We start from the raw sequence: 57671 nt of genomic DNA on the forward strand, positions 1-57671 counted from the left end.
CCGCTTGGTCGAGCGCGCCCAGCGCATCCGCATCGGCAACCCCCAGGACGACAGCAGCGAAATGGGCCCGATGGCCACCGCCCAGCAACTGGCCGTGGTCGAAGGCCTGGTGGCCGACGCCCTCGCCGAAGGGGCGCGCCTGCGCATCGGCGGCAAGCGTCCGGCGGGCGTGGGCGACGGCTGGTTCTATGAACCGACGCTGTTCGAGTGCGACCGCAACTCGATGAAGATCATGCAGGAAGAAGTGTTCGGACCGGTGGCCTCGGTGATCCGCTTCAAGGACGAGGCCGAAGCGCTGGCGATCGCCAACGACTCGCAGTTCGGCCTCGCCGCCGGCATCTGGACCCGCGACCTGGGCCGCGCCCATCGCCTGGCCCGTGACGTGCGCTCGGGGATCATCTGGGTCAACACCTACCGCGCGGTGTCGGCGATGGCGCCCATCGGCGGCTTCAAGAACAGTGGCTACGGACGCGAAAGCGGCATCGATTCGGTGCTGGCCTACACCGAACTGAAAACGGTGTGGATCAACCTTTCCCAGGCCCCGATGCCTGATCCCTTCGTGATGCGCTAGGAGTCCTGCGACATGATCGAACCCGGCATTTACAAAGACGTGATGGGCTCCTTCCCGTCCGGAGTCACGGTGGTCACCACCCTCGACGCGGACGGGGGCATCGTCGGCATCACCGCCAGCGCCTTCAGCGCGCTGTCGATCGACCCGGCGCTGGTGCTGTTCTGCCCCAACTACGCCTCCGACACCTACCCGGTGCTGCGTGACAGCCAGCGCTTCGCGATCCACTTGCTGTCCGCCGACCAGACCGCCGAAGCCTATGCCTTCGCCGGCAAGGGCAAGGACAAGGCCAAAGGCATCGCCTGGCACCTGAGCGAACTGGGCAACCCGATCCTGGACAAGGCCACGGCGATCATCGAGTGCGAGCTGTGGCGCGAATACGACGGCGGCGACCACGCGATCATCGTCGGCGCGGTGAAGAACCTGATCCTGCCGGCGCAGCCGGTGACGCCGATGATTTATCACAAGGGCAAGCTCGGCGCGTTGCCGAGCCTGACTTGAGAAAACAATGCAAAACACTGTGGGAGCTGGCTTGCCAGCGATGGCGGTGGGTCAGCCAGCATAGATGTCGATGTGATGCCGTCATCGCTGGCAAGCCAGCTCCCACAGGGCCTGAGGTGAGGTTGAGAATATGAATAACGAAAAATACGAAAAGGGCCTGAAGATTCGCACCCAAGTGCTGGGCGAGGCTTACGTCAACCGTTCGATCCAGAACGCCGACGACTTCACCCGCCCGCTGCAGGAAATGGTCACCGAATATTGCTGGGGCCATGTCTGGGGCCGCGACGGCCTGTCGCTCAAGGAGCGCAGCATGATCAACCTGGCGATGATCTCGGCGCTCAACCGCCCGCACGAACTCAAGCTGCATGTGCGCGGCGCCTTGCGTAACGGCTTGAGTCGTGAGCAAATACGCGAAATTCTGCTTCAGGTCGGCATCTACTGCGGTGTTCCCGCTGCCGTAGACAGTTTCCGGCTCGCCCGTGAAGCCTTCGCCGACGCCGACGCCGAGGCCTCCAGTCAACACTCGGCTGTCTGACCGCCCCGCAAGGACAGCCACATTTAGAGCGGACTCCATGAAACGCCTGCCACTCGACGACAGCTTCAAGGTCAATCGCAACCCCGTCACCCTGCGCGAGATCGTGCTGGACAAGCTGCGAAGCGCCATCATGAACTTCCAGCTCCTGCCAGGCGACCGCCTGGTCGAACGCGACCTGTGCGACCGTCTGGGCGTGAGCCGCACGTCGGTGCGTGAGGCCCTGCGTCACCTTGAATCCGAAGGCCTGGTGGAATTCGCCGACGCCAAGGGCCCGCGCGTGGCGATCATCACGCTGGCCGACGCGGTCGACATCTATGAGCTGCGGTGCGTGCTCGAAGGCCTGATCGTCCAGCTGTTCACCCTGCGCGCCAAGGCCAAGGACATCAAGGCCCTGGAGAAAGCGCTGGAGGAGAACCGCAAGGCCCTCAAGGACGGCGAGCTGCAGCAGGTGATCGACTCGGTGCAGGGTTTCTACGACGTGCTGCTGGAAGGCTCCGGCAACCATATCGCCGCCACTCAGCTGCGCCAGTTGCAGGCGCGCATCAGCTACCTGCGGGCGACGTCGGTGTCCCAGGAGAACCGCCGCGGCGCCAGCAACCAGGAAATGGAAAAGATCGTCGAGGCGATCAAGAGCGGCGATCCGCTGGCCGCCCACCAGGCGTCGGTCGACCACGTGCGCGCCGCGGCGGCCGTCGCCCTCGACTACCTCAAGCGCAAGCAGGAAGAGACCGGCGCCACCCCGGCGATCACCCTGCCCATCGCGCTGAAAGAACCGCGCATAGGCCGCTGACATGTTCAGCCCGAGCTTTTGCCCGAAATGCGGCGGCGCCGACCTCGGTCAGCAGGTGCCGCCGGGCGATACGCACGAGCGCCTGATGTGCCGCGGCTGCGGCTACATCCACTATGTGAACCCGAAGATCATCGCCGGCTGCATCATCGAGCAGGACGGCAAATACCTTTTGTGCCAGCGGGCGATCCCGCCGCGTCCGGGCACCTGGACGCTGCCGGCAGGTTTCATGGAAAGCGGCGAGACCACCGAGCAGGCGGCGGTGCGCGAAGTCTGGGAAGAAAGCGGCGTGCGCGCCGAGATCGTCTCGCCCTACTCGATCTTCAGCGTGCCGAAGATCAGCGAGGTGTACATCATCTTCCGCGCCATCGCCCTGGAGATCACCGGCCAATACGGCCCGGAAACCCTCGACTGCCAATTCTTCGCCCCCGAAGACATCCCCTGGGACAAGATCTACTACCCGGCGATCCGCCAGATCCTCGAACGCTACATCGAAGAACGCCAGGCCGGCGTCTACGGCATCTACGTGGGCAACGACGACAGCGGCAAGATTCATTTCATCCGCTGATCGCGTCTCTCTGTAGGAGCGAGCCTGCTTGCGATGAGGCCGTCAGCCACACCATCCTCGGTGCCGGAAACACTGCCATCGCCAGCAGGCTGGCTGCCACCAGGTCAGAGTGGTGCCACGCCTTCGACGATGATGACTTCCGCCCTCGCCCATTCCTCCCGGTAGCTTTTCGCTTCCTGATACGCCGCCGAGCGATAGCACGCCACCGCCTGTTCGTAGCTGTCGAACTCAATCACCACGCTGCGCTGCGGCGTCGCCCTGCCCTCCATCGCTTCGCTGCGCCCGCCCCGGGCCAGGAAACGTCCGCCGTACTCGGCGAACGCCTTCGGCGCGCGTTGGGTGTATTGGCTGTAGCGGTCCGGGTCGGTGACATCCACATGAGCAATCCAGTAAGCCTTCATAGTGACCTCTCGGTTGAATTTGTATTATGGTATACCACAAATTTCCAACAGACACCGGGAGTCCAGCATGCCCTTCAACACTATCGAAGAAATCCTCGAAGATTACCGCCTCGGCAAAATGGTGCTGCTGGTCGATGACGAGGACCGGGAGAACGAAGGCGACCTGCTGCTGGCCGCCGACCGCTGCACGCCCGAAGCGATCAGCTTCATGGCCCGGGAGGCTCGCGGGCTGATCTGCCTGACCTTGACCGACGAACATTGCCAGCGGCTGGGCCTGGAGCAAATGGTGCCGAGCAACGGCAGCGTGTTCAGCACCGCGTTCACCGTCTCCATCGAAGCGGCGGTGGGCGTCACCACCGGGATCTCCGCCGCCGACCGCGCCCGCACCGTGGCCGCCGCGGTGGCGCCCGATGCCTGCGCCGAGGATCTGGTGCAGCCCGGCCACATCTTCCCCCTGCGCGCCCGCGAAGGCGGCGTGCTGACCCGTGCCGGGCACACCGAGGCCGGTTGCGACCTGGCACGCCTGGCCGGCTTCACGCCCGCCTCGGTGATCGTCGAGGTGATGAACGACGACGGCACCATGGCCCGCCGACCGGACCTTGAAGCCTTCGCACGAAAGCACGGGATCAAGATCGGCACCATCGCCGACCTGATCCACTACCGCCTGAGCACCGAGCACACCATCGAGCGCATCGGCGAACGCGAGCTGCCGACGGTGCACGGCACCTTCCGCCTGATCACCTTCGAGGACCGCATCGAGGGCGGCGTGCACATGGCCATGGTGATGGGCGAACTGCGCCGCGAGCAGCCGACGCTGGTGCGCGTGCATGTGATCGACCCGCTGCGCGACCTGGTCGGCGCCGAGTACAACGGGCCGCGCAACTGGACGCTGTGGGCGGCGCTGCAACGGGTCGCGGCCGAGGGCCATGGCGTGGTCGTGGTGCTGGCCAACCATGAGTCCTCCCAGGCGCTGCTGGAGCGGGTGCCGCAACTGACCCAGCCACCGCGCCAGTTCAGCCGTTCGCAGTCGCGGATCTATTCTGAAGTGGGCACCGGGGCGCAGATTCTGCAGAACCTGGGCGTCGGCAAACTGCGCCACCTCGGGCCGCCGCTGAAATATGCCGGTTTGACCGGCTACGACCTGGAAGTGGTCGAGAGCATTCCTTTCACCGAGTGACGCCGTTTGCCGGATAACCGGTACGGCAAAATGCTTGCACAAAGTTTGGAATACCATAATATGATATTCCATAGACCGGACGAGCTGACGAAGCCGTCCCTCTACTGCTCCCGACAGGCGGGCAACAACGCAAGCCCGCTGAAAAACACAACAATGAGGGCGTGAAAATGGTGTTGAACAAAGCTGCAACCGCAATCCTTCTTGCGGGACTGCTGAGCGTGACCGGCCCCGCTGCAATGGCCGCCGAAAGCGTGAACTTCGTCAGCTGGGGCGGCAGCACCCAGGATGCGCAGAAGCAGGCCTGGGCCGACCCGTTCAGCAAGGCCAGCGGCATCACCGTCGTGCAGGACGGCCCCACCGACTACGGCAAGCTCAAGGCCATGGTCGAAAGCGGCAACGTGCAGTGGGACGTGGTCGATGTCGAAGCCGACTTCGCCCTGCGCGCCGCCGCCGAAGGCCTGCTCGAACCCCTCGACTTCAAGCAGATCCAGCGCGACAAGATCGACCCGCGCTTCGTCAGCGACCACGGCGTCGGCTCGTTCTTCTTCTCCTTCGTGCTCGGCTACAACGAAGGCAAGGTCGGCGCCAACAAGCCCCAGGACTGGAGCGCCCTGTTCGACACCAAGACCTACCCCGGCAAGCGCGCCCTGTACAAATGGCCGAGCCCCGGCGTGCTGGAGCTGGCCCTGCTGGCCGACGGCGTGCCGGCGGACAAGCTCTACCCGCTGGATCTGGACCGCGCCTTCAAGAAACTCGACACCATCAAGAAAGACATCGTCTGGTGGGGAGGCGGCGCCCAGTCGCAGCAATTGCTCGCGTCCGGCGAGGCTAGCCTCGGCCAGTTCTGGAACGGCCGCACCTACGCCCTGCAGCAGGACGGCGCGCCGGTGGGCGTGAGCTGGAAGCAGAACCTGGTGATGGCCGACATCCTGGTCGTGCCGAAGGGCTCTAAGAACAAGGACGCGGCGATGAAGTTCCTGGCCAGCGCCAGCAGCGCCAAAGGCCAGGCCGACTTCTCCAACCTGACCGCCTACGCCCCGGTCAACGTCGACAGCGTGGCGCGTCTGGACTCGACGCTGGCCCCCAACCTGCCGACTGCCTACGCTAAGGATCAGATCACCCTTGATTTCGCGTACTGGGCCAAGAACGGTCCGGCCATCGCGACACGGTGGAACGAATGGCTGGTCAAATGAAAATGGCGGCCACCGCGTCCCGTCCCTCCACTGCCGCCGGGAGCGCTGCCAGCGCTGCCGGCCCGGCCCCGGTCAAGGCGAGTGCCATGGCGCAAGCCCCGTCCCTCAAACAACGCTGGCGCGGCGCCGGCAACCTGGCCCCGGCGCTGCTGTTCCTCGGCCTGTTCTTTCTCGCGCCGCTGATCGGCCTGCTGCTGCGCGGCGTGCTGGAGCCTGAGCCGGGCCTGGGCAACTACCAGCAGCTGTTCGCCAACTCGGCCTACGCGCGGGTGCTGCTCAACACCTTTTCGGTGGCCGGGCTGGTGACCCTGTTCAGCCTGCTGCTGGGCTTCCCGCTGGCCTGGGCGATCACCTTGGTGCCGCGCGGCTGGGGCCGCTGGATGCTCAACATCGTGCTGCTGTCGATGTGGACCAGCCTGCTGGCGCGCACCTACTCCTGGCTGGTGCTGCTGCAGGCCTCGGGCGTGATCAACAAGGCCCTGATGGCGATGGGCATCATCGACCAGCCGCTGGAGATGGTGCACAACCTCACCGGCGTGGTGATCGGCATGAGCTACATCATGATCCCGTTCATCGTGCTGCCGCTGCAGGCGACCATGCAGGCCATCGACCCGATGATCCTGCAGGCCGGCTCGATCTGCGGCGCCAGCCCCTGGACCAACTTCTTCCGGGTGTTCCTGCCGCTGTGCCGGCCGGGGCTGGCGTCCGGCGGGCTGATGGTGTTCGTGATGTCGCTCGGTTACTACGTCACCCCGGCGTTGCTGGGCGGGGCGCAGAACATGATGCTGCCGGAGTTCATCATTCAGCAGGTGCAGTCGTTCCTCAACTGGGGCCTGGCCAGCGCCGGCGCCGCGTTGCTGATCGTCATCACCCTGGTGCTGTTCTACTTCTACCTGAAGCTTCAGCCGGAATCCCCGGTTGGCGCCAGCAACGCGAGGTAAGCCGACATGCTCCTGACACCCAATGCCATGAGCCGCCGGATGCGCCTGGGCCTGTACGCGACGACCGGGCTGATCGGCCTGTTCCTGCTGCTGCCCATCGTGTTCATCGTGCTGCTGTCGTTCGGCTCGTCCCAGTGGCTGGTGTTCCCGCCGCCGGGCTGGACACTGAAGTGGTACGTGCAGTTCTTCTCCAATGCCGACTGGATGAGCGCGGCCATGGCCAGCCTCAAGGTCGCGGTGCTGACCACCGTCTGCGCCGTGGCCCTGGGCCTGCCGACCGCCTTCGCCCTGGTGCGCGGGCGCTTTCCCGGCCGGGAAATGCTCTACGGCCTGTTCACCCTGCCGATGATCGTGCCGCTGGTGATCATCGCCGTGGCGGTGTACGCGCTGTTCCTCAAGCTCGGCTACACCGGGACGATGTTCGCCTTCGTCGTCAGCCACGTGATCGTCGCCCTGCCGTTCACCATCATCTCGATCATCAACTCGCTGAAGCTGTTCGACCAGTCGATCGAAGACGCGGCGGTGATCTGCGGCGCCTCACGCCTGCAGGCGGTGTTCAAGGTGACGTTCCCGGCGATCCGTCCGGGCATGGTCGCCGGCGCCCTCTTCGCCTTCCTCGTCTCGTGGGACGAAGTGGTGCTGAGCGTGATGATGGCCAGCCCGACCCTGCAGACCCTTCCCGTGAAAATGTGGACCACCCTGCGTCAGGACCTGACACCCGTGATCGCCGTCGCCTCGACGCTGCTGATCGGCCTGTCGGTGCTGGTCATGGTGATCGCCGCCGCCCTGCGCCGGCGCAACGAAATCCGCGCCTGAGCGCCCAGGAGTACGACATGAGTGCCGTGATCAAAGACGCATCCCAGCAGAGCGACAAACCCCTGGTCAGCCTGCGCCACCTGAACAAGCACTACGGCGATTTCGCCGCCGTGGACAACATCTCGCTGGACATCAAGGACGGCGAATTCCTCACCTTCCTGGGCTCCAGCGGCTCGGGCAAGAGCACCACGCTGTCGATGCTCGCCGGCTTCGAGACGCCGAGCAGCGGCGAGATCCTGGTCAACGGCCAGTCGCTGGTGAACGTGCCGCCGCACAAGCGCGACATCGGCATGGTGTTCCAGCGCTACTCGCTGTTCCCGCACCTTTCGGTGCGCGACAACATCGCCTTCCCCCTGGCGATCCGCAAGCTCGCCGCCGCCGAGCGGGACAAGCGCGTCGATGCGATGCTCAAGCTGGTGCAGCTGGAGCAGTTCGCCCACCGTCGCCCTTCGCAGTTGTCCGGCGGCCAGCAGCAACGGGTCGCCATCGCCCGGGCGCTGGTCTACGAGCCGCGCATCCTGCTGATGGACGAGCCTCTCGGCGCGTTGGACAAGAAGCTGCGTGAAGACCTGCAAGACGAACTGCGCCAGCTGCACCGGCGCCTGGGCATCACCATCGTCTACGTGACCCACGACCAGGAAGAAGCCATGCGCCTGTCCCAGCGCATCGCGATCTTCAGCCACGGCAAGATCGTCGGCCTGGGCAGCGGCTACGACCTGTACCAGAACCCGCCGAACGCCTTCGTGGCGTCGTTCCTCGGCAACTCGAACTTCTTGCGGCTCAAGGCCCAGGGCAACGGGGCGGCGGATTTCGAAGGGCAAGCGCTGTCGATCCGCCTCACCGCCGGCCTGCACAGCGGGCAGGACGTGCTGCTGATGGTGCGCCCGGAAAAGGCCCTGGCATTGAGCGTGCAGCAAGCGGTCAACGAACCGCTGGCCGCCGGCTGGAACGAGGTGTCGGCCAAGGTGGTGGAGGTGCTGTTCCTCGGCGAAAGCCAGACGTGCAGCGTGGTCACACCGGGCGGCACCGCAATGACGGTCAAGGCCCTGTCCGCTGCCGGCATGCCGCTCAAGGCCGGCGATCCGGTGCAGGTGCGCTGGGCCACGGCGGACGCCTGCGTGTACACCGAATGGGCGGAAAGCGACTTGAACAAGGCGGCCGGCGCTCACTGAGCCCGGCATCGCCACAAGAGATCCCTGCACACCACAGAACCTGTGGGAGCTGCGGTGCGACGACTCGACTTGCCAGCGATGAGGCCGGCACTGCCGACATCCATGTTGCCTGGCCCACCGCCATCGCGGGCAAGCCCGCTCCCACAGGGATCGCGGCGTCTAGGAAATGTCACCTTCGGGCCGGCATCGCGTCGGGCGGTGCCGGCCCTTTTTTACGACCGAAGGATCGGCGAAAACCCTGCGATCTCGTCCGGCCACGCCGTCAGCACTTCGAAGCCGTCCTCGGTCACCGCCACCATGTGCTCCCACTGCGCCGAGAGCGACTGGTCCTTGGTCACCACGGTCCAGCCGTCGGCCAGGCTTTTCACATGGCGCTTACCGGCGTTGAGCATCGGTTCGACGGTGAAGATCATCCCCGCCTTCAGCTTCAGGCCCTGGTTCGGATGCCCGTAGTGCAGCACCTGCGGCTCATCGTGATAGACCTTGCCGATGCCGTGCCCGCAGTACTCGCGCACTACGCTGAAGCCTTCCCGCTCCGCCAGGCTCTGGATCGCGAAGCCAATGTCGCCCAGGGTCGCGCCCGGGCGCACGGCGCGGATGCCGGCGCACATGGCGTCGTAGGTGGTCTTGATCAGATGCCGGGCCTCGGGCGTCGGCTCGCCGACCACGTACATGCGGCTGGTGTCGCCGAACCAGCCGTCCTTGATCACCGCGATGTCGAGGTTGACGATGTCGCCGTCCTTCAGCTTGCGGCCCGACGGAATGCCGTGACACACGACCTCGTTGACCGACGCGCACACCGTCTTCGGGAAACCGTGATAACCGACGTTGGCGGGAATCGCCTTCTGCACGTTGACGATATAGTCGTTGCACAGACGGTCGAGGTCGTCGGTGGAGACCCCGGCCTTGACGTGGGGCACCAGCATGGCCAGCACTTCGGCGGCCAAACGGCCCGCCTCCCGCGATTGGGCGATGTCGGCGGCGGTGTTGATCTTGATCGGGTTTCTCATGCTTCGGTCCTCTGCGCAGACGAGGCCGCAGACGAGGCATCCGCCAACGTGCACAGACGCTGCAGATCGAGACCGCCCGCCTGCTCGGCGCGGATCAGCAAGCGGCAGATGGCGCTGTGATCCAGGTTGGGGTGCAGCTCGGCAAGCATGCCGATGCGCATCCAGTGCTCGGCCTGTGCGTTGATCGAACGGCTGAGCGCGCTGCTGGAGATGCGCAGGTTCTCGTGCATGTCCTCGGAGATTTTTACGATGCCCACGGCAATACCTGATATGAAATGCATATGGAACGTATATTAGCGGCGTTCGAACGAAAACCGCAATCGGACCTTGCCGCACCCACGCCCCAAACCATTGGCCCAACCAGCGAAAGGTTGCGGCGCAGACCATCCGGGCCTATGTTGCATGCGAGCTTGTTCCCCGCGAATGGATCGCGATCAATCACCACAAACGAGGTGAAGAGATGTCAAAGGATTCACGCCCTGCAGTGCTTGGGCTGATAGGCAACACACCGCTGGTTCGTGTCACCCGCTTCGACACCGGGCCGTGCACGCTGTTTCTCAAACTCGAATCGCAGAACCCCGGCGGATCGATCAAGGACCGCATCGGTCTGGCCATGATCGACGCCGCCGAACGCGACGGCCGCCTCCAGCCCGGCGGCACCATCGTTGAGGCCACCGCCGGCAACACCGGCCTGGGCCTGGCCCTGGTGGGCCGCGCCAAAGGCTACCGGGTGGTGCTGGTGGTGCCGGACAAGATGTCCACCGAAAAGGTCCTGCACCTCAAGGCCATGGGCGCCGAAGTGCACATCACCCGCTCCGACGTCGGCAAGGGCCACCCCGAGTACTACCAGGACGTCGCCGCACGCCTGGCCAAGGACATTCCCGGCGCCTTCTTCGCCGACCAGTTCAACAACCCCGCCAACCCGCTGGCCCACGAATGCAGCACCGCCCCGGAAATCTGGGCGCAGACCGAACATGATCTGGACGCCATCGTCGTCGGCGTCGGCTCCGCCGGCACGCTCACCGGCCTGACCCGGTTCTTCCAGCGCGTGCAGCCGGACCTTGAAATGGTGCTGGCCGACCCGGTCGGCTCGGTGATGGCCGAATACAGCCGCAGCGGCCACCTCGGCACCGCCGGTTCCTGGGCGGTGGAAGGCATCGGCGAGGACTTCATCCCGTCGATCTCCGACCTCTCCAGCGTGCGCCACGCCTATTCCATCAGCGACGAAGAAAGCTTTGACCACGCCCGCCAACTGCTGCGGGTCGAAGGCATTCTCGGCGGTTCCTCCACCGGCACCCTGTTCGCCGCCGCGCTGCGCTACTGCCGCGAGCAGACCGAACCGAAACGGGTGGTCAGCTTCGTCTGCGACACCGGCACCCGCTACCTGTCCAAGGTCTACAACGATCAGTGGATGAACGATCAGGGCCTGCTGGCGCGCAAGCGCTACGGCGACCTGCGCGACCTGGTGGCCCGACGTTTCGAGGACGGCCGGGTGATCAGCGTCGGCCCGGAAGACACCCTGCTCACGGCCTTCCAGCGCATGCGCCTGGCCGATGTGTCGCAACTGCCCGTCCTGGTCGAAGGCCGCCAGCTGGTCGGTGTGATCGATGAATCCGACATCCTGCTCGGCGTCCATGAGGACGCTGCGCATTTTCGCAAGACCGTCGCCAGCGCGATGACCGACAAGCTGCAGACCCTGGCGCCGAACGCCGACCTGGCCGAGCTGGAGAAGGTCCTCAACCGCGGCCTGGTGGCGATCATCGCCGACGCCTCGGGCTTCCATGGCCTGATCACCCGCGTCGACATGCTCAACCAACTACGGAGATCCCTGGCATGAGCCAGCACGATGAAAACGCCCCGCCACGGGGCTTCGCCACCCGCGTGATCCACGCCGGGCAAACGCCGGACCCGACCACCGGGGCGCTGATGCCGCCGATCTACGCCAACTCCACCTACCTGCAGGACAGCCCCGGTGTGCACAAGGGCTTCGACTACGGCCGCTCGCACAATCCGACCCGGTTCGCCCTGGAGCGCTGCGTGGCGGACCTGGAGGGCGGCACCCGGGCGTTCGCCTTCGCCTCGGGCCTGGCGACCATTTCCACGGTGCTCGAACTGCTTGAGGCCGGCTCGCACGTCGTGTCGGGCAACGACCTGTACGGCGGCACGTTCCGCCTGTTCGACAAGGTGCGCCAGCACAGCGCCGGACACCGTTTCACCTATGTCGACCTGAGCGACCTGTCGGCCTTCGAAGCGTCGCTGCAGGACGACACCCGCATGGTCATCGTCGAGACCCCGACCAACCCGTTGCTGGGTCTGGTCGACCTCGCGGCCATCGCCCGCACCTGCCGGGCGCGGGGCATCCTGTGCGTGGCCGACAACACGTTCGCCAGCCCGTACATCCAGCGTCCGCTGGAGCTGGGCTTCGACATCGTGCTGCACTCGACCACCAAGTACCTCAACGGTCACTCCGACGTGATCGGCGGCATCGCCGTGGTCGGGCAGAACGCGGAACTCGCCGAGCGCCTGGGCTTCCTGCAGAACGCGGTCGGCGCGATCGCCGGGCCGTTCGACGCGTTCCTCACCCTGCGCGGCGTGAAGACCCTGGCGCTGCGCATGGAGCGCCATTGCAGCAACGCCCTGGAACTGGCGCAGTGGCTGGAGCGCCAGCCGCAGGTCAAGCGCGTCTATTACCCGGGCCTGCCGTCGCACCCGCAGCATGAACTGGCGAAACGGCAGATGCGCGGTTTCGGCGGGATGATCTCCCTGGACGTGAACAGCGACCTGGCCGGCGCCCGACGCTTCCTGGAGAACGTGAAGATCTTCGCCCTGGCCGAAAGCCTCGGCGGCGTGGAAAGCCTGATCGAGCACCCGGCGATCATGACCCACGCCACCATCCCGGCAGAGACCCGCGCGCGGCTGGGCATCGGCGACACGCTGGTGCGCCTGTCCGTGGGCGTGGAAGAGGTCGAGGACCTGCGCGCCGACCTGGCGCAGGCGTTGGCGAAGATATAGGCCCAGAAACGTCAAAGCCCGCACAAGGCGGGCTTTGGTGTTCGAGTAGGCGGCCAGTGCTGGTCTCTGGCTTACGAGGTTTATCAGGACTCCCACAGTACAGGCAATGTGCTCTGCTGCTTCACACGGCGTAAGGGCTGGATCCCAGCGCGGGGATCTTTCTAACCGTGTACCCTTCGGAACGCGCCCAACGCTTCCTCGCTATCCGCTTGCGCATCAGTCTGCGTGTTCGCCTACACCTATGAGCCTAGCAAAGGCTTTGAAATCCGAAACGCCCTTTTTAGACCGATTTCCTTCTAGCGCCCGCGCGCAAGGACGTTAACCGACTATCGCCCCGGGCCGAGCGGCCTCCGTCGCCGACGATTGGCCGACTATACTTTTCAGTTCGCTAACGAAGTTTCATGCAGTACGTCGACACCCGTGCACCTGGCGGTGCGCCCGTGCCAATCGCCAATCTGGTTAACCCCGGGCCAACGAGCCCTGCCGCCGGTGCAGCCGACGGACGCCGCTCGGACGCGTTGTGGCTGATGGGTCGTGGAGAAGATCATGAAACACAAGCTTTTGACAGGCGTCGTTCTTGCGGTGGCCGCAACGGTGGTGGTGCCGGTGGCCTGGGCGGCGCAGCCGCAGGCGTTGGCGTCCGATGGCTCGGATCATGTCGGTGCGGGTGCCGTTGCCTCTGACGGTTCTGACCATGTCGGCGCGGGCGCTGTGGCTTCCGACGGCTCCGACCATGTCGGCGCAGGCGCTGTGGCTTCCGACGGCTCCGATCATGTAGGCGCGGGCGCTGTGGCCTCCGACGGTTCCGACCACGTCGGCGCAGGCGCTGTGGCTTCCGACGGCTCCGATCATGTAGGCGCGGGCGCTGTGGCCTCCGACGGTTCCGATCATGTCGGCGCAGGCGCTGTGGCTTCCGATGGCTCTGACCACGTCGGCGCAGGCGCCGTGGCTTCCGATGGCTCTGACCACGTCGGCGCGGGCGCCGTGGCTTCCGACGGTTCCGATCATGTCGGCGCGGGCGCTGTGGCTTCCGATGGCTCTGACCACGTCGGCGCGGGCGCTGTGGCCTCCGACGGTTCCGATCATGTCGGCGCAGGCGCTGTGGCTTCCGACGGTTCCGACCATGTCGGTGCAGGCGCCCTGGCCGCCGATGGCGCGGACAAGGTCGGCGCCAACCGGCTGGCCTACTCCCGCGTCGGCGTCGGCTCCGACCGGGTCGCCTCGGCGCTCATGACCGGCAGCTATTCCGACCAGTTCAACAGCCCTCAATAACCGGCCCAGCCAGGTAAAACGGGCGGTCCCATCCGACCGCCCGTTTCGTCCCCGCTAGCACATTTGTGCTAATGACCGCTGCGTCGCCCGGCGCTATAGTCCCCGCAACCCCCGACGCTTCCCCACACGGCCCTTGCACCGTGCACGGCACCGTCGCGCCCGGAAAAAGAACAACACCAAGGAAGACACACCATGAAACTGCACTCACGCCTCTGCAAACTCGCCGTCATCGGCGCCCTGCTGGCCGGCGCCGCCGGTTGCCAGACCGCCAAACCCACCGAAGACAGCATGAAGGAACGGGCCCAGACCGTGATCGGCCAGCCCGTCACCAAGATCGCCAACGTGCGCAGCGACAGCACCCTCACCTATTACACGGCCTACACCGCCGGCGGCGAGTACAACTGCGAGCTGCCCAGCGGCGCGATCGTCGCCGTGGCCAGCATGGGGATCATGTCGCCGCCGCTGACCTGCCTGCCCAAAGGCGCCTCGCCGATCCCGTACCGGTAACCGGATCCGCCCTCACGCCAGGCTGTCGCTGCCGGCGCCCACCGGCTCGTCCCGCCGCTCGCGCAGCGCACGCAAGGTCGCGCGCAGCTCGGCCGGACGCACCGGTTTTGACAGGATGGCGATCCGACGGTCATGCAGCGCCGCCTGGATTTTCTCGATGTCATGCCCGGTGATGATCATCGCCGGCACCGCCTGACCGCGCTGCCGGCGAATGTCGTCGATGCACTCGATGCCGGTGCCGTGGGCTCCCAGGTCGTAGTCGGCGACGATGATGTCGCAGTCCGTCACCAGCCCCTGCCCCGTCGTCTCGGCCTGCACCACGCATCCCCAACGCTCCAGCAACGCCGACGTGGCCAGCAGCACGTTGCGGTCATCCTCCACCAGACACACTTTCAGCCCGGTCAGCATGCCCGCCTGACGCGCCTCATCGCGCACCGCCGGCAACGCAGGCGCCGTCGCCAACGGCAATCCGAACAGGGTCACCGCCGTGCCATGCCCGAGCCGCGAGCGCAGCGTCACCCCGACACCGATCAGTTGCCCCAACCGTTTGACGATCGACAGCCCCAGCCCCACGCCCTCCACATCCTTGTCCCGTAACTGGCGAACCCGGTAGAACTCCTCGAAGACCTTCGGCAGATGTTCCTCGGCGATGCCGTTGCCGCGGTCGTACACGACGATGGCCAGCCCGCCGGCACGCTTGCGCACGCCGATCAGCACCGGCCGGTGCGCACCGTACTTGAAGCAGTTGGACAGGACGTTCTGCACCATGGTCGCCAGCAGCGCCGGGTCGGTGCGAACCCAGTGCCGGGACGGACGCAGGCGCAGTTCCACGCCGGCCCAGCGTGCGGCTTCGGCGTTCTGGCGGATCAGGTCGGCCAGCCATTCGCCCAGTTCGAACGTCTGGAGCTTGGGCTGGATCCGCCCGTTGTCGAGGGTGTAGAGGTCGAGGATCGAACGGAACAGCTGCGAGACGTTGAGCAGCGAACGGTCGATGTTGTCCACCAGCCGGCGCTCTTCGTCACCCAGGCGGGACTCGCGCAGGCACGCGGTGAACAGGCCGATGGAGTGGATCGGCTGGCGCAGGTCGTGGCTGGCCTGGGCCAGGAACCGCGACTTCTCCAGATTGGCCGCGACCGCCTCTTCCGACGCCTTGCGCGTGCGTTCCAGCAGCAGGTGCGCATAGAACGGAATCACCGTGCTGGTGATCATCAGCATCAGCACCATGAACGGCTGCGCCTGCCACACCGGCGTCAGGCTGTACACCACGACCAGCGCCGCCAACGCCAGCGCCGTGGCGATCGCCAGGTAGCGCGAGCCGTAGCGCATGCCGTTGCCCAGGTTGACCCAGACCATTACCGCATACAGCGGCAACGCGGTGGCGCCGCCCATCACCAGCCCGAACGAGGTGCCGGTGTAGTCGTTGACCATGCCGAAGATCCGCCGCGCCGGATAATGCCCGGGCCAACGCACAATGGCCTGGCGCAGCACCGCCGAGGCCAGCAGGAACACGCTGATGTAAGCGATGATCGGCAGGTAGGTGTCCACCCGCTGCCCCGGCAGAAAGCCCAGCACGCTGATGTAGGCCAGGGCCACGCTCGCCAGAATGATGCGCAGGTTGGCCTGGTCGAGCTCGGTGTTCTTTTCGAACTTCATGGGAACGTCCTTGTGCGGCAGTCGTCAGATCCAGCACGAACCAACAGGCAACGCCTTTGCCCGGTGCTAAGGTGCAAGCCAACGGAACGCCAGACCCAGGGAGGGTGCAGCCATGGCTTGCCGAATCATCATAGCCGACGATCACCCGCTGTTTCGCGAAGCGCTGCTGCGCACCGTCCAGCGCCTGTTGCCCGAGGCCGCCGTCGACGAGGCAGGCGATTTCGAGGCCGTGCAGCGCTTGCTCCGGTCAGGCGACGAGCCGGACACACTGATCCTCGACCTGCGCTTTCCCGGCCTGACCAGCCTCGACCAATTGGCGCAACTGCGCCTGCAATGGCCGCGCACCACATTGATCGTGGTGTCGATGGTGGACGACGAAACGCTGATCGGCGAAGTGATGGCCGCCGGGATCGACGGCTTCATCGGCAAGAACATCGCCCCGGACGAGATCGGCCAGGCGATCCTGGCCATCCGCGAGGGTGAAGTGCTGGTCAGGTTTGCGCCTTCGGGCCTGTTGCCGCTGGAATCCGGCACGGCGTTGACCGCCCGTCAGCAGGAAGTGCTGCGGCTGATCGCCCAAGGCAAGACGAACAAGGAAATCGCCCGGGAACTCGATATATCTCCGTTTACCGTGCGCATTCATGTGTCTTCGTTGCTGCGCACGCTGAACGTCCCCTCCCGTGCCGCTGCGGCGGTGAAATACTCGGGGACGCTGTAGGAAAAGCGGCGAAATGAGCCGTCACGGGCGGCGCAAAAAAGATAACAGGCTGTTTTCCAAGAAAATTATTTCGTTCGGGGCTTCCCAGACGGAAAAAATGTTGTTAAATTTCGCGCACTTTCCGGGAAGCCAGACAGGCCAACCGAATACAGGGGCGTCGCCAAGCGGTAAGGCAGCAGGTTTTGATCCTGCCATGCGTTGGTTCGAATCCAGCCGCCCCTGCCATTTTCTTCCTCGTTTCACCCTCCCTTACTTAGCCAACTCCCTTATGGATCCACCTGAGCCATCAGTTCAGGAATCGACTCCGGCCGTTTGGCATATCGCTGCGCCAGCACTGCACACACCATCAACTGAATCTGATGAAACAGCATCAGCGGCAGGATCAGCACGCCGATCGTGCTGCCGGCGAACAGCACCTGGGCCATCGGCACACCGGTTGCCAGGCTCTTCTTCGAACCGCAGAACAGAATGGTGATGCGGTCTTCCTGGCTGAAGCCGAACGCCTTGCCCAGCACCGTGGACGCCAGCAGCACCAGCGCCAGCAGGATGCAGCACACCACCACCAGCCCGAACAGGTCCAGCACCGGGATCTGATGCCAGATGCCTTCGTTCACCGCCTCGCTGAAGGCGCCGTAGACCACCAGCAGGATCGAACCCTGATCGACGAACTTGAGCCAATGCTTGTTGCGCCCGACCCAGGCACCGATCCAGCGCCGGGCGATCTGTCCGGCGATGAACGGCAACAGCAGTTGCACGCTGATCTTCACGATGGCATCGAGGGTCGAACCGCCGTCACCATGGACGTTCAACAGTAGCGTCACCAAAAGCGGCGTCAGGAAGATCCCGAACAGGCTGGAGGCCGCCGCACTGCAGATCGCCGCCGGAATGTTGCCCCGGGCCAGCGAAGTGAACGCAATCGCCGATTGCACCGTGGCCGGCAGCGCGCACAGATAGAGCATGCCCATGTACAGGTTGTCGCCGATCAGCGGCGACAGCAGCGGCTTGAGCGCCAGGCCCAGCAACGGGAACAGCACGAACGTCAGGCCGAACACCAGCAAATGCAGGCGCCAGTGGCCGGCGCCGGCGATGATCGACTCCCGCGAAAGCTTGGCGCCATGCAGAAAGAACAGCAGCGCGATGGCGATGTTGGTCAGCCAGCCGAAGCCGACCGCGACCTGGCCGCTGGCGGGCAGGAAACTGGCCAGCAGCACCACGCCGATCAGGGTCAGGGTGAAGTTGTCGGGTAACAAGCGTGGGCGGGTCATAAGCGGTCTTCCGGGGGTTGCCAGTACGTGAAGGCGACTCTAACGTGATCGGCAATGACCGACTAACGCCGAAGAGCCCACAGATGCCGCCTAAAGGACACGACAAAAGCGTCAGACGCAGCATTCCCGGCCTGCCCAGCCTGCCGCGACCGCTCTACGGCCGTACCGAATCGCTGCCCAACCGCGCCCTCACCCGCCGCCACAGCCACCCGTGGGTGCAGTTGTCTTATGCGATCCAGGGCGTGCTGGAAGTGCAGACCGCCGCCGGGCGCTTCGTCGCCCCGCCGGAGCGGGCGGTGTGGATCCCGGCCGGCGTGCCGCATCGGGTGTTCAGTTCGCCGCACACGGAAATGCGCAGCCTGTACATCGATTGCAGCGTCGCAGGCCGGGCGGCGCAACGGTGTCATGTGCTGGCCGTGAACGACTTGCTGCGCGAGCTGATCCGCACCTTCAGCGGCGTGCCGGTGGAGTACGACCTGGACGGCCCCCACGGTCGGCTCGCTCAGGTGATCCTCGACCAGTTGGCCGAAGCCCCGCAAATCGACCTGATGCTGCCACTGCCCCAGGACAGCCGCTTGCAGCAGATCTATCGCAGCCTTGAGCAGCATCCCGATCAGTCGACCACGCTGCAGCACTGGAGCGACCGATTCGGCGTCACCGAAAAGACCCTCAGCCGCCTGTTCCTGCGCGACACCGGCCTGACCTTCCGGGCCTGGCGCCAGCGCCTTCGCCTGCTCGGCGCCCTGACGCCGCTGGAACGGGGCGAACGGGTCACCGATGTGGCGCTGGCCTGCGGCTATGATTCAACTTCGGCCTTCATCGCCGCGTTCCGGCAACAGTTCGGAGAGACGCCCGGTGAATTTTTTCGATGATAAATGCCGATATTTATCGAATTTGAATACCCCATCCGCATCACTTCAGGGTAGAGTCTCGCTCATCAAGGATTCTTGACACCGTGCCACGATAACCATGACGAACAACCCATCTGAGAACCTGTCGGCGGTAACAGCATGATCGAAGTCACTGAAGTTTCCATTGCCCAATTGCGCGCAGCCCTGGAATCGGGCGAGACCACCGCGGTCGAGCTGGTGCAGGCTTATCTCGCGCGGATCGACGCCTACGACGGCCCGCAGACCGCCACCGCCCTCAACGCCGTGGTGGTGCGCAACCCTGAAGCCCTGAAGGAAGCAGAGGCCTCCGACGCCCGCCGCGCCGCCGGCAAGACCCTCGGCCCGCTGGACGGCATCCCCTACACCGCCAAGGACAGCTACCTGGTCAAGGGCCTGACCGCCGCGTCCGGCAGCCCGGCCTTCGCCGACCTGGTCGCCCACCGCGATGCGTTCACCATCGAACGCCTGCGCGCCGCCGGGGCGATCTGCCTGGGCAAGACCAACATGCCGCCGATGGCCAACGGTGGGATGCAGCGCGGCGTCTACGGCCGCGCCGAAAGCCCGTACAACGCCGCTTATCTGACCGCTCCCTTCGCCTCCGGCTCGTCGAACGGCGCCGGCACTGCCACCGCCGCCAGCTACTCGGCGTTCGGCCTGGCCGAGGAAACCTGGTCGAGCGGCCGCGGCCCGGCCTCCAACAACGGCCTGTGCGCCTACACACCGTCGCGCGGGGTGATTTCGGTGCGCGGCAACTGGCCGCTGACGCCGACCATGGACGTGGTCGTGCCCTACGCCCGCACCATGGCCGACCTGCTGGAAGTGCTCGACGTGGTGGTGGCCGAAGACACCGACACCCGCGGCGACCTGTGGCGCCTGCAGCCGTGGGTGCCGATCCCGAGCGTGGCCTCGGTGCGTCCAGCCTCCTACGCGGAACTGGCCGTCGGCGCTGCGGCCCTGGCCGGCAAGCGCCTGGGCGTGCCGCGCATGTACATCAACGCCGACGCCGAGGTCGGCACCAGCGAAGCGCCCGGCATCGGTGGCCCGACCGGCCAACGCATCAACACCCGCCCTTCGGTGATCGACTTGTGGAACCAGGCGCGCAAGGCGCTGGAAGCCGCCGGCGCCGAAGTGATCGAGGTGGACTTCCCGCTGGTGTCCAATTGCGAAGGCGACCGCCCGGGCGCGCCGACCGTGTTCAACCGCGGGATCGTGTCCAAGGAGTTCATGCACGACGAGCTGTGGGATCTGTCGGCCTGGGCGTTCGATGATTTCCTGCGGGCCAACGGCGATCCGAAACTCAACCGCCTGGCGGACGTCGACGGGCCGAAGATCTTCCCCCACGATCCGGGCACCCTGCCCAACCGCGAAGGCGACCTGGCCGCCGGCATGGACGAATACGTGCGCATGGCCGAGCGCGGCATCAAGCCGTGGGACCAGATCCCGACCCTGCCCGACGGCCTGCGCGGCCTGGAGCAGACCCGCAAGCTCGACCTCGAAGACTGGATGGACCGCCTCGGCCTCGACGCCGTGCTGTTCCCGACCAACGCCGACGTCGGCCCGGCGGACGCGGACGTCAACCCGGCGTCGGCGGACATCGCCTGGAGCAACGGCATCTGGGTCGCCAACGGCAACCTCGCCATCCGTCACCTCGGCGTGCCGACCGTGACCGTGCCGATGGGTGTCATGGCGGACATCGGCATGCCGGTGGGCCTGACCTTCGCCGGCCGCGCCTACGACGACTCGACGCTGCTGCGCCTGGCCGCGGCGTTTGAGGCAACCGGCTCGAAACGTCTGGTGCCGCCGCGTACGCCAGCCCTGGCGACCGGCAAGTAAGAAAAAAGGCGGGATCATTCGATCCCGCCTTTTTTATCGCTCCGCCAACGCCTCCAGCAGATCCGCCGAAGGCACAAAGAACAGGCTGCCGGTGACCGCCGTGCTGAAGTCCAGCAACCGATCGTAGTTGCCGGGCGGCTTGCCGACGAACATGTTTTCCAGCATCAGCTCCAGCGGCTCCGGCGAACGCGCGTAGCCGATGAAGTAAGTACCGAACTCCCCCGCGCCGGGCCGACCGAACGGCATGTTGTCGCGCAGGATCTTCACCTCTTCGCCATCCTTAGTGATTGTCGTCAGCGCGCTGTGGGAATTGCTCGGCTTGACCGAATCGTCCAGCTCGATATCGGACAGTTTGGTGCGACCGATCACCCGCTCCTGGGCCTCGACCGACAACTCGTTCCACGCCTTCATGTTGTGCAGGTACTTCTGCACCAGCACATAACTGCCACCGCTGAACGCCTGATCTTCATCGCCCACGAGGGCGAAATGCTCGGCTTTGCGGCCGACCGGGTTTTCCGTGCCATCGACAAACCCGATGATGCTGCGCATATCGAAATAACGGAAACCCTGCACTTCGTCGGTCACCGTCACGGCGCCGTCCAGCGCGGACATCAACTGCGTCGCCAGCTCGAAACACAGATCCATCTGGTCGGCCCGAATGTGCAGCAGCAGGTCTCCCGGCGTGGAAACGGCACGCCGCCCTTCTACACCGAACTCACGAAAACCGTGCAAGGACGCCGGGCGCGGACCGCCGAACAGACGATCCCAGGCGTTGGAGGAAAACCCGCAGACGCAAGACAGGTTGCCCGAGGGAACGCGCTTGCCGACCGAGCGCGTCAGCCCCGCGACGTCGGCGCACCAACCGCGCACGGTCTCGGCGGCCTCAGCCCCGGCGTTGAGGGTCGCCACGATGAATATGGCGGCGCTGGTGATCGGGCTGCAGACGGCTTGAGGATCTGGCGTGTCGATGATCTTGGCTCCCGGAGTGGTGGACTGGCTCGACAGCGAGGTTAGCAAAGAAGTGTTGTATTCCGACACTTCGCTATTTACGAACAATACCCACGAAATAAACGATTTTTCTTTCTCGGAAGGCTCCTACTAGCATGGCCCCGTCCACCCCGAAAAACATAAAGACAGGGAGAACGGCATGCAACCCATCAACATCGGCGAGCCCTGGATGTGGGGCGCCTTCATTGTCTTCGTCCTCGCCATGCTGGCCCTGGACCTGTTCGTGTTCGGCGGGCGCAAGGCCCATCGGGTGTCGGTGCGCGAAGCCTCAGGCTGGGTGATCGCCTGGTGCGCACTGGCGCTGGCCTTCGCCGGACTGCTCTGGTGGTACCTGAACGGCGAGTTCGGCCCTGAAATCGCCAAGGTCAAAACCCTGGAGTTCCTCACCGGTTACCTGATCGAGCAATCGCTGTCGATCGACAACATGTTCGTGTTCGTGATGATCTTCGGCTACTTCGCCGTGCCGCCGGAGCTGCAGCGTCGGGTGCTGCTGTACGGCGTGCTCGGGGCCATCGTGATGCGCGCGGCGATGATCTTCGCCGGCGTGTGGCTGGTGTCGCAGTTCGCCTGGCTCTTGTATGTGTTCGGCGCATTCCTGATCGTCACCGGGATCAAGATGCTGATGTTCGCCGAGCACCAGCCGGATCTGGACAAGAACCCGCTGCTGCGCTGGGTGCACGGGCATCTGCGCATCACCGACGGGTTTCACGGCGAGCGCTTTTTCGTGGTGCGGAACGGCGTGCGCTGGGCCACGCCGATGTTCCTGGTGCTGGTGCTGATCGAGGCCAGCGACCTGATGTTCGCGGTCGACAGCATCCCGGCGATCTTCGCCGTCACCACCGACCCGTTCATCGTATTCACCTCGAACATCTTCGCGATCATGGGCCTGCGGGCGCTGTATTTCCTGCTGGCGGACATGGCCGACCGCTTCCATCTGCTCAAGTACGGCTTGGCGCTGGTGCTGGTGTTCATCGGCGGCAAGATGACGCTCATGCCGTGGTTCCACATGCCGGTGGAATGGTCGCTGGCGGTGGTGGGCGGGGTGATCCTGCTGTCGGTGGTCTTGAGCCTGATCGTCAGCCGGAACAAGGCTGCCGAGCCGGATGCCCGCTGATTCGCGTTGCGGTGAGGGCGTTTGCTCCCTCACCACACGCAAGCCCCGCTCTTACTTGTCGGACTTGATGCTCGTCCACACCCGCGTGCGCACCCGCTCCAGCTTCTGCGGCAGCGGCTGCACCACGTAGAGCTTCGCCAGCGCCGCCGGGGTCGGCGTCAGGTTGGGGTTTTCGGTGATGTCCTTGTTGATCAGGGCCATCGAATCCTTGTTGGCGTTCGGGTAGCCGAGGAAATCGCTGATCGGCGCGATCACCTTGGGATCGAGCAGGTTGTTCAGGAACTCATGGGCCTCGGCCACGTTCTGCGCGCTCTTCGGAATGGCGAACGTGTCGAACCAGATCGGCGCGCCCTCCTTCGGCAGGCGCCAGTCGACCACCACGCCGTTGCCCGCCTCCTTCGCCCGGTTGCCGAACTGATAGAAGCTGCCCGAGTAGCCGATGGCCACGCAGATGTCGCCGTTGGCGATGTCGGTCATGTACTTCGCCGAGTTGAAGTAGGTGACATACGGCCGAACCTTCAGCATCAGCGCCTTAGCCTTTTCGTAGTCATCCGGATTCTGGCTGTTCGGGTCCAGCCCCAAATAATGCAGGGCCAGCGGCAGGATCTCCGACGGCGAATCGAGCATCGCCACGCCGCAGGACTTGAGCTTCTCCATGTTCTCGGGCTTGAACACCAGATCCCAGCTGTCCACCGGCGCATTCTCACCCAGCGCGGCCTTGACCTTGGCCGGGTTGAAGCCAATCAGCACCGTGCCGTACATGTAGGGCACGCCGTACTGGTTGCCCGGGTCGTTGGCGTCCAGCAGCTTGAGCAGCGCCGGATCCTGGTGTTGCCAGTTCGGCAATTTGGACTTGTCGAGCTTCTGGAACACGCCGGCCTTGATCTGGGTGTCGAGGAACTGGTTCGACGGCACCACCAGGTCGTAGCCGGAGTTGCCGGTCAGCAGTTTCGCCTCCAGGGATTCGTTGGTGTCGAAGGTGTCCCAGGTCACTTTGATCCCGCTGTTGGCGGCGAAATCCTTGGGCACGGACGGCAGGATGTAGTCCGCCCAGTTGTAGACCCGCAATTCGCGCTGTTCGGCCTGGACGGCGCTGGCCAGCAGCGTCAGCCCGCACACGGTGGCGCCCAGCATGCGTTTGATCGTGACCATGGTTGTTTCCCCTGAAGCGGCGTGAGTTCGATGGTTTTGTTGTTCTGTACACGGCAGCGGCTGATCGTCAGCCAAGGGCAAGGTGCTAAGGCGTCCTGTTGTTTTTGTCGGTTGCGTCCGATTCTTGCCGACGGCGCTGGCCGGGCACAGTGGCCGGTTGGCCAAAAGGGGATCGAAACGGCCAATTTGAGTGACCGCCGCAGTGCGGAAACGACAATGCCCGGCGTAGGGCCGGGCATTGCGGGTGAGGCGCTTGCGGATCAGTCCGTGTAGCTGAACTGCGCCCGCCCGCTGCGCTGTGGCTGGCTGCGGGTCGCCAGGCAGTAGTACAGCGGGCAGGTCACGGCCAGGCCCACCAGCCACGACAGGTCCGCGCCGTCCACCAGATTGGCGTAAGGCCCGACGTACAGCGACGTGTTGGCGAACGGCAGCTGCACCAGGATGCCGATGAAGTAGGCGATGATCGCGTGCAGGTTGAAGCGCCCGTAGAGGCCGCCGTCGGCGCGGAAGATCGACGCGATGTCGTAGCGGCCGCGCTTGATCAGGTAGAAGTCGATCAGGTTGATCGACGCCCACGGCACCAGCACCAACAGCAGCGCGAGAATCAGGCCGATGAACTGGGAAATGAAGTCCGCCGACGCGCCCAGCGCCACCACACAGCAGCCCGCCAGCACCACGCTCGACAGCGCCACACGTACCTTGACACTCGGCGTCCATTGGCTGGCGAAGGTCTGGATCGAGGTGATGATCGACAGCACCGCGCCGTACAGATTCAAGGCGTTGTGGCTGATGATGTTGAGCAGGAACAGCACCATCAGGATCGGCCCCAGCCAACCGGTGGAGAGCTTGACCGCCGCCATCGCCTCGGTGCCTTCCGGCGCCGCCAGCACGGCCACCGCACCGAAGGCGAACGACAGGATCGTGCCCAGCGTCGCCCCCAGGTAGGTGGCGAAGAACGGCTTGGCGATGCCGATGTCCGCCGGCAGGTAACGCGAATAGTCGGACACGTACGGCGAGAAGCTGATCTGCCAGATGATCCCCAGCGACACCGTGGCCAGCCAGCCGGACAGGTTGAAGCTGCCGCGGGTGAAGAAGTCCGCCGGCAGGTCATGGGCGAAGATGTAGAGGAACCCGGCCAGCAGCGCGCTGCCCATCACCCACGTACCGATGCGGTTGAGGGTATGGATGAAGTTGTAGCCGATCACGCCGATGGCCGTGGCGCCGAGGGCCCCGATCAGGATGCTCAGCGGCGCCGGCACCGACGGCGCGATGCCGACGATGGACTTGCCGGCCAGCACGATGTTGGAAATGAAGAAACCGATGTAGATGACTGCCGCGAAGAACACGATCAGCAGCGCGCCATAACGGCCGAACTGGCCGCGGCTCTGCACCATCTGCGGGATGCCCATGCGCGGCCCCTGGGCCGACGCCAGGGCGATCACCAGGCCGCCGATCAGGTGCCCCAGCGCAATCGCCAGCAGCCCCCAGAACAGATCCAAGTGAAACACCTGAACCACCATGGCGCCGGTGACGATGGGCAGCGGCGCGATGTTGGTGCTGAACCACAGGGTGAACAGGTCGCGGGCCTTCCCGTGGCGTTCCGCGAGTGGGACGTAGTCGACCGTGTGATTCTCGATCAACGGATCTTGCCGGGACATCTGGGACATATGCATGAACTCGAGCTTGTCTGTTTTTATCTTTGTATGAAGCCAAACCAGGAGGGATTCGCCGCCCATCCTGAGCGAACACCATATTATGGTATTCCAACATTTACACAAGACTGATCCGCTGTTCGGCGCGTCATCTGATCCGCCATCCTCCCTGATCCCAAACCCCTGCGGCTACGGAAAAGCCCCGTAAACCCTGAGTTTCCGACGAAAGCGCCGCGTTTATCGTTTCATCAAAAAAGCGCTTGCAAACGATGTATTACGGTATACCATCAGACCCACAAACACATAAAAACCGCGTCACCCCATCCGAGGATCGTCCAATGATCGATGCCGCCCTCTACAAACAAGTCATGGGTTCGTTTCCGTCCGGCGTAACCGTCATCACCACCCTGGATGACGACGGCCAGATCGTCGGCCTGACCGCGAGCGCCTTCAGCTCGCTGTCGATGGATCCCGCCCTGGTGCTGTTCTGCCCCAACTACAGCTCCGACTCCTACCCTGTCCTGATCAAGAACAAACGCTTCGCCATCCACGTGCTGTCCGGCGGTCAGCAGAGCGAGGCCTACGCGTTCGCCCGCAAAGGCAAGGACAAGGCCCATGGCATCGAATGGACGCTGAGCGAGCTGGGCAACCCGATCCTGGCCAACGCCACGGCTATCATCGAATGTGAGTTGTGGCGCGAATACGAGGGCGGCGACCACGCCATCATGGTCGGCGCGGTGAAGAACCTGATCGTGCCCGAGCAAGACGCAGGACCGCTGGTGTATTGCCACGGCAAGATGGGCGCCCTGCCCGTTTTCGCCTGACCCCAACCGGTTGCCGTTAAACAGGCCCGACAGCGACCGGCCAACAACAAGAGATCCGAGGTAGCGTCATGAAATTTTCCCTGTTCGTACACATGGAACGCTGGGACGAAAGCGTCAGCCACCGCCAACTGTTCGAAGACCTGACCGAACTGGCCCTGATGGCGGAGTCCGGCGGTTTCAGCACCGTGTGGATCGGCGAACACCACGCCATGGAATACACCATCTCGCCGAGCCCGATGCCGCTGCTGGCGTACCTGGCGGCCAAGACCACCACCATCCACCTGGGCGCCGGCACCATCATCGCGCCGTTCTGGCACCCGCTGCGGGTGGCCGGCGAATGCGCCTTGCTCGATGTGATCAGCAACGGCCGGATGGAAGTCGGCCTGGCCCGCGGTGCCTATCAGGTGGAGTTCGACCGCATGGCCGGCGGCATGCCCGCATCGGCCGGCGGCCAGGCATTGCGGGAAATGGTTCCGGTGGTGCGCGCCTTGTGGCAAGGCGACTACGCCCACAACGGCGACATCTGGAAATTCCCGACCTCCACCAGCGTGCCGAAACCGGTGCAGAAGCCCAACCCGCCGATGTGGATCGCCGCCCGCGACCCGGACTCCCACAACTTCGCCGTGGCCAACGGCTGCAACGTGATGGTCACGCCGCTGATGAAGGGCGACGAAGAAGTCGTCGACCTGAAGAACAAATTCCAGGCCGCCCTGGACAACAACCCCGGCGTGCCGCGCCCGCAACTGATGGTGCTGCGCCACACCCACGTGCACACCGCTGACGATCCGGACGGCTGGAAAGTCGGCGCCAAGGCCATCTCACGCTTCTACCGCACGTTCGATGCGTGGTTCGGCAACAAGGAAGTCCCGGTCAACGGCTTCCTCGCCCCCAGCCCGGAAGAGAAATTCGCCGGCCGCCCGGAATTCGAACTGGAAAGCCTGCACAAGACCGCAATGATCGGCACGCCGGAAGAAATCATTCCGCGGATCAAGTACTACCAGGAACTGGGCGTGGACGAGTTCAGCTTCTGGTGCGACAACAGCCTGCCCCACGCGGAGAAAAAGAAATCGCTGGAGCTGTTCATCAAGCACGTGGTGCCGGCGTTCCGCTAAACACCCCGGCTATTGAACCCGACACATGAAAACGCCCCGACATCGTTCGGGGCGTTTGCGTAGGGGGCCTGAATCAGCGGCGCTGAAATCAATCGGCGCGCTGACCGGAATCGACCTCAAGACTGACCGGCTCCGGCAAAAAGAAACGTGCGGTCAGCCAGCACGTGGCCATCGACACAGCAAACAGCACGGTCAACTCCAAGGCATACTCCAGGCCATTCCCGCGTGGGTCATCACGGAAAACGGCGACCACAAACGGAACGACCCACAACGTGGCGACACAAGCGCCCACCAGGGCAACCGTCGCGCAGGCCCGCACCGTTCTCGCCACTTTCAACCCCGCAATCGCCGAAGAGAACAGCAGAAACGGCACGATGAAAATCAACAGCGCCAGCACGGGCGCGAGGAACGGCATCATCATCAACTCCGGCCCCACCTCGCCGATCAGCCTCGGGTTCATGGCCAGATGGGCAACCGTCGCAACGGTCTTGACGATCCCGGCGATGAAGCCAGGGACCAACGGGCACAGAAGAAAGGCCAGGAATACCTTTAGGCGGGGGTAGTTCGAATGATGCAATGAGAGAGTTCCGTTTGCTCTGGTCAAGGTCGGCGATTCAGATCGTGGTTGGGTTAACGAATCAAGGGTAAAAAAAGGTTCAGATCTATTGAATTGATCATCGCATTAAATAGATTCGTCCCCTTTCTTTCAAATAGCCCGGACTACTCAAAGAACCTCGCTGTCATTGCTGGCTGACAGCGCCTTCCGGCAACAAGAATGTCCGGGCGGCCATCCAACAAACCCGACTGATCGCCCTTCCGCCGCACACCTGCTCTGAATCAAGTTTGCCTATGGCAACTCGACCATCACAACTTGCGCGGAACCTTTGGGTAGCTCCAAAAGATATTTCCATCCTTCGAGCACTTTACGCCACTCCTGAAGAGTAAACCTGCCCTCAGGCTGACCAACCCAGTCATCGTTGACCAGAATATCGACTTGCACAGCGCTCGCATCAATGTTCAACAGAACATCATTGCCACCATCGCTGACGGACTCCTGCTCGCCTGTCTCTACCGACTCAATGGCAGTCAGCAATCGATCGCAATCCTTTGGGATCTGAGCGATCGCACCGAGAACACTGCAGACATAGAGCTCGTAGCGCGACGCCTCTTCATCCGTTGAGACCACTTCAGCCACCGCATGGAACATCTGCCCGACTTCAGGATAGGTTCCGCCTGGCTGATGATAAAACTTGAGCTTCATGAACATTCTCGACAATCAAGGCTTATTAAGAACGTGGACACACCTATTAAATTGCTTCCTGCTTCAAATAGATATGCCCCTTTCTCTACAACCTCAACATTATCGCCGCAGTACTCTGAGCATCCTCCTACAGCAGTCCATGCCCTCCAGCATTGCCCCCTATAGAAGGTTATTCCCTCAATAGTTAAACTTTATCTTCGCCTGCTCTCCCTCGCGATAGGTGAGGACAAATGATTTCCATGGTTCACCGCGCCGCGCGGCATTGCCGTTAAGCTCTTTCACCAAAAAATAAACATCCGAAATATTAAAGTCTATTTCCACATGAGTTGTCTCAACACCATTTTTTTCGACTGTTAGCTCGGCCTCCATATAACCTTTACCGACCTCAACCTCATATCGAAATGAGTCATAGCCGTGAACAATACCGCCCTCTACCATCTGAAAAATCTTCTTAAAAACTTCAAAATCTTCTGCAATCACTCAATCACCTCCGGAATTTGTCTTGGTTCATTTTCAAAAACCACTGACTTTACTTTACCATCAATAGTATAAAACACCTGCAACGAATCAGGCCGAACAGAACCTGGATCCTCACGTTCAAATCTAATTGTCGTCATCCCTACTGTTTTCGAAGGATCATCAAGCGCCTCTCTAATTCTATTTTCATAGAACACTTTGAAAGCAGAGTTATTAAAATTCCTGTCCTGTGGAAACAGATTATATTTGTCGCATGTCCCGCCTTGACTACAAGCTTGAGCATGTCCGCCCACGTCTGTGTCACGTCCTTCCTTGCCAGCCTCGGTCTGTCTCGAATCTCGAGGAATTTTTTCCTTATTAGGCGTAAAGGTCAACTCCTCCACCATACCCTTGCTATTGGTCGTGAAGGTGTTTCCATTATCGAGCTCATAGCGGGTGTAGGGGCTCCTCGCGCTCGGGTTGTTGAGAATCTCATACTCTTGGGAGCCTTTGACGGAGTTAGTCGTCTGGATCTTGACCACCGAATCGACGCGAGGCGAATCTAGTCCACCATGGACAGGTGGCTTGTCATTCGGGCCATCCACCCATCCCTTTTCCTTATCCCCGAATTCCTTAGACCAATCGGGATGCTTCGGGTCAAGCGTTATAGGATCGGTAGTCTTTCCGTCACCGGTCACCTTGCCAGCCACGACGCTGAAGACTTTACCGGCCACGGCACCGGCCATGTTGCTCGCTGTTCCCAAAGCGATGTTCAGTAGAGTTGCGGCACCCCGAACATAAGCGTCGCCGCCCTCACGCGGAATCACATCAAGTTGGTGCAGTTGCTTAAGTAGGTTGTCGTTATCCTCCAGTCGCCCCTTGTCCTCACCGCTAAGTTTACTGGCCAAGTTTTTGGCCAATTGGTCTTTGATTGCCTCAATTTTGTCGCCGAACAACTTGTTGATCAGGACATTACCTGCGAGACCAAGGGCAGTCTTTGCCGGCCCCATGACAGCCTGGATACCTAATGCCAGCAGTTGAGCCTGCTCCTTGGGCAGTCCATCCATGTAGGTCTGCAGCATGTCAGCACGAAGCAGCAACTCGCCACCTGGAGTGCCCGCTGCCGAACTCCCCAGCCAAGAGATCCGGTTCTTTGGGTCATTGTCGCGATAGTGATTGGGATCCCAGTTATCGGGTTTGGCATCGCCCGAGCCGCAACCTCCAGAAATACTGCAATCTTCCTGCGCCGCGGAAAATTTGGAAAAGACCTCTACATACTGTCGGATAGCGACGATGTCTTCGGGCTTCAGGTTGTTAACATCGCGTGGATCTCTGCCGTTTCGCACCAGATTCTTGGCGATGTTGAGAGCCAACTCATCTCCCAGCTCGGCACGCGCCGAAGCGGGCACTTCATCCAGTGTTACGCGCTGAGCCTGAATATTGTTCCATGTTTGATCCACGACTTTGATCGGACCAGAGATCAAGGTCAGTGCCGACTCATAGGCACCCTGTGTATTGTCCGCATAGTTCTCTATGCTTTTTTTCCAGGACTGAAGTGTGCCGGGAGTATCCAACACCGCATCAAGCGAGGACTTGGTCACGTACAGATCCGTGCGGGACTCCTTGTCCTTGGTGATGTCATACGCCTTGTCCACATCGCGGTTCAGTCCGACAGTGGAATCGTTGCCTGTTTCGGCATCGTTGCGCACAACGATCTCGCCGGCCCCGACAGTCGCCCGTACGGTTTGCTCCCGTTCCTTGTCATGCTTCCAGCCACTGGCGCTCCAGCCGGTTTCACCCTCCTTGCCTTTCCCGGCCGTATAACTGCCACCGACGTTCAGGTAGTAACCGTGTTCGTTGTCTTCGCCGGCAATATTCCGGAAGCCCAATGTTCCGGTGTCCAATTTCAAATTGCCGTTGTCAGCTGCGACCAGTGCCCCGTCCAGTTGGGTGTGCTTTCCTGTGCGGATATCGACCTTGCTTTTACCTGTGATAGAGGTTTGCTGTTCAATCCAGTTAGTCTTGCCGGTGGTCTGGCCGTAACCGACTGAACCACTTATGCCTCCCGCACCATAGGTGCCGGTTACACTGACATCGAACTCTTTACCCTTTACCTTTCCGGTATCGGCCACGGAAGAAACATTGAGGTCTCCACCCACTCGGCCATTCACCTCATCGCCACGCAACGTGGCGCCGGCAATGTTGGTATCCTTGCCACTGGTGAACCCCAGTCGATCCCCGGCATAGAGATAGGCCTCCTGCTGACGCTCGCCGTCCCGCTCCAGGTTGCCCTTGCCTATGTTGACGCTGGCATAAATACCAATCCCCTCAGAACCAAAGACCAGTCCAGCCTCACCACCACCGTTGTGCCGGTTGCTCTCGCTGCTGCTGTCGTTTTGTGCCGAACGGATATTCAGATCGTTGAAGGCGTTGAGTTCGATGTCGCGATGGGCAATGACCTGGGTGCCCACCAGGTTCATGTCGTGGCTGGCTTGAAGATTGACGTCTCTGCCTGCTCCGAGCTGAGTGGGCGTTGATGCACCATGCGTTCCGTCTTGGGTCGCTATGCCATAACTACCGCCGACGCCGATCTTGAAACCACCGCTGGTGCCGCCATGGATGCCCCCCCAGCTCTCGCGCTGAGTACTGTCCTGACTGACACTGCCCTTTGCTACATCGAAGGTGACGTCGCGGCCCACCACATTGATGTCGCGCCCAGCCTGAAACTTTGCCCCCTTGACTGATACGTCGTTCTGGGCAGTCAGGTTCAGATCGTGACCGGCGCCCAATGTCGACGACCTGTTGCCTTGCTCAATGGTCTGTTGATTGCTGGTCTGCTTACTGCTGCCGAACTTGACATCTGCGGTCGGCCCCGAAAGGAACTGACCCACAGCGTCCACGCCTTTCAGGCCACTTGAGACCTGGCTGATACCATCCTCGCCCTTTCCTATTCCCTTGACCGCATCTTTGGTCTGGCCATAGTTGTGGTTGAAACTTACCCCCAATCCATTACGTCCGAATTCGCGCTGCTGTTCTACCAACAACGTTTCACGAGCCGCATCAATGTTAATGTTGTGCCCGGCGCTCAAATCGATGTCGTTGTTAGCCTGCAGATCCGAACCGACCTGGTTGATGTCACGCTTTGCGGTAATGGAAAGATCTTGACCTGCATTGATTTGGCTGGCTCCAGCCGTCTGATGCTCGAGCCGGTTCCTGGTATTGAGGCTGTCTGTGCCGGCGAAAAAGCTCACGCCGTTGGCGTTACTGGAGACTCCAATGCCTGACTGCTTGGACTTCGACCATGACCGCTCGGCATCCTCATTTGATACCGCCAGCACATTGGCATCCCGGCCGGCATTCATGCTCACGTGACGTTCGGCCACGATGGCGCTGCCCAACACGTTGATGTCACGCTCCGCGCTCAAGATCGCGTCACGCCCAGCACTGACCAGGCTGCCCACGCTGGTGCTGCTTTGCCCTTCTCGTCCCGCCTCCGAGGCTGAAGCAATGGACAGAAATCCGCCGGAGAGAGAGAGGCCGGCCTTCTTTTTATAGGACTCACTGTGGCTGTACGCCGTATCGCTGGCCGAAATCAGATTGATGTCGCCATTGTTGTTCACCAGGCCGGCGCGTAACTCGACATCGTTGCCAGCCGAAGCAGTACTGGCTTGAAAAAGTACATCTTTGCCCGCAGCAATGACCAGATCGTGGCCAGCGTCCAACTGGCTCGCTACTTGACTGGAATTTGTCCAAAACTCACTGTTACCGCTTTTGGAGAGGCCGAAGGAGCCCTTCTTCGTTGTCTTGCTGTAAGCACCTTGTTCTTCGATGCCGGAAAGCACCGAGACATCATTGAGAGCCCCCAGGACAAGGTTGTTCCCGGCTTTCAGTTGACTGCCGATGACGGTGAGATCGTGCCCTCCTTTCAGCGCTACACCACCCTTTTCCGATTGACTCGTGTTTACCGTCAGATCGTGCCCTGCCTCCACCACAGAGGCCACGTTGCTGCTGTCGTAGCTTTCGCTTTGGGTGGTCTTGCTGCGTCCGAACGATCCATTTTTCTTCTTGTAGTAATAGGAAGAGCTTTCATCCTGCGCAGAAGCGACAGCAATGTCCTGCACGGCGTTCAGACTCACATTGTCGTCAGCCTTGATTCGACTCGCGATGATGCCCAGATCGTTGCCCGCACTCAGGGCAACATCACGCCCGGCATTCAAGACGGATGACTGTTGCGTGACACTGTGGGTTTCGTTGGCGAATTTCTTGCCGCGCGAGACATAGTCGCTTTCGTTGGCGGCAGACGTGATGACGATGTCTTTGTCGGCATCGATTTTCAGATCACGCTTGGCATCGAGGCGACTGGCGATGATCGCCACATCGCGATCGGCATTGATCGTCAGGTCCCGCCCGGACTTCACCTCCGCCCCCTGCTGAGTCACGGTCTGGTTGAGGAAACTGCTTCCACGGCCAGTGGTGCTGCGATCCTGCACCGAGGTGATGTTGATGTCGCGATCAGCGTCCAGCGTCATATCCTGGCCGCTTTGCAGCACGCCGCCGATGTTGTTGATGTCGCGCCCGGAATCGATCTTCAGGTCGTTGACCGCTTCGATTCGCGCCGCGTTGTCGAGCACGTCGCGGTGGAACAGGCTTGTGCCGCGACTGCCGTCGATGCTGTTCACGTCGCGCTGGTTGATCACGTCGCCGCGGGTCGTGGTGAGCGTGACGTCACGTCCGGAGATGATGCCGCCGGACTTGTTGACGATGTCGTTGCCGGCCTTGAGGGTCAGGCGCTCGCCGGCTTCGATCAGGCCGCTGTTGGTGAGATTGTTGCCAGCTTCGGCCGACAGGTTGTTCGATGCCTTCAGCGTGCCGGCGTTGTTCAGGTCGCCGCCGGCGATCAGGGTCACGTCGTTGCCTTGGATCAGCGCTCCGTTCGGCGCCAGGCGGTTGTTGGCCTGGGCCATGTACAGCACCGGCACCAAGACCTTTTCGCCGTTCACTTCGTGCTCTTCGAGCCAGACGATGTCGTGGGTCAGCGCCGCCACTTGCTGGGCGGTCAGGGTCACGCCGACGGACAGGTTGAGCTCGTTCTTGCTCGCCACCGCGTTGTTCATCAGGTACTTGAACATCGCTTCGTCGGAAGTCTGGCCGTCGATGAAGCGCTGGCCGGTGCGGGCGACCACGGCCTGCTGCACCAGACGCTGCTCGAACAGGCCGTCGCCGAGGCGCTTGGCGCTGGTGTCGGGGTCGTAGCCGAGCTTGCCCAGCAAGTAGTCCGAGCTCATGAACGACTTGAGGTTGGTCAGCGCCGGGTTGGTCTCGATGAGGTACTTGTGCGGGTTGGAACTCACACTGGTGTCGGGTAGCCCTTCAACACGCTGTACGTAAAATGAGGTGGCTTTGCCGCCTGGCGACAGCACGCCCACCGGCTTGTCGGCGCCGGCGTTCACGCTGACCGGAACAGTCTTGTCACCGAGGCTCAACGACGGACGTTCTGCCAGGCTCAAGTCACGCTTACCTGTCGATACCGGGCCGTTTTGATCGAACTGCAACGGAGTGGCCGACCTGACCGGCATACCGTCGGTGCGCGAGCTGGTAGCGGCGGCAATCGTGCCGATGCTCCAGTCGTGCTCCACTGCTGGGGTCGGATCGGCGCCTTCCTTGTGGCTCAGGCGGAACAAGCCATTTTCACCAGCCGGCAGGGTGAAACCCGGCAACGTCAGAGGGTTGACCTGTTGCTGGGCCAGATCGGGAGGCAACTGCGAATTGATGCGGATGACGGTCGGCGTCACCTGTCCGCCCAGCTGCGTGGATCCTAGACGGGACGTACCGGCTGCCGTCGCGTTGCCGTTGCGCACGACTCCGTTGTCCAGTTTGTTCGATGCATTGATGTAGACGGTGCCGCCGGCCTGCACGACGGCGTTGGCACTGGCGGTCGCGCCGCTCTCGACGGTTGTGTTTCTGGTGAATGTTGCGTTCTTTACGATATCCGGCGCTTCGCTACGCACACCGCTGTCGTAACTCGGCGGAGCATAGAAAATCTGACCATTGCTGTATTCGGCAACGATCGAACCAAAGGACAGATACCTGATGGCTTCGCCGCCACCTTGACGTCCTCCAATGGTGGACAGTGTTTCGACTTCATTCATGTCCCAGGTATGAATATTGGGAACCATGACAATTTTGCCGTTCAAGACACCCTTTTTGCCGGAGTCATAATCGGGATCGTTGGCAGCGTTGTAGTTCAGAACGGCCTGCCAGAAGCTCAAGGTTTTCGATTCGCGAGGCGCGTCCAACCAACGCGTGACGGTGTAGTCACCGACAGTGGCTCCCTGGTTGGTGAAGTTCTGTACGTTGAGCGTCAGATCACGACCGGCACTGACCACCGACGCGTTGTTGATGAATTCGCGACCGTTTCCTGTCAAGTTGCGGCCGGCGGTCAATGTGCCCGACGCCGAATCCTTGACGATGGATGACTGGTACTTCTCGACCCAGACGATGTGACTGGGAATCCGGCTCTCATAACGAATGTCCTGGAAGGAGGTGCAGGTTTCGCAACGAACACCGATCGTTCCGGAAACCAGCCCGCCCCCCGCCACCTCAAACACATCCTTGCGGTTCTCGATGCGATCCGCCGCCAAGTTCAGGTCGCCGACGCTTTCGATAGTCCCTGAAAGGTTTTCGATCGATGAGCTCCAGCCACCGATGCCGTCCCGCGAGACGCTGATGTCACCCATGCCGTAGATATCGGCATAGCGATTGGTCAGTGTGCCGACACGCAGTTGCATGTCAGCACCGCTGAAAATCAGGCTGTTCTGGTTCAGCAGAGAGTTGGCGGTGATCGTCACTTTACTGCTGCCGCCAAGCGTCCCGTTGTTGATCAGCGCGTCTGCATTGACGTTGAGGTCGCCAACGGATGTGAGCCGTCCCAGATTGGTCAGGCTGCCGCGACTGGTGAGCGTGGTCTTGGAGGCTCCCGTGATGCTGGCGGCCGAAGGCAATTCGATCTGCGCAGCAGTGAGGCCCAAGTCCCCGACGCTGCTGAGTCGGCCATTGCCGTAGTAACGGCCGCTCAGCTGAATGTCCAATCCGCCGCCAGCGGCAATCAACCCATCGTTGTTCCAGTTCCCGCCGCGCCCGACCAGCTTGGTCGTCGCCAGCAGCTGTCCGCTCGCCGTCTGAGTGAAATTGTTGACGTTGACCGTAAGGCGCCCAGCCTGAATGACGCTGCTGTTGGTCCAGCTGTCGGCGGCCAAGGTCAAGCCACCCAGGGTGACCAGCGAGCCGCCGGCATTCATGACATTCGCGGTGGAGATGCCGAATTCGCCCGTTCCGACGTGGGTGACAGTGCCGCCCGCATTGAGGAAGCCCGGTGTGGTGAGAATGAGATCGGTGTTGGCGGTCTCCACCAGACCGTTACGGTTGTCGAACAGGCTGCCGATCTGGAAGTCGGTCTTGCCGGCGTTGCCCAGCGCCCGTAGCTTGCCGCCCTGGTTGTCGAGGTTGGCGGCGCGGATGGCCAGGGTGCTGGCGCTTTCGATCAGGCCGCCGCGGTTGGAAAAATTGCCGTTGCTGACGACGTCGATCTTGCTGGCGCTGATTTGGCCGCCATCGTTGTTCACCGAGCCGGCGGTGGCGTTGAGCAGGCCTTTGGCGTAGATCCCGCCGCCGCTGTTATCCAGGAGATTGCTCCCTGCATCGAGCAGGATATCGCCCGTGTTGGCAGCGATTCGCCCCGCGCCGCTGTAGATGCCGCCCCAAGCACGCAGATCGATCCGGCCGCCTTCGATCTTGCCGCCCTGACCGTTGCGCAGCACGCCGGTCAGGCGGCTTTGCATCAGCCCCTTGAGGCTCGACAGCATCCCGCCACGGTTATCGAGACTGCTGGCGTTCAGGGTCAGGTCGCCATTGCGGGCGATGAGTTTGCCACCCTGGTTGTCGATGGCCCCGGTGCCCGCGTCAACGGTCAACGCGTTGCCGGCCTGCACGGCACCGTTGCCGTTGTTCAGCCCGCCAACGGTAAGGATCACATCGCCCTCACGGCTGTTGATCAGGCCATCGGCATCGTTGCGAAGCGTGCCGGCGGAGGCGATCTCAAGCCGGCCATCGGCCGAAATCGTCCCCTGCTGGCTGTTGTTCATCTCGCCTGCGGTCAGCAGTTTCAGCCAAGACTGGCTGATCAACTGGCCACCTTGGTTGTAGACGCCACTGGCGCGCAGGATCTCCAGCGGGCCCGCGCTGCCCAGAACGCCGTTGATGTTGGTCAGCGCACCGAGCAGGTCGAGGGCAACGCTGCCGTCGCCTACGAGACGGCCACCGGTATTGTCCAGTCGCGAACCGGTGACAGTCATGGTCTTGGCGGCGGTGATACGGCCGCCGGCGTTGTTCAGGTCGGTTGCACGAATATCGAGAGTGCCGCTGCTTTCGATCAGACCGCCCGAGGAATTGATCAGGGTGCCGTCAGTAAGGGTGAGCGACTGCCGGTCGCCGCTGGTGATGATCCCGGCGGTGTTGTCGAGGCTGGCCGCCTTGATGGTCACCTCGCCCTTGCCGCCCAGACCGCCCTTGCTGTGGTTGACCAACGCGCCGCTGAGGCCGATGGCCAGATCACCGAACTGGCTGGAGACCGTGCCTTCCTGGCTGTTGTCGAGGCTGCCGCCGTCGACGGTCACGCCGTTCCAGCCGGACACCAGGCCGCCCTGGTTCAGGATCTCGGCTGCCGTCAGGTGCAGTCGGTCGTTGCTGATCAGGTTGCCGCCACGGTTGTCCAGGCGGTTGCCGGTCAGGCTGAAGCCGTTGACGCTGGAGATCTCGCCCTTACGGTTGTCCAGGTCGCGCAGGTGCGCAATGCTCAGCACGCCCTTGGTGTTGATCAGGCCGTTCTGGTTGTTGAGATCCGCCGCCGTCGTGCCCAGATCGATGTTGATGCCGGTTTTCCCCAGCAGCATGCCGCCCCGGTTGTTCAGGCCGCTGCTGTTGAGCGTCAACTGCTGTGCGGCCTTGACCGTGCCGTTGCCGTTGTCCAGCAGGCCGTCGACGGTCACGCTCAGGTCGCTGTCGCTGAGCAGCACCCCGCCGTCGCTGTTGTCCAGGCTCGCGGCACGGACCTTAAGCGCCGCTGCAGCGATCTTGCCCTTGACCGAGGTCAGGGCCTTGTCGAGCGTCAGGGTCAGCTTCTGGTTGCTCAGCACCTGGCCGCCGCTGTTGTCCAGCGAGGCGGCGATCAGGTCGAAGGCCTGTCCGCTGGAGATCTCACCGTTGCGGTTGTCGATCCCGACGAGGTTCGTCAACGACAACACGCCCGGTGCGTTGATGAGTCCGTCTTCGTTGTTCAGCGCGCCGCCTTGCAGGTCCAGGCTCAGGCTGCCCTTGCTGAAGAACTTGCCGCCCTGCTGATCCAGGCCGCGGACCTTGCCCGCCAACTCGGTGGTGGCGCCCAGGCTGCCGGCGGTGTTGGTCACCTGGCCCGCATCGAGCTCAAGCCGGCCGTCGGAGAAGAGGCTTCCCCGGCTGTTGTTCAGCGCGCCGGTGGTGAGGCTCAAATTGCCCTTGCTGCTGATGACGCCCTTGTCCTGGTTGTCCAGCGACTGGCTGTTGAGGGTGAGCGCAGCGTCTGTCAGCAGTTGGCCGCCCTTGTTGCTCACGGCGCCACGGGTGTTAACGCTCAGGGCCTTGGCGCTGGAGACCACGCCTTTGTCGTTGCTCAGGCTCTGGGCGTTGACCGACAGCGCCCCTTCGCTGTTGAGACGCCCCTGATCGTTGTTCAGGGCCGACGACAGGTTGATCGACAAGTCACGCAACGTGCTCAGCCGGCCGCTGTTCTCCAGGGTCGCCCCGGTCAGCGTCAGCCCCGCATCGCCGGACAGCACGCCGCCGTTGCGGTTGAACACCTCGCCCACGGTCAGCGCCAGGTTGCCGCCGGCCAGGATGTAGCCGCTGTCGCTGTTGTCGAGCCAGGCGCCGGTGAGGCTCACATCGGCCTTGCCCGACAGCTCGCCGGTGCGGTTGTCGAGGCGGCCGACGGTGAGTTTCAGCGCTTTTGCGGCGCCCACCAGGCCTTCGCGGCGGTTGTCCAGGCTGGCGGCGTCGACGGTCAGGCCGGCGTCGGCGATGACCACCCCGGCCTGGTTGCCGAAGGTGTCGCTGACGGTGAGCCCCGCCTCCCCGCGAATGCGGATTTCGCCGTCGGTGTTGTCCAGGCTGGCGCTGCGGCTGTCGAGGCCGGCGGCGGCGATCAGCCCCTTGACGTTGCTCAGCGCCCGGTCGACGACCAGGGTGAGCTTTTCGTTGCTCAGCAGTTTGCCGCCGTCGTTGCTCAGGCTCTGCGCAGTCAGGCTCCAGGCCTTGGCCCCGGCGATCTCGCCGGCGCCGTTGTTCACCTCGCCGAGGTTCTTCAGCAACAACTGGCCAGGCGTGCGGAGGTTGCCGCGCCGGTTGTCCAGCAGGCCCCGGTTCATGTCGAGCGTCAGGTCGCCGTTGCTGAACAGTTCGCCGCCGTCCTGCTCCAGCGACGTGAGCGATACCGTCATCTGCTGCTGGCTGCCGATCCTGCCGCCGCCGTTGTCCAGGTGCGCGGCCGTCAGCAGCAGCGTGCCGTCGGTGGCCAGGCTGCCGCCCCGGCGGTTCTTGAACTCGCCGGTGCTCAGGGTCGAGTCGCCCTTGGCGCTGATCAGGCCGGCGTCGCTGTTGTCGAGGCTGCCGCTGGCGAAGGTCAGGCCTTTTTGCGAAACGATCAGGCCACCCTGGTTCAGCGCGGCGCCGACGCTGGTCAGCGCGATCGCCTCAAGGCCCGACAGCTTGCCCAAGCGGTTGTCGAGGCGCCCGGCATCGAGGGTCAAGCGGCCGTCGCTGCTGATCAGGCCGTTCTGGTTGTCGATGACCTCGTCGAAGGCCAGCTTCAGGTCCTTCTGGGTGACGATCCGTCCGCCCACGTTGCTCAGGCCGATGCCGCTCAGTGTCACGGCGCCCTTGCCGAAGATCAGGCCGTTGGTGGCGTTGATGATCTGCGCGACCTTCAGGCCCAGGGTCGTATCGGACAGCACCTTGCCGTTGTCGCTGTTGTCCAGGCGCGCACCGCTGATCAGCAGGCCCTGCCCGCCGGACAGCGAACCGCCCCGGTTGTCGATCTGATCGACGTTCACGGTCAGGGCCTTGAGCGAAGCGACCAGGCTGTCCTCGCGGTTGCCCAGCTGCTTGCCGGTCAGCGTCAGGTTGCCTTCGGCGACCAGTTCACCGCCCTGTTGGCTCAGGACGTCGATGTTCGCCTCGATGTCGCCCTTGCCGGATATCCGTCCCTTTTCACGGTTGTCCAGTTCTCCGACCGTCAGCTTCGTCGCCAGATCGGCACGAATCAAGCCGCCTCGGTTGTCGGTGTTCGTGCTGTTGAGGATCAGGGTGTTGAGCGACGATACCTTGCCCGCGCCGTTGTCCAGGCGGGTGGCCTGCACATCCATCGCGCCGTTGGCCTGGATCAAGCCTTTGCGGTTGTCGAGCTGGCCGCCGATCCGGGTGGTCAGCGTGCCTTCACTGGTCAACTGGCCTTGCTGGCTGTTGTCGAGTCGCTGCGCGCGAACGATCACATTTTGCTTTGCGCCGATCTTGCCGGCGCTGTTGTTGATCGCACCCAATGCGCTCAGGTCCAGCAAGCGGCCGGCGGTCATGAGGCCGGCGACGTTGTCGAGCGCGGTGACGACCAGGACGCTGTCGGTTTGGCTGGAGAACTCGCCGCCGGAGTTGCTGAACTGCCCGACGTTGCCGTTGAAGTTGCCGCCGCTGTTGATGACGCCCTTGCCGTTCAGCACCTGGCCGGCATTCAGGCTCAGGGACTGGCCGCCCAGCACCCGCGCGCCGTCGCGGTTGTCGAGCGTTCCGGCCGTGACCGCCGTGCGCTGCCCGCTGAGCGTGCCGCCCTGGTTGTTCAGGTTCTGCGCCACAGTGACGGTCAGGTTGCGGCTGGCGACCACGCTCTTGCTGTTGCTGAGGCTCTGCGCGCTCAGGCTCACATCGCCGTTGGCGTTGCGGCTGTTGTCGGCATTGACCCCGGCCTCGACGATGCCGGCGTTGCTCAGCTGACCGCCCGCCGTCAGGGCGATGCTGTCTCGGGCGGCGAGGGTCTGCCGGCTGGTCAGGTCGCCCTGGGTCTGCACGTTCAGCGCGGTGCCGGCGTAGACCGCGCCGCGCGCATCGAGGCCGGCGGCCTTGACGTTGACAGCGCCGGTGGCCGAAGTCTCGGCCAGGCTCAGCTGACCGTTGGCGTCGAGCTGGATGTCGCCGCCGCTGGCGATCAGTTTGCCGTCGAGCTTCACGCCGACCCCGGCCTCGGTGCCCACCAGCTTGATCGCCCCGGCGTACATCCCGCCCAGGGCCGAGCTGTCGATGGCCAGCTGCGGCTTGGCGCTGCCGTCGTCGGCGCGGGCCGTGGCGTTGAGGCTGTCGGCGTTGACGTCGTTGCGTCCGGCGACGATGGCCAGGTTCTGCGCCTGGATCTGGGCGTTGATCTTCGCGCTGCGGGTGATGATCTCGAAGCGGTCGACATTGCCCGCATTCAGGCCCTCGCCTTCGATGGCGACGCTGCCCTGGTCGACCTGGAAGCGGTCGAGGCGTCCGTTGTCCAGCACCGGCTTGCCGGTGGTCAGCGTGACCCGCGGTGCGTTGATGAAGCCGCAGCCGCTGCAGGTGATGCCGTAGGGGTTGGCCACGATCACCCGCGCCGACTGCCCCGCCACCTCGGTGTAGCCGCGCAGCTGGCTCGGGCTGCCGCCGACCACTTCGTTGAGGATGGTCTGGGCCGAGCCGCTGTTCTTCAGGTTCGGGTTGCCGATGATGTGGCCGCCCAGTTGGGTGGCGGCGGTCTGGGTGGCCGCGTTGTTGAGGATCACCCCCTGGGCGCCGACGTTGTAGTCGTTGAACTGGTTGTGCGACAGCCCCGTGCCGTTGGGCGTGGCGATGTTGACGATCGGCACGCCGTTGCCGGCCCGGTCCAGCCCGGTGCCGGGGTTGGCCACCACGATCCCGTCCGCCTGCGCCCACAACGGCTGCCAGAACATGACGTTCGCCAGCAGGAACGCCAGCCCGCGCTTGGGCATGCCCAGGAAGCGCTCGCGCGGATTGACGGCAGCAGTAGGCTGACCGGCCAGGAAGGCCGGTTGACGAATGTTCATATTGGAGTCTCGGGGTCAGGCAAATATCAGATGAAGAAGTCCAGGCGGAACCAGATCGGCGCTTCGCGCTCGGGCAGCGCGTCCGGGCGTTCCAGGGAATGGGCGAAGGTCACCGTCGCGGCGACGTGCTGGCCACGGGCGAACAGCTCCAGCGAGTTGCTCGACATGCGGCCGTGCTGGTCGCCGTTGTAGCGGTCGCGCCGGATCACGCCTTGGTCGTAGCCGAGGCTGGTGCCGTATTCGGCGAACACCGGGCGCAGCCATTCGACGTCGACCGGCCGCGTCCAGCGCAGGTCGTTGCGCCAGTAGCCGCCGCTGTCGCCGGACAGCGACTGATCCTTATAGCCGCGGATCGACGACAGCCCGCCGAGGCTGGTGCGCTGCGGGCTGAACAGCACGTCTTCGCTGCGCTGGCCGGTCATCAGGCTGCTGAAGCTGAGGGACTCGCCCCACAGCTTGAACGGCTGCAGGTAGCTTAGGGTCGCGGTGTACTTGCGGTAGCGGGCGTCCGGCTCGCCGGGGCCCGGGTCGTGGCTGCCTTGGGCGTCGAAGGCGCCGATGCCCTGCTGCACGCCCGCGTCGAAGTTGACGAAGGCGCCGCCGATCCGCCGGCCGTGGTTGAAGCCCAGTTGCGCCTCGCTGATGCGGTTGCTGCTCAGGCGCAGCTTGCTGTCTTCGATGAAGTTGTTGCTGCGCAGGTAAGACAGGCCGCCGCTGAGGGAAGTCTTGCTCACCGAATCGCGGTGGATCACCCGCTCGGCGTGCAACTGATGGTTTTCGCTGTCGCCGGTCTGCTTGAAGTTGTAGCCGTTGGCGGCGATCTGCGAGCGGTACTCGCTCTGGCTGTAGGTGTAGCTGAAGTTCCACCAGCCCCACGGCACGCTGTAGGACAGCATGGCGTTGTTGGAGGTGTGCTGGTGGTCGGTCATCGCGTCGTGGCCGCCGCGCAGCGACAGCTGATCGGCCAGGCCCAGGGGGCTGTCCCAGTCGAAGGTGGTGCCCCACTGCTGCTCGCCAGTGCTGCGCTGGCCCTCGTTGCTGCGCGACAGCCCCGCCCGCCACGGCTTCTGCGGCGTGTTGGTGACCAGCACCTCGCTGCCGCCGACGCTCTTGCCCGGCGCTAGCTCCATCTTGGCCTGGTTGGACGGCAGGCGGTTGAGCTGGTCGACCATCTGCTCGATCTCGCGCAGATTGACCAGCTCGCCGCTCTTGCCGGGAAACGCCATGGCCAGCTCGCGTTCCGAGAGCCGGCTGTTCTCGGCGCCCTTCAGGCCTTCGAGGCGGCCCTCGACCACCAGCACCTTCAAGTGCCCGCCGGACAGGTCCTGCTGCGGCAGGTAGGCGCGGCTGGTCACCAGGCCCTTCTCGATGTAGCGGTCGGTGATGACCTTGAGCAGCTCGTTGAGCTGCGGCACGCCCAGGCACTGCCCGATGTAAGGCTTGAGCAGCCCGGCCTTCTCGCCCTCGGACAGGCTGTCGGCGCCCTTGAGCTCGATGTCGTCGATCTGAAAGCAGCGGGTGTCGGCGGGCGCGGCGGGCTTGGCCGGTTCGGCCGCCTTGCCCGGCAGGTCCTTGAGCTCCTCCAGGCGCCGCTGCTGCTCTTCGAGCAGGCGGTTCTGGCGGTCGCGGATCAGGTCGGTGTCGCCGGGGGTGGGCGCTGCATGAGCGAGATTCAGCGCAGAAAGGCACAGCAACGCTACGCCCAGTCTCGCCGCGAGGGCAGATGGGTACATGTTCGATCCCTCGAGACGGAGAATGATATCAAAATGGTGGCGCATCATAAGGAGCCACTATTCTGGCGTCAATTAATCGATTCACCGCCTCAGTGTCGCCGACGAACGGTTGCGGCGAAATCGTCCGACTCCGACAGGGATGCAGGATGTTTCCCGGATAGAACGGGGAAAAACGGTCCCTCGGGACTGCGAATTTTCCGGCGAGGAGCCTTCCCGCCGGAAACTTAGCACCTGCGTACAAGAAGCCGCCGCGCTTTGCGTGGATAGTGATCGCTGCCTTCATCCCCTCCCCTCGAACACAAGGAGTTTCCATGAGCACGTTCCTGACCCAAGACGGCACCGAGATCTACTACAAGGACTGGGGCAGCGGCCGGCCCGTCCTGTTCAGCCATGGCTGGCCGCTGGACGCCGACATGTGGGAATACCAGATGGAGTACCTGAGCAGCCGCGGCTACCGCACGATCGCGTTCGACCGCCGTGGCTTCGGCCGGTCCGACCAGCCGTGGAACGGCTACGACTACGACACCTTCGCCGACGACATCGCGCAGTTGATCAACCACCTGGACCTGCGTGACGTGACCCTGGTCGGCTTCTCCATGGGTGGCGGCGACGTCAGCCGCTACCTCGCCCGCCATGGCAGCGCGCGGGTGTCCGGGCTGGTGCTGCTCGGCGCGGTGACGCCGCTGTTCGGCCAGAAGCCTGACTTCGCCGCCGGCGTCGGCAAGCCGGTGTTCGACGGGATCAAGGCCGGCCTGCTGAAGGACCGTGCGCAGTTCATCGCCGATTTCGCCGCGCCGTTCTACGGCACCAACAAGGGCCAGACGGTCTCCGACGGCGTGCTGACCCAGACCCTCAACATCGCGTTGCTGGCCTCGCTCAAAGGCACCGTGGATTGCGTCACCGCGTTCTCGGAAACCGACTTCCGTCCGGACATGGCCAAGATCGATGTGCCGACCCTGGTGATCCACGGCGACGACGACCAGATCGTGCCGTTCGAGACCACCGGCAAACTGGCCGCCGAGCAGATCAAGGGCGCCGAACTGAAAGTCTATGCCGGCGCGCCCCACGGCTTTGCGGTGACCCACGCCCAAGCGCTGAACGAAGACCTGCTGGCGTTCCTCAACCGCTGAGTGCGGTCTGCGACTGATCCGTTTTCCTTCCTTTTCGGCCGGGTGCTCCCGGCCTTTTTTTGCCTACTTGACCAGGCGCTTTTCCTTGGACGGCCGGTAGCCGAAGAACGCGCTGTAGCATTTGCTGAAATGGCTCGGCGACACGAAACCGCAGGCCACCAACACTTCCATCTGCGACAGCTCCGTGTGCTGCAGCAGACGCCGGGCCTCGGTGATGCGCAGTTCCAGGTAATAGCGCTGCGGGGTGGTGCCCAGTTGCTCCTTGAACAGGCGTTCGAGCTGGCGCCGCGATCGTCCCGCGTAGGCCGCCAGTTGCTCCAGCTCCAGCGGTTCCTCCAGGTTGGCGTCCATCAGCTTGACCACTTCGCGCAGGGGCGCGCTGACGCAGATGTTCTCGCTCGGCTTGATCCGCCGGTAACGGGATTCCTCGAACGCGAGGATGTCTTCGATGCCCTCGACCAGCGCCTTGCCGTGCAAGCCCTTGATCCAGTCCAGCGCCATGTGGAACGCGCCGGAGGGGCTGGAGGCCGTGAGGCGGTCGCGGTCGATCACGTAGGGTTCGCTGCTGACCTGGGTCGCCTTGCTGATTTCCGCCAGCGCCGGGCGGTGTTCCGGGTGGATGGCGCAGCGGTAGCCGTCCAGCACCCCGGCCTTGCCGAGGAACCACGCGCCGTTCCACAGCCCGGCCAGCACCACCCCTTGGGCGGCGGCGGACTTGATCAGCTGGATGAGTTCTTCGCCGGCCTTGAGTTCGGTGCGGTAGCCGCCGCAGATCACCAACAGGTCCAGCGCCTGGATCGACGAGGCGTCCAGACGCTCGTCCGGGCGGATCACCAGGCCCAGGTCGCTGATCACTTCGCCGTCGCTCAGGCCGAACGTGCGGGACGAAAACAGGCCGGGGCGCAGCAGGTTGGTGGTGACGATCGTGTCCAGCGTCTGGGTGAACGCCGGCAGGGAGAAATGCTCCAGCAACAGAAAACCCGTGCGGAGCCGGGAGACCGGCCCGTCCGGGTTTTCGTTGAGGTAGCGGAGGTTCTTGCCTTTCATGCCTCCGCTGAAGTGGCGACGCTCGATCAATTTGCGGTCCGCTCTGTGACATGGATGCACCCATGCTACCTGTCGGACGGGCGCGAACCTAGCGCCGCATCGAACGCGATCAGGCTTCCTGCAATGCCCGCGGACGGGCGCTGCGCCGTTCGGCCGCCGCATCGGTGGCCGGCTGCAACCGGAAGTCGAAGTTCAGCTCGGCGTAACGCCCCGCCACGCCCCGGGCGCCGTCCTCGCGGTACGTCACTTCGCCGACCAGGCCTTCGCGGGTGGCGTAGGCGAAGTCGTCCCACAGGTAGCGGTCCCCGGCGAGGTTGATCTGGGTGGTCAGGTGCCGGTGGCCCGGTGCCGAGATGAAGAAATGCACGTGGGCCGGACGCTGGCCGTGACGGCCGAGCAGGTTCAGGCATTCCTGGGTCGGGCCTCGGGGATCGCAGCCGTAGCCCGACGGCACGATGCTGCGGGCGCGGTAGCGGCCCTGGGCGTCGGTGACGATGCGTCGGCGCAGGTTGAACTCGGACTGACTCGGGTCGAAGAACGAGTAGGTGCCTCGGGTATTGGCGTGCCACAGGTCGACGGTGGCGCCGGCCAGCGGCTCGCCGTGCAGGTCGAACACCCGGCCTTCGAGGAACATCACCGTGGCGCTGCCCTCCTCGCTGCCGTCGTCCATCCGGCAGGTGCCTTCGCACAGCGGCGCACCCGCCACGTACAGCGGCCCTTCGATGGTGCGCGGCGTGCCGCCGGTCTGGCCGGCCTGGGCGTCCTTGGCGTCTTGCAGCAGGTCGAGGAAATGCTCGATGCCGAGCCCCGCCACCAGCAGCCCGGCCTCGGAGCGGTCGCCGAGGCGGTTGAGGTAGTCGACGGCTTTCCAGAATTCGGCGTCGGTGATGTCCAGGTCTTCGATCAGCCGGGCGGCGTCCTGGAGCACGCGCAGGACGATGGTCTTCAAACGGGTGCTGCCAAGGTCGTTGGAGAAGCCGGCGGCCTCTTCGAAGAACGCTTGCAGCTCGGCGGTGTGGGCAATCTTCACGGTCATGGGGTTCACCTCATTTTGTTGTTGTGCGGGTCGCAAAAGTCCCGGAGCAGTGCACCGCCCCCTGTGGGAGCGGGCTTGCCCGCGATGGCGGCGTGTCAGTCGAAGTATTCGTCACAGGTCCACCGCAATCGCGGGCAAGCCCGCTCCCACAGGGGGGAACTGGTGCGCTCAGGGTCAGCGGTCGTCCTCGTGGATCGACGACGGATGGCGGCAGAGCCCGTCGATCTCGATGTCCATGTAAGGGAACAGCGGCAGGCGCATCAGGGTGTCGTGCAGCGCCTCGACGCTGGGCACGTCGAATACGCTGTAGTTGGCGTAGTGCCCGGCGATGCGCCACAGGTGCCGCCACAGGCCTTCGCGCTGCAGGCGCTGGGCCAGCTCCTTTTCGTCGGCCTTGAGCCGCGCGGCGACGGCCGGATCCATGTCGGCGGGCAGTTTCACGGTCATCTTTACGTGGAACAGCATGGTGCTCTCTCCTTCGGTTCAGGCACGGCGGAACCGCGCCAGGCGCGCTTCGTCCAGCGTCAGGCCCAGGCCCGGCGTGCGGGGAATGTGCAGGTGGAAATCGCGGTACTGCGGCGCTTCGGTGACGATGTCTTCGGTCAGCAGCAACGGGCCGAACAGCTCGGTGCCCCAGGTCAGCTGCCGCAGGGTGAGGAACGCGTGGGCCGAGGTCAGGGTGCCGACCGAACCTTCGAGCATGGTGCCGCCGTACAGGGCGATGCCGCAGGCCTCGGCGATCTGCGCGGTGCGCAACACCGCGCGGGGACCACCGTTCTTGGCGATCTTCAAGGCGAACACGCTGGCTGCGCCGTCTGCGGCGAGGCTGAAGGCGTCCTCGACGCTTTCGATGGATTCGTCGGCCATGACCGGCGCCGGGCTGCGCTGGTTGAGGCGCACCTGGCCTGCGCGGTTGACCCGCGAGATCGGCTGTTCGATCAGGTCGATGCCGTTGTCGCCGAGCACCCGACAGCCACGGATCGCCTGGGACTCGTCCCAGTACTGGTTGACATCGACCCGCACGCTGGCGCGGTCGCCCAGGGCCCGCTTGATCGCCACCGCATGGGCCAGGTCCTGCTCCAGCGGGTTGGCGCCGATCTTCAGCTTGAAGATGCGGTGCCGGCGCGCCTCCAGCATCTGCTCGGCTTCGGCGATGTCCCGGGCGGTGTCGCCGCTGGCCAGTGTCCAGGCCACTTCCAGGCTGTCGCGCACCCGGCCGCCGAGCAGTTCGCTGACCGGCAGGCCCAAGCGCTTGCCCTGGGCGTCGAGCAAGGCGCTTTCGATGCCGGACTTGGCGAAGGTGTTGCCCTTGGCGACTTTGTCCAGGGTCTGCATGGCGGCGTTGATGTTGCAGGCGTCCAGGCCGGTCAGGGCCGGCGCCAGGTGCGCGTCGATGTTGGCCTTGATGCTTTCCGGGCTCTCGTTGCCGTAGGCCAGACCGCCGATGGTGGTGGCCTCGCCGATGCCCTCGATGCCGTCGCTGCAACGCAGGCGCAGGATCACCAGGGTCTGGTTCTGCATCGTGTGCATCGCCAGTTTGTGCGGGCGGATGGTCGGCAGGTCGACGATCACCGCCGTCAGGCTTTCGATCAGGATTGGGTTCATTTCAATGTCCGTTTCAACGTGTTCAACCGAGGTCGCCGCCACCGACCGGCAGGGTCACGCCGGTGATGTAGGAGGCCTCGTCGGAGGCGAGGAACAGGATCGCGCCGACCTGTTCGTCGAGGGTGCCGTAGCGTTTCATCAGGCTGCTGTCGAGGGTCTGCGCGACGATCTCCTGATACCAGGCCTGCTCCTGCGCCGACTGCTGCGCGGCGTTGCGCGGGATGCGCCGCGGCGGCGCCTCGGTGCCGCCGGGGGCGGTGGCGTTGACGCGAATGCCGCGCTCGGCGTTCTCGAACGCCAGGCACGCGGTGAGCGCATTGATGCCGCCCTTGGCCGCGCCGTAGGGCACGCGGTTCACGCTGCGGGTGGCGATCGACGACACGTTGACGATGGCGCCCCGCCCCTGCTTGAGCATGTGGGGCAACGCCGCGTGGCAGCACCACAGGGTCGGGAACAGCGAGCGGCGCACTTCGGCTTCGATCTGCGCGGTTTCGTAGTGCTCGAACGGCTTGGCCCAAATCGTGCCGCCGACGTTGTTGACCAGGATGTCGAGACGCCCGAAGGCATCGATGGCGGCGGCCATCGCCCGGGCGCAATCGGCGTATTGCTCAAGGTCGGCGGTCAGCGTCAGGACGTGCCCGCCCTGCAATTCATGGACCAACTCCGAACGGTCGACGGCCACCACCCGGGCGCCCTCCTCCAGCAAGCGCTCGCACACCCGGCGACCGATGCCTTGCGCGGCGCCGGTGACCAGCGCGACTTTGTCGGCGAATCTGTTGTTCATGGTGTTCTCCAGCATCAGGCTCAGGTTCGGCGCAGGGCTCAGGCCGCCGCGGCGGCGAACTTCTCGTAGTAGAAATTGGCCGGGGTGATGCCCTGCTCGCGGATGTGTTGGCTGACCGCCTCGACCATCGGCGGCGGGCCGCACAGGTACACGTCGACGTCGCCATCGTTGAGGTGGCGCGGTTGGATGTGCTGGGTGACGTAGCCCTTGAGTGGGTGCCGGCTCTCGGGGCTGGCCACGCAGGCGCCGTAGCTGAAGCCGGGAATGCGCGCGGCGAAGGCGTCGAGGCGGTCGAGCTCGACCAGGTCGAAGTCATGGGTGACGCCGTAGATCAGGTGCACCGGGTAGGCGCTGCCCTCCTCGGCGATCCGCTCCAGCATCGCCGTGAACGGCGCCAGCCCCGTGCCGCCGGCCAACAGCAGCAGCGGCCGCTTGATCTCGCGCAGGTAAAAACTGCCCAGCGGGCCTGCCAGGGTCATGCTGTCGCCGGCCTTGGCCAGCCCGGTGAGAAAGCGGCTCATCAGACCGCCGGGCACATTGCGGATCAGGAAGCTGACTTCACCGTCCTTCGGCAACGAGCTGAAGGAATAGGCCCGGCTCTGGTCGCTGCCCGGCACTTGCAGGTTGACGTACTGGCCCGGCAGGAACGCCAGCCGGCTCAGGGACTCGCCCTTGACCGACAAGGCGATGGTGCTCTCGGAGAGCTGGCGCACATCGCTGATCGCCGCCTCAAAGCTGGCCTGCCCGGTCTTGCAGACCTGGGAGCCGACCGGCACCCGCACCACGCAATCGCTTTCGGCGCGCATCTGGCAGGTGAGCACGTAGCCCTGGGCGAGTTCATCCTCGCTCAGCGCGTCCTCGATGAAGTTGTCGCCCAGGGCGTAACGCCCGGATTCGGCGAAGCACTTGCAGGTGCCGCAAGCGCCGTCGCGGCAGTCCAGCGGGATGTTGATGCCCTGGCGGTACGCCGCGTCGGCGACGGTTTCCTGGCCGTCGGCCTCGATGAAGCGGGTCACCCCGTCCTCGAAATTCAATGCGATGCGAAAACCCATGTTGCACCTCGCTCACGGCGCCGGTCCGGCCAACGGCCAAGGCCCGCGCCGTCTCGGTCAGATGTGGTAGATGTCGATGACCTGACGGACGTAATCGTTTTTCAGCACGACCTTCTTGGCCTTGATCAGCGGCTGCTCGCCGCGCAGGTCGAGGGTGTAGAAACTGGTGCCGAAATAGCTGTCGGTGACCTGGTAGCGAAAGCTCAGGGTGTGCCAGTTGAAGCGCACCCGGCACTGGCCTTCGCCCTGCTCGACGATCTCGATGTTGCTCAGGTTGTGGGAGGTGCGGGTGTCGGGAACGGTGGCGCTGGAGCGCTCGGTCTTGATCCGGAACACCCGGTCTTCGAGGCCGCCGCGGTTGCCGTACCAGATCAGCGAGATCTCGCTCTGCGGGTCTTGGGTGAGCGTGTCGTTGTCGTCCCAGGCCGGCATCCAGAAGCTGGCGTCGGCGGCGTAGAGCTCAAGCCAACGGTCCCACTCGGCGTCGTCCAGATAACGGACCTCGCGGTAGAGGAAATCGCGCACGGTGTCGTAGAGGCTGTTCATGGCACGGCCTCCACAGGGATCAGCTGCGGTTCGGCGGACACGGCCTTGAGCATCGTTTCCTGCCAATACTTGTGCTGCAGCACGAACAGGCCTTCGTCCTCGGTGCGCACCCCGGACAGCAGCGGCTTGAGGCCGATCTCTTCGGCGGCGGCATCCGCGCCGTCGACCCAATGGGCCGCCCCGCGGGACATGTCGTTCCAGCCGCGCCCGGCGCCGTAGCCGGTCTGGCAGGAACGGAACTCTTCCAGGTCGTCCGGCGTGGCCATGCCGCTGACGTTGAAGAAGTCCTCGTACTGGCGGATGCGCTTGGCCCGGGCCTCGGCGCTCTCGCCTTTGGGGGCGATGCAATAGATGGTGATCTCGGTCTTGTCCACGGCGATCGGCCGGGCGATGCGGATCTGCGAACTGAACTGATCCATCAGGTACACGTTGGGGTACAGGCACAGGTTGCGCGAATTCTCGATCATCCAGTCGGCGCGGGCCTGGCCGAAGTCCCGGGCCAGTTCGTCGCGGCGCTCATAGGCCGGACGGTCCTCGGGGTTGGCCCAGCGGGTCCAGAGCAGCAGGTGGCCGTGGTCGAAGGAGTAGAAGCCACCGCCCTTCTTCGCCCAGCTGCCGGCGCTCATGGTCTTGATCTCTTCGCCGGCCTCGCGCTGCTGGCGCTGGTTCTGGGTGGCGGCGTAGTTCCAGTGCACGGAGCTGACGTGGTAGCCGTCGGCGCCGTTTTCGGCGGTGAGTTTCCAGTTGCCTTCGTAGATGTAGGAGCTGGAGCCGCGCAGCACTTCCAGGCCCTCGGGGGACTGGTCGACGATCATGTCGATGATCCGCGCCGACTCGCCCAGGTGTTCGGCGAGGGGCTTCACGTCGGGGTTGAGGCTGCCGAACAGGAAGCCGCGGTAGGACTCGAAGCGCGCCACCCGGGTCAGGTCGTGGGAGCCTTCGCAGTTGAAGCCTTCGGGGTAGCCCGCCTCGGCGGGATCCTTGACCTTGAGCAGCTTGCCGCTGTTGTTGAACGTCCAGCCGTGGAACGGGCAGGTGTAGCTGGAGCGGTTGCCGGACTTGTGCCGGCAGAGCATGGCGCCGCGGTGGCTGCAGGCATTGAGGAAGGCGTTGAGCACGCCGTCCTTGTTGCGCGCGATGAAGACCGGCTGACGGCCCATGGTGAGCGTCAGGTAATCGTTGTGGCGGGGGATCTGGCTTTCGTGGGCCAGGTAGATCCAGTTGCCTTCGAAGATGTGCGCCATTTCCAGCTCGAACAGCCGCGGATCGGTGAACATCTCCCGCTTGCAGCGGTAGGCACCCTGCTCCTTGTCTTCTTCGAGCAAGGCAGTGAGGTAGTCGATTCCCAGGGACATGGCCAGGGCCTCCATTGTTATTGTTCAGGCCAGGTCAGGTTAGGGAGGCGACGGCGGGCGCAATAGCCGATTCCTGCACATCGCTATCCGTTTTGCGCAGGACGGCGCGGCAGGTGTTTCAGAGGGTGCGGGGACTCAGTGGCGGCGCTTGAAGGTGTGGGACGGCAGCTCGCCGAACTGCTGGCGGTAGCTGTCGGAGAAGCGGCCCAGGTGCAGGAAACCGTAGTCGAGCGCCAGTTCGGTGAGGTTGCGCACCGGGCAACTCGGGTCGGTGAGGCAGGCGTGGATGCGCGCCAGTTTGCGCTGGCGGATGTGCTGCATCGGCGTGACGCCCAACTGGCGTTCGAACAGCGCGTACAGCGAACGCGGGCTCATGCACGCCTGCGCGGCCAGGCTTTCGGCGCTCAGGTCCTGCTTGAGGTTGCGTTCGATGAACTCCAGGATCCGCTCCAGGCTGGCCGACGGCGCGCTCAAGGATTCGCGGCTGACATTGGTGTCGAGCAGCGACAGCAGCTTGCTGCCGATGATCTGCACATAGTGCTCCTGCACCCGCAGCAGCGGATCGCTGGCTTCGGCTTCCTGGCAGATCATGCCGAGCAACGGCGTGAAGCCTTCCAGGTCGTCGAGTCGGTAATGGTTGCGCCGGAAGCGGATGCCGCCGGACGGACGCAGCCAGCGCTGCTCGTCGCACACCGACTCCAGCACGCTGACCGGCACCTTGAGGATGAATTTCTCGCAGTCGTCGGAATACGTGAGATCGACCGGATCGTCCGGGTTGATCAGCAGCAGCTCGCCCGGCACCAGATGCTGCTCGCGCTTGTGCCCGCGCCACAGGCAGTTGCCCTGCAGCAGCACTTGCAGGTGGTAGACCGTTTCCAGCGCCAGGGAGGTGACCCGTACGCTGCCGCCGTAGCTGATGCGGCACAGGTCCAGGTCGGCGAACTTGCGGTGGTTGAGGCTGGCCTGGGGATGGGCGGTCTTGGCGAGGCCGATGAGGTGCTGACCGACGTGCCGGTTGACGTAGTCGGACACGGCATACGGGTCAGCGTGGTGAAACACGCTGCTGCGCTCGCTCAGCAGGCGGCTGTCCATGGAGGGCACTCGTTCTTGTCAGGTTTTCACGGATGCCGTCCACAGTACGCCGGCGTGGCGGCAGCGACAATCGGCGGCCCGTCGAACGGTCGATCACCGAACACTTTCGGCGTTTCGGGCCGTGGCGGGCGAGCGGCTGCATCAGCAATTTATGCTCAGATCCCAGCTTAATAATATTTTACCGATGGGCACCCCGACCCTAGTCTGATCCCAAGCACAGAGAGCAGGCCGCACGCCGCCTGAATCCAATTGCCTCGTGAAAAGGGATGAGAGATGACCACTGAAACAATAAAAACAGACACGCTTGTCGTCGGTGCCGGTCAAGCGGGTGTGGCCATGAGCGAACACCTGGGCAAGCTCGGCATCCCGCACCTGGTGCTGGAGCGCAGCCGCATCGCCGAACGCTGGCGCACCGGGCGCTGGGACTCGCTGGTGGCCAACGGCCCGGCCTGGCACGACCGCTTTCCGGGGATGGAATTCGACGATGTGGATCCTGACGGTTTCGCCCACAAGGATCGCGTGGCGGATTACTTCGAGGCCTATGCGAAAAAATTCAACGCGCCGATCCGCACCGGCGTCGAGGTCAAGAGCGTGGTGCGCAATGTCGGGCGTCCGGGCTTCACCGTCGAGACCTCCGAGGGCGTGATCGAGGCCGCCCGCGTGGTGGCCGCCACCGGCCCGTTCCAGCGCCCGGTGATCCCGCCGATCGCCCCGCAGGACCCACGCCTGCAGCAGATCCACTCGGCCGACTACCGCAACCCGCAGCAACTGCCGGACGGCGCGGTGCTGGTGGTCGGCGCAGGTTCCTCGGGGGTGCAGATCGCCGATGAGCTGCAGCGTTCGGGCCGGCAGGTGTTCCTGTCGGTCGGCGCCCACGACCGCCCGCCCCGGGCCTACCGCAACCGTGATTTCTGCTGGTGGCTGGGCGTGCTCGGCGAATGGGATCAGGCCGCCATGAAACCGGGCCGCGAGCACGTGACGATTGCCGTAAGCGGCGCCCACGGCGGGCGCACCATCGACTTCCGGGGCCTGGCCCACCGTGGCATGACCCTGGTGGGCGTGACCGAGTCGTTCAAGGACGGCGTGGTGACGTTCAGGCAGGATCTGGCGGACAACCTCAAGCGCGGCGACGAGAACTACCTGGCGCTGCTCGACGCCGCCGACGCCTACATCGAACGCAACGGCCTGGATTTGCCGCCGGAGCCCGAGGCCCGGGAAACCTATCCGGATCCCGAGTGCGTGAAGCACCCGCTGGCGAACCTGGACCTGGCCGCCGCCGGCGTCACCTCGATCATCTGGGCCACCGGGTTCGCCGTGGACTACTCGTGGCTGAAGGTCGGCGCGTTCGACGACAAGGGCAAGCCGCAGCACCAGCGCGGGGTGTCCAGCGAACCGGGCGTGTATTTCCTCGGCCTGCCGTGGCAGTCCCGGCGCGGCTCTTCGTTCATCTGGGGCGTGTGGCACGACGCCAAGCACGTGGCCGACCACATCGCCACCCAGCGCAAGTACCTGGCCTACCGCGACGCCGACCAGCGCGCGGCGGCCCCCCGCAAGAACACCGACACCGTCGACGCTTGACCTTGCCTTCGCATCCCGGCGCCCGTCGCGCCGGGCCCCTTTTCGTCAGGAGTTTCACATGGCCCAGCCCACCCACACCCGCATCCGCATGTTCAACACCAAGGACACCTACCCCAACCAGACCCTGGACAACGACCTGTGCCAGGCCGTGCGCGCCGGCAACACCGTGTACGTGCGCGGCCAGGTCGGCACCGACTTCGACGGCAACCTGATCGGCCTCGGCGACCCGCGCGCCCAGGCCGAGCAGGCGATGCGCAACGTCAAGCAACTGCTCGAAGAGGCCGGCAGCGACCTGAGCCACATCGTCAAGACCACCACCTACCTGATCGACCCGCGCTACCGCGAGCCGGTGTACCAGGAAGTCGGCAAGTGGCTCAAGGGCGTGTTCCCGATCTCCACCGGGCTGGTGGTGTCGGCGCTGGGGCAGCCGCAGTGGCTGATGGAGATCGACGTGGTGGCGGTGATCCCCGAGTAAGACGACAGACCGCCACCGCTGAACCCTGCGGGAGCGGGTTTGCCTGCCCCCCCCGCTCTCAAGTCGAACAGGAGTTAGAGACATGACATTTTCCATCGCCGCCCGCTGCCCGGAGACCGGCCAGTTCGGCATCGCCATCAGCTCGTCGAGCATCGCCGTCGGCGCCCGCTGCCCCTGGCTGCTGCCGGGCGTGGGCGCGGTATCGACCCAGAACATCACCCTGCCGTCCCTGGGCCCTGAAGTCCTCGCGCTGATGGAACAGGGGCTGATGCCGGACGCCGCGCTGGACAAGGCGCTGACCCGCAACGGCTACAGCCAGTACCGCCAGATCACCGCGATCAACCACCTCGGACAGACCGCCCACTTCAGCGGCGGGCAGACCCTGGGCACCCACAACGCCGTGGCGGGCGAGCAATGCGTGGCCGCCGGCAACATGCTCGCCGGCCCCTCGGTGATCGAAGCCATGGTGCGGGCGTTCGAGGACGGCGAAGGCCAGTTGGCCGACCGGCTGATCGGCGCGCTGCAGGCCGGCCAGGCCCTGGGCGGCGAAGCGGGTCCGGTGCATTCGGCGGCGGTCGTTGTGGTCGGCGAACTGACCTGGCCCATCGTCAACCTGCGAGTGGACTGGGCCGACGAAGACCCCATCGGCCAGTTGCAGAACCTGTGGGAGGCCTATCGCCCGCAGCTGCAGGACTACATCGACCGCGCCCTGGATCCTGCGAAGGCGCCGGGCTACGGCGTGGCCGGAGACGACCGATGAGCGCCAGCGCCGAGTTGCTGGCGACGCTGGTGGGGTTCGACACCACCAGCCGCGAATCCAACCTGCAACTGATCGGCTTCGTGCGCGATTACCTGGCGCGCTTCGACGTGCCCTGCGAGCTGGTCTACAACGACGAGCGCAGCAAGGCCAACCTGTTCGCCACGGTCGGGCCTTGTGACCGACCGGGGATCGTACTGTCGGGGCACACCGACGTGGTGCCCGCCGACGGCCAGCCCTGGACGGTGCCGCCGTTCGAGCTGACCCGGCGCGACGGCAAGCTCTACGGGCGCGGTACCGCTGACATGAAAGGCTACATCGCCTGCGTGCTGGCGCTGGTGCCGTCGCTGGTCGAGGCGCCGCTGAGCAAACCGGTGCACATCGCCCTGTCCTACGACGAAGAGGTCGGCTGCCTCGGCGTGCGCTCGCTGCTCAAGGTGCTGGAGCGACGCCCGGTCAAACCGCTGCTGTGCATCATCGGCGAACCCACCGAGCTCAAACCGGTGCTCGGCCACAAGGGCAAACTGGCGATGCGCTGCGATGTCCACGGCCACGCCTGCCATTCGGCCTACGCGCCGCAGGGGGTGAACGCCATCGAGTGCGCGGCCGAGCTGATCGGCGAACTGGGGCGCATCGGCCAGGGGCTCAAGGCGCCTGAGCACAACGACCCGCGTTTCGACCCGCCCTTCTCCACGGTGCAGACCGGGGTGATCAGCGGCGGCAAGGCACTGAACATCGTCCCCGCCGACTGCCGCTTCGATTTCGAGATCCGCGCCCTGCCCTCGCAGGATCCGGCCGAGGTCGCCTCGCAGCTCAAGGCCTACGCCGAACGGCAGGTGCTGCCCCGCATGCGGGCGGTCAGCGCGCAGAGCGACATCCGCTTCAGCGAGCTGTCGGCCTATCCGGGCCTGGCCACCGACGCG

The 57671-nt window shown here is 64.1% G+C and carries 47 protein-coding genes and 1 tRNA gene (2 of these 48 cut by a window edge); 26 read left to right on the forward strand and 22 right to left on the reverse strand.

The window, feature by feature from the left end; all coding sequences use genetic code 11:
- The 5 genes from CAG29_RS08560 to CAG29_RS08580 all read left to right on the forward strand — a co-directional run.
- Positions 1-571, forward strand: the final stretch of a protein-coding gene (locus CAG29_RS08560) for an aldehyde dehydrogenase (protein WP_085586811.1). The gene continues 911 nt to the left of window position 1, outside the view; only the last 571 of its 1482 coding nucleotides appear in the window; its start codon lies off the left edge, out of view; the stop codon is at positions 569-571.
- Between the two features lie 12 nt (positions 572-583).
- Positions 584-1069 carry a flavin reductase family protein gene (locus tag CAG29_RS08565; RefSeq protein ID WP_085586812.1) on the forward strand — a complete coding sequence of 162 codons (486 nt, stop codon included), beginning with the start codon at positions 584-586 and terminating at the stop codon, positions 1067-1069.
- 130 nt (positions 1070-1199) lie between these two features.
- Positions 1200-1604 (forward strand): carboxymuconolactone decarboxylase family protein, encoded by a 405-nt coding sequence (locus CAG29_RS08570; RefSeq protein ID WP_085640546.1) that lies wholly within the window; start codon positions 1200-1202, stop codon positions 1602-1604.
- A gap of 37 nt (positions 1605-1641) precedes the next feature.
- Positions 1642-2394 carry a GntR family transcriptional regulator gene (locus CAG29_RS08575; RefSeq protein WP_085586814.1) on the forward strand — a complete coding sequence of 251 codons (753 nt, stop codon included), beginning with the start codon at positions 1642-1644 and terminating at the stop codon, positions 2392-2394.
- 1 nt (position 2395) lies between these two features.
- Positions 2396-2959 carry an NUDIX hydrolase gene (locus tag CAG29_RS08580; protein ID WP_085586815.1) on the forward strand — a complete coding sequence of 188 codons (564 nt, stop codon included), beginning with the start codon at positions 2396-2398 and terminating at the stop codon, positions 2957-2959.
- A 104-nt stretch (positions 2960-3063) separates the two neighbouring features.
- Here CAG29_RS08580 and CAG29_RS08585 read toward each other — a convergent pair whose 3' ends face one another.
- Positions 3064-3360 carry a DUF1330 domain-containing protein gene (locus CAG29_RS08585; RefSeq protein WP_085694237.1) on the reverse strand — a complete coding sequence of 99 codons (297 nt, stop codon included), beginning with the start codon at positions 3358-3360 and terminating at the stop codon, positions 3064-3066.
- A 67-nt stretch (positions 3361-3427) separates the two neighbouring features.
- Here CAG29_RS08585 and ribBA point away from each other — a divergent pair, with 67 nt between their 5' ends.
- The 5 genes from ribBA (at position 3428) to CAG29_RS08610 (ending at position 8659) form a co-directional block, all read left to right on the forward strand.
- Positions 3428-4537 (forward strand): bifunctional 3,4-dihydroxy-2-butanone-4-phosphate synthase/GTP cyclohydrolase II, encoded by a 1110-nt coding sequence (gene ribBA / locus CAG29_RS08590; protein WP_085586818.1) that lies wholly within the window; start codon positions 3428-3430, stop codon positions 4535-4537.
- Positions 4538-4704: 167 nt separating this feature from the next.
- Complete coding sequence (locus CAG29_RS08595; RefSeq protein ID WP_085586819.1) at positions 4705-5730, forward strand: ABC transporter substrate-binding protein; 1026 nt, start codon at positions 4705-4707, stop codon at positions 5728-5730.
- Positions 5727-6671: an ABC transporter permease gene (locus CAG29_RS08600; RefSeq protein ID WP_085586820.1), complete on the forward strand. Its 945-nt coding sequence runs from the start codon at positions 5727-5729 to the stop codon at positions 6669-6671. The genes CAG29_RS08595 and CAG29_RS08600 overlap by 4 nt, the downstream gene beginning before the upstream one ends.
- A gap of 6 nt (positions 6672-6677) precedes the next feature.
- Entirely contained in the window at positions 6678-7487 is an 810-nt protein-coding gene (locus tag CAG29_RS08605; RefSeq protein WP_085586821.1) for an ABC transporter permease, read from the forward strand.
- Between the two features lie 17 nt (positions 7488-7504).
- Positions 7505-8659, forward strand: a complete 1155-nt coding sequence (locus CAG29_RS08610) for an ABC transporter ATP-binding protein (protein WP_085586822.1) — start codon at positions 7505-7507, stop codon at positions 8657-8659.
- Positions 8660-8871: 212 nt separating this feature from the next.
- On the opposite strand, the gene map is transcribed toward CAG29_RS08610, so the two are convergent.
- Together map and CAG29_RS08620 are read right to left on the reverse strand one after the other, a co-directional pair.
- The gene (gene map, locus CAG29_RS08615) at positions 8872-9669 is read right to left on the reverse strand and encodes a type I methionyl aminopeptidase (RefSeq protein ID WP_085633340.1); all 798 of its coding nucleotides are present in this window, start codon (positions 9667-9669) and stop codon (positions 8872-8874) included.
- The gene (locus CAG29_RS08620; protein ID WP_085640552.1) at positions 9666-9926 is read right to left on the reverse strand and encodes a ParD-like family protein; all 261 of its coding nucleotides are present in this window, start codon (positions 9924-9926) and stop codon (positions 9666-9668) included. Before CAG29_RS08620 ends, map begins: the two co-directional genes overlap by 4 nt.
- A 203-nt stretch (positions 9927-10129) precedes the next feature.
- Here CAG29_RS08620 and CAG29_RS08625 point away from each other — a divergent pair, with 203 nt between their 5' ends.
- The 4 genes from CAG29_RS08625 to CAG29_RS08640 all read left to right on the forward strand — a co-directional run bounded on the left by CAG29_RS08625 (position 10130) and on the right by CAG29_RS08640 (position 14460).
- Positions 10130-11506 (forward strand): pyridoxal-phosphate dependent enzyme, encoded by a 1377-nt coding sequence (locus CAG29_RS08625; RefSeq protein WP_085586824.1) that lies wholly within the window; start codon positions 10130-10132, stop codon positions 11504-11506.
- Positions 11503-12681: a cystathionine gamma-synthase gene (locus CAG29_RS08630; RefSeq protein WP_085656759.1), complete on the forward strand. Its 1179-nt coding sequence runs from the start codon at positions 11503-11505 to the stop codon at positions 12679-12681. The genes CAG29_RS08625 and CAG29_RS08630 overlap by 4 nt, the downstream gene beginning before the upstream one ends.
- A gap of 546 nt (positions 12682-13227) precedes the next feature.
- A complete protein-coding gene (locus CAG29_RS28745; protein ID WP_256575739.1) occupies positions 13228-13953 on the forward strand; it encodes a hypothetical protein in 726 nt (241 codons plus the stop codon).
- Positions 13954-14145: 192 nt separating this feature from the next.
- Entirely contained in the window at positions 14146-14460 is a 315-nt protein-coding gene (locus CAG29_RS08640; RefSeq protein ID WP_085586826.1) for a hypothetical protein, read from the forward strand.
- A 12-nt stretch (positions 14461-14472) separates the two neighbouring features.
- Here the strand turns inward: CAG29_RS08640 and CAG29_RS08645 are convergent, their stop codons facing one another.
- On the reverse strand, positions 14473-16113 hold the full coding sequence (locus tag CAG29_RS08645; protein ID WP_085694239.1) for a hybrid sensor histidine kinase/response regulator: 1641 nt from the start codon (positions 16111-16113) through the stop codon (positions 14473-14475).
- Positions 16114-16225: 112 nt separating this feature from the next.
- Between CAG29_RS08645 and CAG29_RS08650 the strand changes: the two genes are divergently transcribed.
- Entirely contained in the window at positions 16226-16831 is a 606-nt protein-coding gene (locus tag CAG29_RS08650) for a response regulator transcription factor (protein ID WP_085586828.1), read from the forward strand.
- Between the two features lie 150 nt (positions 16832-16981).
- A tRNA-Gln gene (locus tag CAG29_RS08655) sits at positions 16982-17056 on the forward strand.
- A gap of 41 nt (positions 17057-17097) precedes the next feature.
- On the opposite strand, the gene CAG29_RS08660 is transcribed toward CAG29_RS08655, so the two are convergent.
- Entirely contained in the window at positions 17098-18096 is a 999-nt protein-coding gene (locus CAG29_RS08660) for a bile acid:sodium symporter family protein (protein WP_085586829.1), read from the reverse strand.
- A gap of 83 nt (positions 18097-18179) precedes the next feature.
- Between CAG29_RS08660 and CAG29_RS08665 the strand changes: the two genes are divergently transcribed.
- Together CAG29_RS08665 and CAG29_RS08670 are read left to right on the forward strand one after the other, a co-directional pair.
- On the forward strand, positions 18180-18968 hold the full coding sequence (locus CAG29_RS08665; RefSeq protein WP_085586830.1) for a helix-turn-helix domain-containing protein: 789 nt from the start codon (positions 18180-18182) through the stop codon (positions 18966-18968).
- A gap of 138 nt (positions 18969-19106) precedes the next feature.
- Complete coding sequence (locus tag CAG29_RS08670; RefSeq protein ID WP_085694241.1) at positions 19107-20819, forward strand: amidase; 1713 nt, start codon at positions 19107-19109, stop codon at positions 20817-20819.
- A 33-nt stretch (positions 20820-20852) separates the two neighbouring features.
- On the opposite strand, the gene CAG29_RS08675 is transcribed toward CAG29_RS08670, so the two are convergent.
- A complete protein-coding gene (locus CAG29_RS08675) occupies positions 20853-21836 on the reverse strand; it encodes a Dyp-type peroxidase (RefSeq protein ID WP_371916616.1) in 984 nt (327 codons plus the stop codon).
- A 130-nt stretch (positions 21837-21966) separates the two neighbouring features.
- Here CAG29_RS08675 and CAG29_RS08680 point away from each other — a divergent pair, with 130 nt between their 5' ends.
- Entirely contained in the window at positions 21967-22941 is a 975-nt protein-coding gene (locus tag CAG29_RS08680; RefSeq protein ID WP_085694242.1) for a TerC family protein, read from the forward strand.
- Positions 22942-22992: 51 nt separating this feature from the next.
- On the opposite strand, the gene CAG29_RS08685 is transcribed toward CAG29_RS08680, so the two are convergent.
- Both CAG29_RS08685 and CAG29_RS08690 read right to left on the reverse strand, forming a co-directional pair.
- Positions 22993-24093 carry a polyamine ABC transporter substrate-binding protein gene (locus CAG29_RS08685; protein ID WP_085586833.1) on the reverse strand — a complete coding sequence of 367 codons (1101 nt, stop codon included), beginning with the start codon at positions 24091-24093 and terminating at the stop codon, positions 22993-22995.
- A gap of 260 nt (positions 24094-24353) precedes the next feature.
- Positions 24354-25760 (reverse strand): cytosine permease, encoded by a 1407-nt coding sequence (locus CAG29_RS08690; RefSeq protein ID WP_085694243.1) that lies wholly within the window; start codon positions 25758-25760, stop codon positions 24354-24356.
- 323 nt (positions 25761-26083) lie between these two features.
- Between CAG29_RS08690 and CAG29_RS08695 the strand changes: the two genes are divergently transcribed.
- Together CAG29_RS08695 and CAG29_RS08700 are read left to right on the forward strand one after the other, a co-directional pair.
- Positions 26084-26569: a flavin reductase family protein gene (locus tag CAG29_RS08695; RefSeq protein WP_085633326.1), complete on the forward strand. Its 486-nt coding sequence runs from the start codon at positions 26084-26086 to the stop codon at positions 26567-26569.
- A 68-nt stretch (positions 26570-26637) separates the two neighbouring features.
- Positions 26638-27681: an LLM class flavin-dependent oxidoreductase gene (locus tag CAG29_RS08700; RefSeq protein ID WP_085694244.1), complete on the forward strand. Its 1044-nt coding sequence runs from the start codon at positions 26638-26640 to the stop codon at positions 27679-27681.
- A gap of 88 nt (positions 27682-27769) precedes the next feature.
- On the opposite strand, the gene CAG29_RS08705 is transcribed toward CAG29_RS08700, so the two are convergent.
- The 5 genes from CAG29_RS08705 to CAG29_RS08725 all read right to left on the reverse strand — a co-directional run bounded on the left by CAG29_RS08705 (position 27770) and on the right by CAG29_RS08725 (position 44291).
- Entirely contained in the window at positions 27770-28258 is a 489-nt protein-coding gene (locus CAG29_RS08705) for a hypothetical protein (RefSeq protein WP_085694246.1), read from the reverse strand.
- A gap of 270 nt (positions 28259-28528) precedes the next feature.
- Complete coding sequence (locus tag CAG29_RS08710; protein ID WP_085694285.1) at positions 28529-28942, reverse strand: hypothetical protein; 414 nt, start codon at positions 28940-28942, stop codon at positions 28529-28531.
- Positions 28943-29119: 177 nt separating this feature from the next.
- Positions 29120-29422 (reverse strand): hypothetical protein, encoded by a 303-nt coding sequence (locus CAG29_RS08715; RefSeq protein WP_085694248.1) that lies wholly within the window; start codon positions 29420-29422, stop codon positions 29120-29122.
- Complete coding sequence (locus CAG29_RS08720; RefSeq protein WP_085694250.1) at positions 29419-42558, reverse strand: hemagglutinin repeat-containing protein; 13140 nt, start codon at positions 42556-42558, stop codon at positions 29419-29421. Before CAG29_RS08720 ends, CAG29_RS08715 begins: the two co-directional genes overlap by 4 nt.
- Before the next feature lie 26 nt (positions 42559-42584).
- Positions 42585-44291, reverse strand: coding sequence for a ShlB/FhaC/HecB family hemolysin secretion/activation protein (locus CAG29_RS08725; protein ID WP_085694252.1), 1707 nt, complete (start codon positions 44289-44291; stop codon positions 42585-42587).
- A 311-nt stretch (positions 44292-44602) separates the two neighbouring features.
- Here CAG29_RS08725 and CAG29_RS08730 point away from each other — a divergent pair, with 311 nt between their 5' ends.
- Positions 44603-45421, forward strand: coding sequence for an alpha/beta fold hydrolase (locus CAG29_RS08730; RefSeq protein WP_085586500.1), 819 nt, complete (start codon positions 44603-44605; stop codon positions 45419-45421).
- 63 nt (positions 45422-45484) lie between these two features.
- Here CAG29_RS08730 and CAG29_RS08735 read toward each other — a convergent pair whose 3' ends face one another.
- From CAG29_RS08735 to CAG29_RS08775, 9 genes are all read right to left on the reverse strand, one after another.
- Entirely contained in the window at positions 45485-46468 is a 984-nt protein-coding gene (locus CAG29_RS08735; RefSeq protein WP_085586498.1) for a GlxA family transcriptional regulator, read from the reverse strand.
- A gap of 109 nt (positions 46469-46577) precedes the next feature.
- A complete protein-coding gene (gene catA, locus CAG29_RS08740) occupies positions 46578-47504 on the reverse strand; it encodes a catechol 1,2-dioxygenase (protein WP_085586496.1) in 927 nt (308 codons plus the stop codon).
- A gap of 174 nt (positions 47505-47678) precedes the next feature.
- Entirely contained in the window at positions 47679-47969 is a 291-nt protein-coding gene (gene catC, locus CAG29_RS08745; protein WP_085586494.1) for a muconolactone Delta-isomerase, read from the reverse strand.
- Positions 47970-47987: 18 nt separating this feature from the next.
- Positions 47988-49109 (reverse strand): muconate cycloisomerase family protein, encoded by a 1122-nt coding sequence (locus CAG29_RS08750; RefSeq protein ID WP_085586492.1) that lies wholly within the window; start codon positions 49107-49109, stop codon positions 47988-47990.
- A gap of 22 nt (positions 49110-49131) precedes the next feature.
- Positions 49132-49893, reverse strand: a complete 762-nt coding sequence (locus CAG29_RS08755; RefSeq protein ID WP_085586512.1) for a 1,6-dihydroxycyclohexa-2,4-diene-1-carboxylate dehydrogenase — start codon at positions 49891-49893, stop codon at positions 49132-49134.
- A gap of 38 nt (positions 49894-49931) precedes the next feature.
- Complete coding sequence (gene benC, locus CAG29_RS08760) at positions 49932-50945, reverse strand: benzoate 1,2-dioxygenase electron transfer component BenC (protein ID WP_085586490.1); 1014 nt, start codon at positions 50943-50945, stop codon at positions 49932-49934.
- A 57-nt stretch (positions 50946-51002) separates the two neighbouring features.
- Positions 51003-51491, reverse strand: a complete 489-nt coding sequence (benB, locus tag CAG29_RS08765) for a benzoate 1,2-dioxygenase small subunit (RefSeq protein WP_085586488.1) — start codon at positions 51489-51491, stop codon at positions 51003-51005.
- Positions 51488-52846 carry a benzoate 1,2-dioxygenase large subunit gene (gene benA, locus CAG29_RS08770; protein WP_085586510.1) on the reverse strand — a complete coding sequence of 453 codons (1359 nt, stop codon included), beginning with the start codon at positions 52844-52846 and terminating at the stop codon, positions 51488-51490. The genes benB and benA overlap by 4 nt, the downstream gene beginning before the upstream one ends.
- A 135-nt stretch (positions 52847-52981) precedes the next feature.
- On the reverse strand, positions 52982-53938 hold the full coding sequence (locus CAG29_RS08775) for an AraC family transcriptional regulator (RefSeq protein ID WP_085586486.1): 957 nt from the start codon (positions 53936-53938) through the stop codon (positions 52982-52984).
- A gap of 273 nt (positions 53939-54211) precedes the next feature.
- Here CAG29_RS08775 and CAG29_RS08780 point away from each other — a divergent pair, with 273 nt between their 5' ends.
- The 4 genes from CAG29_RS08780 to argE all read left to right on the forward strand — a co-directional run.
- A complete protein-coding gene (locus CAG29_RS08780; RefSeq protein ID WP_085586484.1) occupies positions 54212-55516 on the forward strand; it encodes an NAD(P)/FAD-dependent oxidoreductase in 1305 nt (434 codons plus the stop codon).
- A gap of 58 nt (positions 55517-55574) precedes the next feature.
- Positions 55575-55991 (forward strand): RidA family protein, encoded by a 417-nt coding sequence (locus CAG29_RS08785; RefSeq protein WP_085586482.1) that lies wholly within the window; start codon positions 55575-55577, stop codon positions 55989-55991.
- A gap of 82 nt (positions 55992-56073) precedes the next feature.
- Entirely contained in the window at positions 56074-56751 is a 678-nt protein-coding gene (locus CAG29_RS08790) for a DUF1028 domain-containing protein (protein WP_085694254.1), read from the forward strand.
- Positions 56748-57671, forward strand: partial view of an acetylornithine deacetylase gene (argE, locus tag CAG29_RS08795; protein WP_085694256.1) — the 5' portion only. Its footprint extends 228 nt past the window's final position; the window shows 924 of its 1152 coding nt (coding positions 1-924); its start codon is at positions 56748-56750; its stop codon lies beyond the right edge, outside the window. Before CAG29_RS08790 ends, argE begins: the two co-directional genes overlap by 4 nt.

Origin of the sequence: Pseudomonas sp. B7(2017), assembly GCF_002112745.1 — a bacterium.
GTDB lineage: Bacteria > Pseudomonadota > Gammaproteobacteria > Pseudomonadales > Pseudomonadaceae > Aquipseudomonas > Aquipseudomonas ekonensis.

Excerpts from the sequence above, each read along its gene's own strand:
- CAG29_RS08565 (WP_085586812.1), top strand. The coding sequence starts at position 584 with ATGATCGAACCCGGCATTTACAAAGACGTGATGGGCTCCTTCCCGTCC.
- CAG29_RS08570 (WP_085640546.1), top strand. The coding sequence starts at position 1,200 with ATGAATAACGAAAAATACGAAAAGGGCCTGAAGATTCGCACCCAAGTG.
- CAG29_RS08575 (WP_085586814.1), top strand. The coding sequence starts at position 1,642 with ATGAAACGCCTGCCACTCGACGACAGCTTCAAGGTCAATCGCAACCCC.
- CAG29_RS08580 (WP_085586815.1), top strand. The coding sequence starts at position 2,396 with ATGTTCAGCCCGAGCTTTTGCCCGAAATGCGGCGGCGCCGACCTCGGT.
- CAG29_RS08585 (WP_085694237.1), bottom strand. The coding sequence starts at position 3,360 with ATGAAGGCTTACTGGATTGCTCATGTGGATGTCACCGACCCGGACCGC.
- ribBA (WP_085586818.1), top strand. The coding sequence starts at position 3,428 with ATGCCCTTCAACACTATCGAAGAAATCCTCGAAGATTACCGCCTCGGC.
- CAG29_RS08595 (WP_085586819.1), top strand. The coding sequence starts at position 4,705 with ATGGTGTTGAACAAAGCTGCAACCGCAATCCTTCTTGCGGGACTGCTG.
- CAG29_RS08600 (WP_085586820.1), top strand. The coding sequence starts at position 5,727 with ATGAAAATGGCGGCCACCGCGTCCCGTCCCTCCACTGCCGCCGGGAGC.
- CAG29_RS08605 (WP_085586821.1), top strand. The coding sequence starts at position 6,678 with ATGCTCCTGACACCCAATGCCATGAGCCGCCGGATGCGCCTGGGCCTG.
- CAG29_RS08610 (WP_085586822.1), top strand. The coding sequence starts at position 7,505 with ATGAGTGCCGTGATCAAAGACGCATCCCAGCAGAGCGACAAACCCCTG.
- map (WP_085633340.1), bottom strand. The coding sequence starts at position 9,669 with ATGAGAAACCCGATCAAGATCAACACCGCCGCCGACATCGCCCAATCG.
- CAG29_RS08625 (WP_085586824.1), top strand. The coding sequence starts at position 10,130 with ATGTCAAAGGATTCACGCCCTGCAGTGCTTGGGCTGATAGGCAACACA.
- CAG29_RS08630 (WP_085656759.1), top strand. The coding sequence starts at position 11,503 with ATGAGCCAGCACGATGAAAACGCCCCGCCACGGGGCTTCGCCACCCGC.
- CAG29_RS28745 (WP_256575739.1), top strand. The coding sequence starts at position 13,228 with ATGAAACACAAGCTTTTGACAGGCGTCGTTCTTGCGGTGGCCGCAACG.
- CAG29_RS08640 (WP_085586826.1), top strand. The coding sequence starts at position 14,146 with ATGAAACTGCACTCACGCCTCTGCAAACTCGCCGTCATCGGCGCCCTG.
- CAG29_RS08645 (WP_085694239.1), bottom strand. The coding sequence starts at position 16,113 with ATGAAGTTCGAAAAGAACACCGAGCTCGACCAGGCCAACCTGCGCATC.
- CAG29_RS08650 (WP_085586828.1), top strand. The coding sequence starts at position 16,226 with ATGGCTTGCCGAATCATCATAGCCGACGATCACCCGCTGTTTCGCGAA.
- CAG29_RS08660 (WP_085586829.1), bottom strand. The coding sequence starts at position 18,096 with ATGACCCGCCCACGCTTGTTACCCGACAACTTCACCCTGACCCTGATC.
- CAG29_RS08665 (WP_085586830.1), top strand. The coding sequence starts at position 18,180 with ATGCCGCCTAAAGGACACGACAAAAGCGTCAGACGCAGCATTCCCGGC.
- CAG29_RS08670 (WP_085694241.1), top strand. The coding sequence starts at position 19,107 with ATGATCGAAGTCACTGAAGTTTCCATTGCCCAATTGCGCGCAGCCCTG.
- CAG29_RS08680 (WP_085694242.1), top strand. The coding sequence starts at position 21,967 with ATGCAACCCATCAACATCGGCGAGCCCTGGATGTGGGGCGCCTTCATT.
- CAG29_RS08685 (WP_085586833.1), bottom strand. The coding sequence starts at position 24,093 with ATGGTCACGATCAAACGCATGCTGGGCGCCACCGTGTGCGGGCTGACG.
- CAG29_RS08690 (WP_085694243.1), bottom strand. The coding sequence starts at position 25,760 with ATGTCCCAGATGTCCCGGCAAGATCCGTTGATCGAGAATCACACGGTC.
- CAG29_RS08695 (WP_085633326.1), top strand. The coding sequence starts at position 26,084 with ATGATCGATGCCGCCCTCTACAAACAAGTCATGGGTTCGTTTCCGTCC.
- CAG29_RS08700 (WP_085694244.1), top strand. The coding sequence starts at position 26,638 with ATGAAATTTTCCCTGTTCGTACACATGGAACGCTGGGACGAAAGCGTC.
- CAG29_RS08710 (WP_085694285.1), bottom strand. The coding sequence starts at position 28,942 with ATGAAGCTCAAGTTTTATCATCAGCCAGGCGGAACCTATCCTGAAGTC.
- CAG29_RS08720 (WP_085694250.1), bottom strand. The coding sequence starts at position 42,558 with ATGAACATTCGTCAACCGGCCTTCCTGGCCGGTCAGCCTACTGCTGCC.
- CAG29_RS08725 (WP_085694252.1), bottom strand. The coding sequence starts at position 44,291 with ATGTACCCATCTGCCCTCGCGGCGAGACTGGGCGTAGCGTTGCTGTGC.
- CAG29_RS08730 (WP_085586500.1), top strand. The coding sequence starts at position 44,603 with ATGAGCACGTTCCTGACCCAAGACGGCACCGAGATCTACTACAAGGAC.
- CAG29_RS08735 (WP_085586498.1), bottom strand. The coding sequence starts at position 46,468 with ATGAAAGGCAAGAACCTCCGCTACCTCAACGAAAACCCGGACGGGCCG.
- catA (WP_085586496.1), bottom strand. The coding sequence starts at position 47,504 with ATGACCGTGAAGATTGCCCACACCGCCGAGCTGCAAGCGTTCTTCGAA.
- catC (WP_085586494.1), bottom strand. The coding sequence starts at position 47,969 with ATGCTGTTCCACGTAAAGATGACCGTGAAACTGCCCGCCGACATGGAT.
- CAG29_RS08750 (WP_085586492.1), bottom strand. The coding sequence starts at position 49,109 with ATGAACCCAATCCTGATCGAAAGCCTGACGGCGGTGATCGTCGACCTG.
- CAG29_RS08755 (WP_085586512.1), bottom strand. The coding sequence starts at position 49,893 with ATGAACAACAGATTCGCCGACAAAGTCGCGCTGGTCACCGGCGCCGCG.
- benC (WP_085586490.1), bottom strand. The coding sequence starts at position 50,945 with ATGGGTTTTCGCATCGCATTGAATTTCGAGGACGGGGTGACCCGCTTC.
- benB (WP_085586488.1), bottom strand. The coding sequence starts at position 51,491 with ATGAACAGCCTCTACGACACCGTGCGCGATTTCCTCTACCGCGAGGTC.
- benA (WP_085586510.1), bottom strand. The coding sequence starts at position 52,846 with ATGTCCCTGGGAATCGACTACCTCACTGCCTTGCTCGAAGAAGACAAG.
- CAG29_RS08775 (WP_085586486.1), bottom strand. The coding sequence starts at position 53,938 with ATGGACAGCCGCCTGCTGAGCGAGCGCAGCAGCGTGTTTCACCACGCT.
- CAG29_RS08780 (WP_085586484.1), top strand. The coding sequence starts at position 54,212 with ATGACCACTGAAACAATAAAAACAGACACGCTTGTCGTCGGTGCCGGT.
- CAG29_RS08785 (WP_085586482.1), top strand. The coding sequence starts at position 55,575 with ATGGCCCAGCCCACCCACACCCGCATCCGCATGTTCAACACCAAGGAC.
- CAG29_RS08790 (WP_085694254.1), top strand. The coding sequence starts at position 56,074 with ATGACATTTTCCATCGCCGCCCGCTGCCCGGAGACCGGCCAGTTCGGC.